At 63.2% G+C, this 40,397-nt stretch carries 46 protein-coding genes and 1 tRNA gene; 6 read left to right on the forward strand and 41 right to left on the reverse strand.

The window, feature by feature from the left end:
* Positions 1–455 precede the first annotated feature (455 nt).
* Positions 456–539 (reverse strand) — tRNA-Leu (locus VIG32_03355).
* Between the two features lie 90 nt (positions 540–629).
* On the opposite strand from VIG32_03355, the gene VIG32_03360 reads away from it, so the two are divergent.
* Together VIG32_03360 and VIG32_03365 are read left to right on the forward strand one after the other, a co-directional pair.
* Positions 630–1,574, forward strand: a complete 945-nt coding sequence (locus VIG32_03360) for a trypsin-like peptidase domain-containing protein (GenBank protein ID HEY8297042.1) — start codon at positions 630–632, stop codon at positions 1,572–1,574.
* A complete protein-coding gene (locus VIG32_03365; GenBank protein ID HEY8297043.1) occupies positions 1,571–2,815 on the forward strand; it encodes an MFS transporter in 1,245 nt (414 codons plus the stop codon). The genes VIG32_03360 and VIG32_03365 overlap by 4 nt, the downstream gene beginning before the upstream one ends.
* On the opposite strand, the gene VIG32_03370 is transcribed toward VIG32_03365, so the two are convergent.
* The 5 genes from VIG32_03370 to VIG32_03390 form a co-directional block, all read right to left on the reverse strand.
* On the reverse strand, positions 2,812–3,657 hold the full coding sequence (locus VIG32_03370; GenBank protein ID HEY8297044.1) for a Ku protein: 846 nt from the start codon (positions 3,655–3,657) through the stop codon (positions 2,812–2,814). The genes VIG32_03365 and VIG32_03370 overlap by 4 nt on opposite strands.
* A 79-nt stretch (positions 3,658–3,736) precedes the next feature.
* Complete coding sequence (gene ligD, locus VIG32_03375) at positions 3,737–4,696, reverse strand: non-homologous end-joining DNA ligase (GenBank protein HEY8297045.1); 960 nt, start codon at positions 4,694–4,696, stop codon at positions 3,737–3,739.
* Entirely contained in the window at positions 4,697–6,376 is a 1,680-nt protein-coding gene (gene ligD / locus VIG32_03380) for a non-homologous end-joining DNA ligase (protein ID HEY8297046.1), read from the reverse strand.
* Between the two features lie 19 nt (positions 6,377–6,395).
* Positions 6,396–6,542, reverse strand: coding sequence for a lmo0937 family membrane protein (locus VIG32_03385; GenBank protein HEY8297047.1), 147 nt, complete (start codon positions 6,540–6,542; stop codon positions 6,396–6,398).
* Between the two features lie 15 nt (positions 6,543–6,557).
* A complete protein-coding gene (locus tag VIG32_03390; GenBank protein HEY8297048.1) occupies positions 6,558–6,797 on the reverse strand; it encodes a hypothetical protein in 240 nt (79 codons plus the stop codon).
* A gap of 95 nt (positions 6,798–6,892) precedes the next feature.
* Here VIG32_03390 and VIG32_03395 point away from each other — a divergent pair, with 95 nt between their 5' ends.
* Both VIG32_03395 and VIG32_03400 read left to right on the forward strand, forming a co-directional pair.
* Positions 6,893–7,174 (forward strand): hypothetical protein, encoded by a 282-nt coding sequence (locus tag VIG32_03395; protein HEY8297049.1) that lies wholly within the window; start codon positions 6,893–6,895, stop codon positions 7,172–7,174.
* Between the two features lie 67 nt (positions 7,175–7,241).
* Positions 7,242–7,619 (forward strand): NINE protein, encoded by a 378-nt coding sequence (locus VIG32_03400; GenBank protein HEY8297050.1) that lies wholly within the window; start codon positions 7,242–7,244, stop codon positions 7,617–7,619.
* 2 nt (positions 7,620–7,621) lie between these two features.
* Here the strand turns inward: VIG32_03400 and VIG32_03405 are convergent, their stop codons facing one another.
* The 35 genes from VIG32_03405 to rpiB all read right to left on the reverse strand — a co-directional run bounded on the left by VIG32_03405 (position 7,622) and on the right by rpiB (position 36,594).
* Positions 7,622–8,806: a hypothetical protein gene (locus VIG32_03405; GenBank protein HEY8297051.1), complete on the reverse strand. Its 1,185-nt coding sequence runs from the start codon at positions 8,804–8,806 to the stop codon at positions 7,622–7,624.
* Positions 8,803–10,260 (reverse strand): DUF2723 domain-containing protein, encoded by a 1,458-nt coding sequence (locus VIG32_03410; protein ID HEY8297052.1) that lies wholly within the window; start codon positions 10,258–10,260, stop codon positions 8,803–8,805. Before VIG32_03410 ends, VIG32_03405 begins: the two co-directional genes overlap by 4 nt.
* Positions 10,260–10,946 carry a hypothetical protein gene (locus VIG32_03415; protein ID HEY8297053.1) on the reverse strand — a complete coding sequence of 229 codons (687 nt, stop codon included), beginning with the start codon at positions 10,944–10,946 and terminating at the stop codon, positions 10,260–10,262. Before VIG32_03415 ends, VIG32_03410 begins: the two co-directional genes overlap by 1 nt.
* 4 nt (positions 10,947–10,950) lie before the next feature.
* Positions 10,951–13,554, reverse strand: a complete 2,604-nt coding sequence (gene alaS / locus VIG32_03420) for an alanine--tRNA ligase (protein HEY8297054.1) — start codon at positions 13,552–13,554, stop codon at positions 10,951–10,953.
* Positions 13,555–13,790: 236 nt separating this feature from the next.
* Positions 13,791–14,579, reverse strand: coding sequence for a SigB/SigF/SigG family RNA polymerase sigma factor (locus tag VIG32_03425; GenBank protein ID HEY8297055.1), 789 nt, complete (start codon positions 14,577–14,579; stop codon positions 13,791–13,793).
* Complete coding sequence (locus tag VIG32_03430) at positions 14,579–15,019, reverse strand: ATP-binding protein (protein HEY8297056.1); 441 nt, start codon at positions 15,017–15,019, stop codon at positions 14,579–14,581. The genes VIG32_03425 and VIG32_03430 overlap by 1 nt, the downstream gene beginning before the upstream one ends.
* On the reverse strand, positions 15,016–15,360 hold the full coding sequence (locus VIG32_03435; protein ID HEY8297057.1) for an STAS domain-containing protein: 345 nt from the start codon (positions 15,358–15,360) through the stop codon (positions 15,016–15,018). Before VIG32_03435 ends, VIG32_03430 begins: the two co-directional genes overlap by 4 nt.
* Positions 15,361–15,368: 8 nt before the next feature.
* Positions 15,369–15,734 (reverse strand): YtxH domain-containing protein, encoded by a 366-nt coding sequence (locus VIG32_03440; protein HEY8297058.1) that lies wholly within the window; start codon positions 15,732–15,734, stop codon positions 15,369–15,371.
* Positions 15,731–16,162, reverse strand: a complete 432-nt coding sequence (locus VIG32_03445) for a DUF948 domain-containing protein (protein HEY8297059.1) — start codon at positions 16,160–16,162, stop codon at positions 15,731–15,733. The genes VIG32_03440 and VIG32_03445 overlap by 4 nt, the downstream gene beginning before the upstream one ends.
* A 60-nt stretch (positions 16,163–16,222) precedes the next feature.
* Positions 16,223–17,392, reverse strand: a complete 1,170-nt coding sequence (locus VIG32_03450) for a cysteine desulfurase family protein (protein HEY8297060.1) — start codon at positions 17,390–17,392, stop codon at positions 16,223–16,225.
* A 119-nt stretch (positions 17,393–17,511) separates the two neighbouring features.
* A complete protein-coding gene (locus VIG32_03455; protein ID HEY8297061.1) occupies positions 17,512–18,852 on the reverse strand; it encodes a replication-associated recombination protein A in 1,341 nt (446 codons plus the stop codon).
* A 1-nt stretch (position 18,853) separates the two neighbouring features.
* Positions 18,854–19,504, reverse strand: a complete 651-nt coding sequence (lptC, locus tag VIG32_03460; protein HEY8297062.1) for an LPS export ABC transporter periplasmic protein LptC — start codon at positions 19,502–19,504, stop codon at positions 18,854–18,856.
* Positions 19,501–19,998 carry an LPS export ABC transporter periplasmic protein LptC gene (gene lptC, locus VIG32_03465; protein ID HEY8297063.1) on the reverse strand — a complete coding sequence of 166 codons (498 nt, stop codon included), beginning with the start codon at positions 19,996–19,998 and terminating at the stop codon, positions 19,501–19,503. Before lptC (VIG32_03465) ends, lptC (VIG32_03460) begins: the two co-directional genes overlap by 4 nt.
* Positions 19,999–20,008: 10 nt before the next feature.
* A complete protein-coding gene (locus tag VIG32_03470) occupies positions 20,009–20,668 on the reverse strand; it encodes an L-threonylcarbamoyladenylate synthase (GenBank protein ID HEY8297064.1) in 660 nt (219 codons plus the stop codon).
* A gap of 102 nt (positions 20,669–20,770) precedes the next feature.
* The gene (locus tag VIG32_03475) at positions 20,771–21,751 is read right to left on the reverse strand and encodes a rod shape-determining protein (protein HEY8297065.1); all 981 of its coding nucleotides are present in this window, start codon (positions 21,749–21,751) and stop codon (positions 20,771–20,773) included.
* A 132-nt stretch (positions 21,752–21,883) separates the two neighbouring features.
* Positions 21,884–23,248: a UDP-N-acetylglucosamine 1-carboxyvinyltransferase gene (murA, locus tag VIG32_03480; protein HEY8297066.1), complete on the reverse strand. Its 1,365-nt coding sequence runs from the start codon at positions 23,246–23,248 to the stop codon at positions 21,884–21,886.
* The gene (locus VIG32_03485; GenBank protein HEY8297067.1) at positions 23,245–23,676 is read right to left on the reverse strand and encodes a hypothetical protein; all 432 of its coding nucleotides are present in this window, start codon (positions 23,674–23,676) and stop codon (positions 23,245–23,247) included. Before VIG32_03485 ends, murA begins: the two co-directional genes overlap by 4 nt.
* A gap of 22 nt (positions 23,677–23,698) precedes the next feature.
* Positions 23,699–24,115, reverse strand: a complete 417-nt coding sequence (gene atpC, locus VIG32_03490; protein HEY8297068.1) for an ATP synthase F1 subunit epsilon — start codon at positions 24,113–24,115, stop codon at positions 23,699–23,701.
* A complete protein-coding gene (gene atpD, locus VIG32_03495) occupies positions 24,115–25,587 on the reverse strand; it encodes a F0F1 ATP synthase subunit beta (GenBank protein HEY8297069.1) in 1,473 nt (490 codons plus the stop codon). The genes atpC and atpD overlap by 1 nt, the downstream gene beginning before the upstream one ends.
* Positions 25,588–25,611: 24 nt before the next feature.
* The gene (gene atpG / locus VIG32_03500) at positions 25,612–26,475 is read right to left on the reverse strand and encodes an ATP synthase F1 subunit gamma (protein HEY8297070.1); all 864 of its coding nucleotides are present in this window, start codon (positions 26,473–26,475) and stop codon (positions 25,612–25,614) included.
* On the reverse strand, positions 26,475–27,974 hold the full coding sequence (atpA, locus tag VIG32_03505; GenBank protein ID HEY8297071.1) for a F0F1 ATP synthase subunit alpha: 1,500 nt from the start codon (positions 27,972–27,974) through the stop codon (positions 26,475–26,477). Before atpA ends, atpG begins: the two co-directional genes overlap by 1 nt.
* A 147-nt stretch (positions 27,975–28,121) precedes the next feature.
* Positions 28,122–28,664, reverse strand: coding sequence for an ATP synthase F1 subunit delta (gene atpH / locus VIG32_03510; GenBank protein HEY8297072.1), 543 nt, complete (start codon positions 28,662–28,664; stop codon positions 28,122–28,124).
* Positions 28,664–29,155, reverse strand: coding sequence for an ATP synthase F0 subunit B (locus tag VIG32_03515; protein HEY8297073.1), 492 nt, complete (start codon positions 29,153–29,155; stop codon positions 28,664–28,666). Before VIG32_03515 ends, atpH begins: the two co-directional genes overlap by 1 nt.
* On the reverse strand, positions 29,152–29,583 hold the full coding sequence (locus VIG32_03520; GenBank protein HEY8297074.1) for an ATP synthase F0 subunit B: 432 nt from the start codon (positions 29,581–29,583) through the stop codon (positions 29,152–29,154). Before VIG32_03520 ends, VIG32_03515 begins: the two co-directional genes overlap by 4 nt.
* Before the next feature lie 18 nt (positions 29,584–29,601).
* A complete protein-coding gene (atpE, locus tag VIG32_03525) occupies positions 29,602–29,880 on the reverse strand; it encodes an ATP synthase F0 subunit C (GenBank protein ID HEY8297075.1) in 279 nt (92 codons plus the stop codon).
* A gap of 20 nt (positions 29,881–29,900) precedes the next feature.
* Entirely contained in the window at positions 29,901–30,632 is a 732-nt protein-coding gene (atpB, locus tag VIG32_03530; protein HEY8297076.1) for a F0F1 ATP synthase subunit A, read from the reverse strand.
* A 15-nt stretch (positions 30,633–30,647) separates the two neighbouring features.
* A complete protein-coding gene (locus VIG32_03535) occupies positions 30,648–31,085 on the reverse strand; it encodes a hypothetical protein (protein HEY8297077.1) in 438 nt (145 codons plus the stop codon).
* A gap of 7 nt (positions 31,086–31,092) precedes the next feature.
* Positions 31,093–31,278 carry a hypothetical protein gene (locus VIG32_03540; protein HEY8297078.1) on the reverse strand — a complete coding sequence of 62 codons (186 nt, stop codon included), beginning with the start codon at positions 31,276–31,278 and terminating at the stop codon, positions 31,093–31,095.
* On the reverse strand, positions 31,275–32,432 hold the full coding sequence (gene wecB, locus VIG32_03545) for a UDP-N-acetylglucosamine 2-epimerase (non-hydrolyzing) (protein ID HEY8297079.1): 1,158 nt from the start codon (positions 32,430–32,432) through the stop codon (positions 31,275–31,277). The genes VIG32_03540 and wecB overlap by 4 nt, the downstream gene beginning before the upstream one ends.
* Complete coding sequence (locus VIG32_03550) at positions 32,429–33,487, reverse strand: MraY family glycosyltransferase (protein HEY8297080.1); 1,059 nt, start codon at positions 33,485–33,487, stop codon at positions 32,429–32,431. Before VIG32_03550 ends, wecB begins: the two co-directional genes overlap by 4 nt.
* Positions 33,484–33,921 carry a cytidine/deoxycytidylate deaminase family protein gene (locus VIG32_03555; GenBank protein ID HEY8297081.1) on the reverse strand — a complete coding sequence of 146 codons (438 nt, stop codon included), beginning with the start codon at positions 33,919–33,921 and terminating at the stop codon, positions 33,484–33,486. Before VIG32_03555 ends, VIG32_03550 begins: the two co-directional genes overlap by 4 nt.
* A 27-nt stretch (positions 33,922–33,948) precedes the next feature.
* A complete protein-coding gene (gene upp, locus VIG32_03560; protein HEY8297082.1) occupies positions 33,949–34,620 on the reverse strand; it encodes a uracil phosphoribosyltransferase in 672 nt (223 codons plus the stop codon).
* 6 nt (positions 34,621–34,626) lie between these two features.
* Entirely contained in the window at positions 34,627–35,874 is a 1,248-nt protein-coding gene (glyA, locus tag VIG32_03565; protein ID HEY8297083.1) for a serine hydroxymethyltransferase, read from the reverse strand.
* A gap of 10 nt (positions 35,875–35,884) precedes the next feature.
* Positions 35,885–36,070, reverse strand: coding sequence for a hypothetical protein (locus tag VIG32_03570; protein HEY8297084.1), 186 nt, complete (start codon positions 36,068–36,070; stop codon positions 35,885–35,887).
* Positions 36,067–36,594, reverse strand: a complete 528-nt coding sequence (gene rpiB, locus VIG32_03575) for a ribose 5-phosphate isomerase B (protein HEY8297085.1) — start codon at positions 36,592–36,594, stop codon at positions 36,067–36,069. Before rpiB ends, VIG32_03570 begins: the two co-directional genes overlap by 4 nt.
* 43 nt (positions 36,595–36,637) lie before the next feature.
* Here rpiB and VIG32_03580 point away from each other — a divergent pair, with 43 nt between their 5' ends.
* A complete protein-coding gene (locus VIG32_03580; GenBank protein HEY8297086.1) occupies positions 36,638–37,330 on the forward strand; it encodes a hypothetical protein in 693 nt (230 codons plus the stop codon).
* A 13-nt stretch (positions 37,331–37,343) separates the two neighbouring features.
* Positions 37,344–40,115, forward strand: coding sequence for an adenylate/guanylate cyclase domain-containing protein (locus tag VIG32_03585; protein HEY8297087.1), 2,772 nt, complete (start codon positions 37,344–37,346; stop codon positions 40,113–40,115).
* Positions 40,116–40,397 lie beyond the last annotated feature (282 nt).

Here is a 40,397-nt window from a genome sequence, read left to right on the forward strand (position 1 = left end):
GGCTTTGGTCAGGTCGGCAACCGCGTAGGTGATAAGGGAAACGTCCATCAAGATCTCATACTCCTTCTACCACTATGACGGATCGAGCGCGGTGAAACGCCGCACTCGCACAATCGGTCATCGAACGCTCACCACCCGCCTGAATCTGCTCGTTGTTCTTGTCATGGTGAGCTTATCGAACCACGTCCTTCGACGGGCTCGTCCTTCGACAAGCTCCGTCCTTCGACAAGCTCAGGATGACAAAAAGAAGTAAGTGTGGTGTTGTCATGGTGAGTTTGTCGAACCACGTCCTTCGACGGGCTCGTCCTTCGACAGGCTCCGTCCTTCGACAGGCTCGTCCTTCGACAAGCTCAGGATGACAAAAAAGAAGGAAGCGTGGTGTTGTCATGGTGAGCTTGTCGAACCATGAGGATGTTGCGCGCCTTGTCTTTTGCAGCGCTCGGCGCGACTTTACTTGCCCGAAAAGGGACTCGAACCCCCACGGCCTTGCGGCCACTGATACCTGAAACCAGCGCGTCTACCAATTCCGCCATCCGGGCGCGGACCGAGGCCGATTCGCCTCTCGGTGCCCGAGCCCTCCTCGACTAGGCGCAACCCGGCGAGCGCAGCGCGGTTTTTGGTGGCCACGTATGTCAGTTCCCTTGCGACTTCTCTCGGATAGCGATCCGCTCGATGCCTACTCACAAGCGGTGACCCATGCCGCCGAAACGGTGAGCCCCTCGGTCGTCAATATCGAGGTGCGCAACGGCCGTCACGGCGGCAATGGTTCGGGTTTCATTTTCACGCCCGACGGGTTCGTGCTGACCAATAGCCACGTCGTCAACGGGGCGGAGCGTATCACCGTCTCGCTGCTCGACGGGCGCGAATTTCCGGCTCAAGCAATCGGCGAAGATCCGCATACCGATATCGCGATCGTGCGCATCGATGCTCCGGATCTCGTTCCCGCGCGGCTTGGCGATTCCGCCGCGCTGCGCCCCGGACAACTGGTGGTCGCGGTCGGCAATCCGTACGGTTTGCAGTATACGGTTACGGCCGGCGTCGTCAGCGCGCTCGGGCGCACGCTGCGCTCGCAATCGGGGCGGTTGATGGACAACATCATTCAGACCGACGCTGCGTTGAATCCCGGAAACTCCGGCGGGCCGCTCGTGACTGCTAGCGGCGCCGTCGCCGGCGTGAATACCGCGGTCTTTCCCGGGCAGGGCATTTGCTTTGCCATCGCCATCAATACGGCGAAGTTTATCGGCGGCGTGCTGATGCGCGATGGACACGTTCGCCGCGGTTATCTCGGAATCGCCGGTCAGGATATCGAGTTGCCCGTGCATTTGGCGCGCCGTCACGCGCTCGCCGATCGTCACGGACTGCTCGTGATCTCGGTGGAACCCGGCAGCCCGGCCCAGACGGCCGGATTGCGCGAAGGCGACGTCGTCGTGCAATTCGAAGAGCACCGCCTGCGCGGGATCGACGACCTGCACAAACGGCTCACCCTCATCGATCTGCAGCGCCCCTACAAACTCGGCGTCGTGCGCAAGAGCGAACGCGTCGAAACGCTCGTTCTCCCGATCGAGGCCGAATGATTCGCCGCCTGATTCCGATCCTCGGGATCACGTTCATCGATATCCTCGGGTTCAGCATGCTGATCCCGATGCTGCCGTATTTCGTCACGCATTTTCACGCCTCGGCAATCATGGTCGGCGTCCTGTTCTCGACGTTTTCGTTTTGCCAACTGCTCGCCGGACCGGTCTGGGGCAACGTTTCGGATCGCATCGGCCGTAAAGCGGTGCTGATCATTAGCCAGGTCGGAGCGACCATCGGCTGGGCGATGCTTGCGTTCGCACCCGACCTCACCTGGGTCTTCATCGCGCGAATAGTCGAGGGTATCTCCGGCGGCAATATCGGAATCACGCAAGCCTACGTCGCCGATCTGGTGGCTCCAAAAGACCGCTCGCGTGCCTTCGGGTTGATCGGCGCGATGTTCGGCGCCGGCATGATTTTCGGGCCGCTCGGCGGCGGTTTTTTGTTCGCGCACTACGGGTTTGCGGTGCCGTTTCTCGTGGCATCCGGGCTGCAATTCATCACGCTCGTGCTCACCATCGTGCTGCTGCCGGAATCGCGAACGAAGGAGCAGGAAGCGCAGAGCCAAGTCCGATTACGCGACATCGGCCAGACGTTCTCCGATCCGCACTTGGCTCGGATTCTGTATCAAAAACTCGCCCTCTCGCTCGGCTTGTATGCCTGGTTCTCGGTCATGGCGCTGTATTTGAAGCAGCAACTGCACTTCGGACTCGCGCAGACGGATTATTTCTTTTCGCTCGTTTCCGTGCTCGGCGTCGGCATCAACATCTTTGTCGTGAGCCGCGTCTCCGAACGGGTCGGCGATCGCAACATGTCGAGTCTCGGACTCGTCTCGCTGCTCGCAGCGTTCCTGCTGGTCGCCGAGGTACACGGCCTCGTGCTGCTGGCGATCATGGCACCGCTCTTTTCGATCGGCATGGCGTTTGCAAACACCGGCATCACCGCGCTGATCAGCAACGCGGCGGCCGACAATCGCCAAGGCACCGTACTCGGGGTATCGTCGTCGCTCGATTCGTTTGCGGGCATCGTCTCGCCGCTCGCATCGACGGGACTACTTACAAAGTACGGCTCGCCGTACGCCGGCGTCACCTCGGCGGTTCTCTCGGCGATCGCGCTTGCGATGGGTTTGGCGGCGACGCGATCCGAGGAGCGCAGCGCTATCGCCGTCGGCGCCGGAATGCCCGGGTGCGATCCGGTGCAGTCGGCAACGGCCTCCGCCGCCGCGGCCGAAGCCGAACTCTAAGCGGCGGTTTTCTTACGGCGCTTGGGCGCGCCTTTTTCCGCGGCGGTCTCGCGTTCCCCGCGCTGTTTTTTGCTCGCTTCGAGTGACTGTTGCAGCACGTCCATAAGATTGACCACCTTGCCGCGCGACGGCGCCTTCTTCGGCGCTTCGGGCAATTCTTTGCCGGCCGCGCGCGCCTCGATCATCTCGAGCAATTCGTCGTGGTACTTGTTCGCGAATTTCTCCGGCTCGAACGCTTCGACGGTCATGGAATCGATCAGCATCTTGGCCATCTTCATCTCGGCTTCAGGCAGCTTCGACGATTCGGGAAAGTCCAGCGTCGATTGATCGACGAGTTCTTCCGCCCAATGCATCAATTCCATGAGCAGTGCGTCGCCATTGGGTTTTACGGCGCAGATATATTCTTTGGAGCGTAGAACGACGCGCGCGATCGCCACGCGATTGCTCGTCGAGAGCGCTTCGCGCAAGAGCGCATAGGCGTGGCGGCCCTGTTTGGTCGGCTCGAGATAATAGGGCTTATCGAAAAACATCGGGTTGATCTTGTCGAGTTCGACGAACTCGAGGATGTCGACCGACTGCGTGGCCTCCGGATTGACTTTTTTGAAGTCGTCGTCCGTGAGTACCACGTACTCGCCCTTTTCGTACTCGTAGCCTTTGACGATCTCGTCCCACGGCACGGGTTTATTATCGACCGAACAGACGCGCTCGTACTTGATGCGCCCTTCATCCTTCGCGTGCAGCATGTTGAACGAGAGATCGTTGGCCTTGACGGCCGTGAATACTTTCACCGGGATCGTCACGAGGCCGAAGTTGATCGAGCCGGACCAGATCGCATGAGCCATGATGGGTCGTGTTCCTCCGAAGGTATCCGAGCAAACCGCGGATTTTCATTATACCCGGCGCCGCCAAGATAGGCGACCCTCAGGCCCAGTGCTTCTGCGCCTTGGCGATCGCGGCTTCGAGCTTCGCGGGCTTCCAGTTCTGACCGGCCCAGAGATCGCCGATCTTCGCTAGCCGTTTCGGCGCAGTTTTGATGGTCCACGGAGCCGACGCGTCCTCCGGCGCACCCGAGCGTTTTCGCGCGAGGGCCTCAACCTCGCTCCACTCAAGCGGCATCGAGACCGGCGCGCCGTCGCGCGCGCGCACCACGAACGGAGGAACGAGCGTCTTGCCGCGGCCGACCTGCACGTAGTCGAGGTACACGGTGCCGCGTTTGCGTTTCGCGGTCATGCGTTCGAGAGTCGTCAAGTCCGGGTTTTCGGCCGCCAAGCGCCGCGCGATCACCTCGGCAAAAATCTTTATCGGCTCGTATCCATACCCGGTGCGCAGCGGAATCACCACATGCAACCCGCTGCTTCCAGACGTTTTCACCAGCGGCTTGAGCCCGATCGCGTCGAGCAGGTCGCGCAGTTTGAGCGCGACGGTCGCCATGGTTTTTAGCGTGCAGCCTTCCCACGGATCGAGATCGAAGAGCGCATAATCCGGCTCGTCGAGCGATCGCACGCGCGACGTCCACGTGTGCAGCACGATCGACGCGAGATTCGCGCAGAACACGAGCGTCGCTTCGTCGTTACACACCAAGAACGCCGTGTGGCTGCGCCGCTCGCTCGACGATTCGATCCGAACGGTCTCTACCCAATCCGGCGTTCCGCGCGGCGCTTGTTTCTCGAAGAACGATTCGCCGTCGATACCGTTGGGATAGCGTTCGAGTGTGAGCGGCCGATCCTTGAGATGCGGTACGAGCCACGGCGCAACGCTCTGGTAGTATGCGATGAAGTCGCCCTTCGTGTACCCGTCGCGCGGCCACAGAACCTTATCGAGATTGGAGATCTGCAGGCTGTGCGTTCCCACGCGTACGAGCGTCTTCTCCGAAGCCGGCACTCACTTTACCTCGTCGGAATCGGCGGGGCGCTCGCGCGTGCAATCCTTCGGATCTTTGTCGAGCCGCAACCCCAAAAATGCCGGATGGCGCATATTTCCCTCACGCGTCCATTCGGTGAAGCGTACTTCCGCGACGAGCTGAGGCTTGACCCAATGCGCCGGCGTGTTCGTGTCGATCTCGTCGGCAAACGGTGACGTCTTGCGTTCGAGCTGCGCGAGCTTTTCGGTCATCTTGGCGAGCGTCTTCGTATCGAAACCGGTGCCGACGTGCCCAACGTAATGCAGTTTGCCGCCATCGTACAAACCCAAGAGCAGCGCGCCGAAGCCCTTGCGGCTTCCGCGCGGCTCGGTGAATCCGCCCACGACCGCCTCCTGCATCAACTGCGCCTTGATCTTCACCCAATCGCGGCTGCGCCGTTCCTGATAGACCGAACTGCGCCGCTTGCCGACGATCCCTTCGAGCTGCCGCTCGCGCGCTTGTTCGAAAAGCGCGCGGCCCTGCGCGACGACGTGCTTGGAGTACAGCACGAGTTCGTCGTCCGCGATCACCCGCTGCAGGCGTTCCTTGCGCTCCTCGAGCGGCAGCTTGCGCAGATCCTTGCCGTCGGCGTAGAGCAAATCGAACGCAACGAAAGTGAGCGGATATTTTTTCGCCTCGGGACTGCGCGCGCTCGGGCGCTTCCGGTTGAAACTTCCCTGAAGTCGCTGGAACGACGAGCGGCCGTTTTCGTCGAGACTGACGATCTCACCGTCGACGATCGCGGGTACGCTCGAAAACGCCGAACCAAGCGCGCTCAATTCGGGGAATTGCGGCAAGAAATCCAGGCCGTTGCGCGAGACGAGGCTCACCTCGCCCTTCTCGCCGACCGTACAGATCGCGCGGTAGCCGTCCCACTTGAGCTCGAAGATCCAATCGTCATCGTCGAACGGTTCGTCGACGAGCGTCGCGAGCATCGGCTCCGCGATCGTTGGAACCGGATCGCGTTTGGTGCTGCGTTTGGCCGGCGCTTTTGTCGTGCCGGCGCGCACGTTACGGTTCGAGGCCCAATGCGGCGCCTTCGGATCGTCGGCGATCTGCGCGAGGGTCTTGCCGCTCTTCGCCGATTTGTCGTCGCGTTCGATGTCGTACGACGTATCGACGTACTCGTCGTGATCCTTGATCAGCAGCCACGGATCGCCGCTCTCGTCGCCGCGATTTTTGATCCGCACGAGCGTAAACTCGCCCTGCAGTTTCTTGCCCTTGAGAACGAATTTGATTTTGCCCTTGCCGATCTCTGCGGTCGGATCGGACCCTTCGGCGAGCGCGTAAGTTCCCTCGTCCCACACGATCACTTCCCCCGCGCCGTAATTGTTCTTGGGGATGATGCCTTCGAACGTGCGGTAGTCGTAGGGATGATCTTCAACGTGCATCGCGAGGCGTTTATCGGCCGGATCGCGCGAGGGACCCTTCGGAACCGCCCACGATTTCAACACGCCGTCGGCCTCGAGCCGGAAATCGTAGTGGAGCCGCGATGCGTGGTGTTTCTGAATCACGAAACGCAGGCGCTTGCCGGCGGCCGCGCGTTTGCCGCGCGGTTCGGGCGTTGCCGCGAAATCGCGTTTACCGTGATAACGAGAAAGCGAGCCGGACTCGTTATTTGTCCGGCTCGCTTTCGCAACGGGTTGCTTCTTTGCCGGCATGGGCCGGATGTACAGCGGGCTAGACCCGCGCTCCTCGTCCGGTTATCAGGTTAATAACCAGCAGGATGATCGCAACCACCAGCACGATGTGGATCAGCCCTCCGGCGATGTGGAACGCGAAACCGAGTAGCCACAAGATCACGAGGATGACGATAATCGTCCACAAAATACCGCCCATACGCTAACCGCCGCCGCCACTCGTGTTGGTAGTGGACTTGGTAGTCGTCGATCCGCTGCCGGTCGCGGGTTGGGTATTGGTGGTGCTGTTCGTGGTGCTGTTCGTCGTGGAGGTCATCGACCAGGGATGCCACGCGAAGAGTGCGATAAGCACTGCCACCACGACGACGATGACGATGCCGATCGCCGCGGCGTTTCCGCCGCCGCTATCACCGTCTCTTACAATTACTGGACCATCAGCCATAGCATTGAGCTCCTTTGCGTTGCTGCAGTGGCCCCGTTATACCCACGAGCGACAAGCGCAAACCCCCTTCGGCGGCGAACGAACGCACGAGACCTATGTGGAGCCTTATCGGACTGGTCCTGGCGCTAGCGATCGCCACTCTCGCCTGGCTGCGCGGGCGAACGCTCAATGCGACGTTTTACGAGCGCGACGTCTACGGCATGGGGGCGAGCGTCCATCGCCGGTATGCCGCTGCGAGCCTGATCTTCGCGCTCGCTTTTGCCGCCGGAGTCGCGCTTCCGGCCGTGCCTGCGGTGCCGCTGCTGGCGGTTTACACGGTCGTGGCGATCCTCTATCTGGCGTCGTTCGTGCGGGGCGCGACCGGCGAAGACGAGTGAGACCCCATCCGAAACACCGGGCCGCGGCGGCGGTATCTGGGCTAAGAAAGCACTTCGTGGAGGCGTCATGAATCCGTACGTCGCTCAACTCAAGGCTCAGTTCACGCCGCAGCAGTTTGCGTTTTTCGAGGGTGAAGCGCGGCGTTATCGCAAGGATCCCGTCGTGGCATTTCTGCTCGCGTTCTTCCTCGGACTTTTCGGCGCGCACCACTTCTATCTGGGCCGCAACCAGCCCGGAATCATCATGCTGATCTGTACGCTGAGCGTCGTCGGCCTGACCGTAAGCGTGCCTTGGAAGCTCGTCAATTGGTTTACCGTTTGGGGCGAATGCGACGATGCCAACGACGAGATCGAATACGTCCTCGCGTACTCGATCCTGCACGGGCAGCCGCCGCCGGCTTCGAGCCCGCGTCCGGCCATCGGCGGCCTCCCGATGGCGACCTAGACTTAGTTTCCGCCGCCGCGCACGAACGCGTTCCAGTAGTAGATGCCGTAAGTGCTCGCAACGCACGAATATGCGACGAGCGCTTCCGCCCAAAGCGCCAGTTTCCGACGCGTCGCCAAGATCATCAGCACGAAGAGAAACGGGACGAAGTCGAGGGCGTGACGCATGCCGTATTGGGCGAAGCCGTTCACGTAATAGAGCACGTTGGGTCCTGCGGCGAGCAGTACCGCCGCCCACATCGTCACCACGATGCGCGCCGGCTTGCGCGCGAAGAATGCGAGCACGAGCGCCGGGCTCGTCCACGTGAGCGCGACGCCCGAGAACGACGGACGCACGAACGGGAACTGCGCCGAGAACTCCGGCGCCTGCACGAAGAACGACCAGAGCTGATAGGGTACGTGCGCGAACGAAAACGGCGAACCGCTCGACGCGCCGATCGAATCTTGGTGAAAGAAGATCGTGTGCCCGCTATCCCACGGCACGCCCCACCGCGCGAGATTGTACCCGGCCCAGAGCAAGGCCGCCGGGATCAGCACCGCGCCCATCTCGCGCAAGCGCCGCTGTCGATCGCGCCGGAACTCCTCCGGCAAACTCACGGCCGCGAGGCCGCCGCTCGCGCTCAAAAACGCGATCGCCGGGAGCGCCATAACCACCGTGAAGCGCGAAGCAATCGCCCCAGCGTAGAGCAGCATCACGAGCCAGGTTCGGTTCTTCCCCGCTAGCTCGACGAGAGCGAGCATCATCATGCACGCGGCGCTGGTTTGGGCGACGAACCATACATCGCCGAGCATCGAACACCACGCGAGCGACGTTCCGAGCAGAAAAAACGCGCACAGCCACAGGCTCGTGCGCGGCGAACATTCCAACCGCTCGCACAACTCCCACGCGGCTCCGGCGGCGATCGCGCAGAGTACGACGGCGAGAAACGTTTGATTGGCCGCGACGCCGAAGATCGCGACCAGCGGAAGCATGAAGATCCCGGGCAGCGGATCGTTGACGATATAGCGATGACCGTGCCACAGCACCGCATCGATATACGGGCCCGGCCAGTCGATCCAAAGCCGGCCGTGCAAGAGCGCGTTCGCGAAGAGGGTGTAGTTATCGTACGGCGTCGATCGCAGATGCGAGAAGAGCAACGTCACCACGAACGCCGCGCCGGCAGCGAGATACGCCCGCCGTATTTTCAATTCTTCACCACGCGATAGAGCGCCGGGGACCCGGCGATGTACTGCAAATGATAGCCCGGAACCGACCCGAAGACCTGACCCACGACGTAGACGGGACGGCCGCGCACCCATTGCGGCACGCGTTTGCGATCGTCCTTGAGCCACGCGGTTTCAACGATACGGTCGCCCAGGACGTGCTCCACGTAGGCACCGTAGGCGAGCGGCGTCGCATAGAGCCACGGCGCGATCAGAATGGCGTTCGATGGGGTACGCGCGAGCACGGTCGCGATGACCGTCTGCGCGCCGGCCGTCGTGCGTTGATCGAAGACGCCGCGGTTGAGCAGCAGCAGCGCGGCCGCCAGCAGCACGAGCGCGGCCGCGCCGGCTCCGCGCAACAGCGGTACCTGACGCTGCAGCCAGGCGATGCCGCAGCCTGCGAGAACGGCGGTGACCGCATAGGACGTCAAGTGATAGCGCAGCGGATCGGCTTCGATCGAATAGCCGAGCGCGAACGCGCTCGGTACGAATGCGGCCAGAAAGATCGCCGAGCCGGCCCACGGATCGCGGCGAAGCAACACGAGAAATCCGACCGCCGCCGCCGCTATACCAAACGGCGTAAACTCCGTGCGCAACGCGCGCAGATAGCCGGGCCCGGCGTCGCGATAAAGCTGCGGTGAGAAGAGGCGCGCGAACGTCCCGCCGGCATCGAATTCCGAGCCGCTTACCAACGTCAGGAATCCGGCCTTCGAAGCCGGATGATCCGTATCCCAAAACGGTTTTCCGGGCGGAAGTCCGAGTTGACGCGTCGGATCGAGCCGCGCCTGCGTGACGTAGGCACTGCGCAGCGGAAGGTAGGCGTAACAAGCGACGCCGGCGACCAGCGCGGCGATCGCCATCGCGAACACGCGCGGGCGGACCGTGCGTACGCGCGCGATGAAGATCGCGAGCAGGGCCGGCAATAGCATCGCCACGATCGGGTGCGTCGCGATCCCGAGGCCCCACGCCAAAGCGCCGCCGACCAGCGCGCGCGCATCCCCCGTTTTATACCAGCGCAGCGCGAGATAGAGCGTCAGCACGGCAAACGCTACGGCTAACGCGTGCACTTCCGCGCGCGTACCGCGCGTCCACGCGACCGCGCCGAAGGCGAAGAGCCACGCGGAGCCCATTGCGATCCACGGTTCCTCCGTCAATACATCGACAATGCGCGCCACCAGCCACGCCGTCAGGCTCATCGCAATCGCGCAGAAGAACGCAACGCGCCCCGCGACCGGACCGATGGCCGCTAGATGCGCGAAGAGCCACGCGAGCAGCGTGAAGACCGGGAAGCCGGTCGGATGCGCGATCCCGAGGATCCACGGCACGACCTGCATCTCGCCCGTGTCCCAGTACTCAACGACGGCGTCGAGCGAACAGGCATAGACGGCGAGCGGAACGAGCCACGCCAGCCAAAAGGCGATGCGTTTCGCCGCGGGCACTACGGCTTTGGATGCACGAGCGACGGCAACGGTCTGGGCGGCGCAAAGGTCGAGGGCGGCAATCGAGCCGGAAACGCATAAGCCGAGAACGCGATCCGCTCGCGCGCGGGTTTCGCGTTCATCGTCGCCGTCACTTGGGCCAGAGTGGGCACCCAATGCGCGCCCACGCGCGCGTAGTCTACCTCACCCGCGCCGTCTATCGAGCCGTTCGAGGTTCGAAACGTGATCTTCGCCGGCAGATAACTCGCGCCGTCGATCGTGACCGTGCGCACGACGAACGCCGACTTCATCGCGGGAATCGCTTCGTACGTGTAGCGAAAGCGTGCGCCGTCGCGCGTCGCGCGCAAAAATAAAAACGTGTACTCCGATTCGCGCGGAGCGAGCCGCTCGATCGCATAGCGGTCGGCGTAGCGTGCGATGCGCGTCACCTTCCGCTTGAGACCCTGCCCGTCGATCGAGAGCGTCTCGTCGCGCACCCGCTCGCCGCTGCGATAGATGCGATGCGTCTGTTCGATGTTGTGCGGACCCGCCTGCGACACGCCGTACGTAAAAACGACGTTCTTCGCCGGCGCGAGGTTCGCCAGCGCCGTCGCGTAGCGTGCGAGCACGACCTGCGAATCGATCGGCGACGGCGCCGCCGCCCCCAGTAACAGCAGGGCGGCAACCCATGCGAACGGCGTGCGCATCGCGCTAGGTGAGGACCGCGTCGCGAATGGCCCGCACCGCCGCGCCGGCGCCGTCGGGGTTCTTCCCGCCGCCCTGCGCCTGCGCCGGCTGGCCGCCGCCGCGTCCGTCGATGTGCGGCGCGGCGACTTTGATGAGGTTGCCCGCGTGAACGCCGGCTTTCACCATATCGTCGCTCGCGCTGATCAGCAGATTCACCGTGCCGTTGTCCACGCCCGCGAGCGCAACGACGCCGCTTCGCAAACGCGTGCGGATCGCGTTGCTTAGATGCTTGAGCGCTTCGGCGTTCGCTTCGGGCACGACCGCGCCGACGAAGGTTTTCGCACCCAAACGCTCTGCGCTCTCTACGTACGTCTGCGCGTCGGCCGAAGCCAGGCGCGCCTTGAGCTCGCCGACGGCGGTCTGCAAATCCTTGACCTCGCGCTGCAGTTTACTCACACGCTCGACCACGTCTTCGGGTGCGGTCGCAAGCGACCCGGCGATTTCACCGACGAGCTCTTGCTGCTGCTCGATGTGCGATTCGGCGGAGCGCGAGACGCACGACTCGATGCGCCGGATGCCGCTGCCGATCGACGCCTCCGAGAGAATGACGAAGAAACCGAGTTCGCCGGTCGAGTGCGCGTGCGTGCCCCCGCAGAACTCGACGGCCGGTCCGGCCTTGACTACGCGCACGCGATCGCCGTACTTTTCCCCGAACATCATGATCGCGCCCGAGGCGCGCGCTTCCTCGAGGTTCATGACGCGCGTCTCGAGCGGCGTGTCGTCGCGAATCATCTCGTTGACCCGCCGCGCGACTTCGCGCCGTTGCTCCGGCGTTAGCGCTCCGGACGGCGACCGAAAGTCGAAGCGCATGCGATCGATTCCAACCCACGATCCGGCTTGCGCAACATCCTCGCCGAGCACGTCTTTGAGGGCGCGCTGCAAGAGATGCGCCGAGGTATGGTGACGTCGAATCTCGCGCCGCCATTCCGGATCGACGATCGTACGCACCTCATCGCCGACGCGCAGGGTTCCGCTGCGAACCGTTCCGGCGTGCGCCACCGCCTCGCCCGCGTACTGCGTATCGGTAACGTCAAAACGGGCATCGCCGATCGTTATCGTTCCGCGATCCCCGATCTGGCCGCCCTTCTCGCCATAGAACGACGTGCGGTCGAGCACGAGTTGACCGCTCTCGCCGGCAGCAAGTGCGTCGATCGATTGATCTTGTGCGAGAATGGCGACGATCGAGCCGGCCGCCTCAAGCCCGTCGTATCCAAGAAACTCGCTCTTGACGGCCGGCAGCTCCGCGAGCGTGACGACGCCGCGCTTGGATTTCGCATCCGCGCGCGCGCGCTGTCGCTGCTGGTTCATCGCGACCTCGAAGCCGGCCGAGTCGACGCGCACGCCGCGCTCCGAAGCAATCTCGCGCGTCAATTCAATCGGGAAACCGTACGTGTCGTGCAGCGCGAATGCATCCTCGCCTCCGATCGTGCCGGCGTCGCCGGCATCGGCCAGCAGCGCGTCCAGACGGGTCATCCCGCGCTCGAGCGTTCGATCGAACGTCTCTTCCTCAACCCGCAGCGCTTGCTGGATGCGCGTCGCGTTCGCACGCAACTCCGGGTAGCCCGATTCGAGCGATGCGACGACCGCCGGAACCAGGCTCGTGAGAAACCCGTCGGGGTACCCCAACAACCGCCCGTTGCGAATCGCGCGCCGAATCAAGAATCGCAAGACGTATCCGCGATCGGTATTGCCTGGATAGATCCCGTCGTTGATGAGAAAGGTCGCCGCCCGCGCGTGGTCGGCGATGATGTTGCGCCGCTCCAACTGCGCCTTGGCATCGAGCGACGTACTTCCGACTTTCGGTTGCGCCTCGATCAAATCCGTGAAGAGATCGGTCTCGTACATCGAGACTTTTCCGTTGACGACGGCGAGCATTCGCTCCATCCCCGCGCCCGTATCGATCTGCTTGCGCGGCAGTTCTTCGAGTTTGCCCGCCGCGTCGCGGTTGTATTGCTGGAACACGACGTTCCAAATCTCGACGAAACGATTGCCCTTATTCGGTCCATCGTCCTCGGGGCCGAGTGCGTTTTCGGCGCCGATATCGTAGAATATCTCCGTGCACGGCCCGCATGGCCCGGTCGCACCCATCGTCCAAAAATTATCTTCATCGAACCGCGTGATGCGCGTCGCCGGCAAACCGATATCCTCGCGCCAAATCCGCTCGGCATCGTCATCACCCGTATGCACGGTTACCGCAAGACGCGACGGATCGAGGGCCAGCACGCCGGTTACAAATTCCCACGCAAACCGAATCGCCTCGGGCTTGTAATACCCGCCGAAACTAAAATTGCCGAGCATCTCAAGAAACGTGCCGTGACGCCCCGTCCGTCCGACGTTCTCGATATCGCTCTTCGCACCGGCAACGCGCAAACACCGCTGCACCGTCACCGCATTGAGCGCCGGTGCCGGTTCGTCACCCAAAAACGCGGGAACGAATTGCTCCATCCCCGCAATCGTAAACAGCGTCGTAGAAAGCGCGTCCGGAATCAAACTCGCCGAAGGAACATGCTTATGCTCCCGCGAGGTAAAAAACTCGACAAAGGCCGACCGAAGTTCTTGGCTTCTCATAGGAACTCCAATACATTATCCCCCAAGCCCATCCCAAGCCTGCACGTTCTTCAGGAGTAGGTGCGAGCGCCGGTCAGGCGCGACGCGGGGCCCCCATACGCGGGGGCTCCGAGCATCGTCCGAAGCCAGGATGGCGAGAGGACGATGTCGGGCAGTAGCGATTTCGCAAGGAAGCGAAATCGCGGGCGTCCCCGCGTATGGGGGCCCCGCGTCGCGCCTGACCGACGACGTGCACCCTACTCCTGAAGAACGTGCCGCAACTTCTCAAGCGCCTTTTGCTGAAGCCGCGAGACGTGCATCTGCGACACGTTGAGCCGCTTGGCAATCTCCGTCTGCGAAACGCTTTCGTAGAAGCGCAGGTACAGAATCACGCGCTCGCGCCCGGTGAGCACCTCGAACGCGCGCTCCAGGTTTGCCTTATCCTCGAGCAATGCGAGTCCCGCATCGGTCGTGCCGATATAATCGGCGAGCGTCTGTGACTTCTTATCGCCTTCGCCGGAGAGTTCGGTATCGAGCGAGAGCAGGTTATAGGCCTGCCCGAGTTCTTGCGCCTCGAGGATGTCTTCTTCGCTTGCGTTGAGCTGCGTGGCCAGCTCCTTGACGGTCGGACTACGCCCGAGCTTGACCGAGAGTTTCTCGATCGCTCGATTGACCGCAAGGTTGAGCTCTTGCAGGCGGCGTGGAACCTTCACGGCCCAGCCCTTGTCGCGGAAATAGCGTTTGATCTCGCCGACGATCGTGGGGGTCGCGTAGGTCGTGAACTCGACGCCGCGCTCCAAATCGAATCGGTCGATGGCCTTTAAGAGGCCGACCGTACCGACTTGAATGAGATCGTCGAGGGCTTCGCCGCGGTTGGCGAACTTCACGGCCAAATAGCGCACCAAGTTGAGGTGCGCTACGACAAGATCGCTTCGCAAGTGCTCGTACTCGGGACCGCCGGGTCGCGCCTTAGCTTCGGCGAAACGCGCAAACGTCTCGCGCGTCTTCTGGCGATCCCAGCGCTCGTCTTGGGGGTGCTGTTGCACTATGGGTTAGAGCTCTGGACTTTTTTTGTCATGACCAGATTCGTACCGCTGTCGGACGAAACGTCGTATTCGACGGTATCCATCAACGACCGAATCAAGAACACGCCAAGCCCGCCGACGCGAGGCTCGTCGACGCGCCGCGACACGATCTGTTCGGGCCTCGTTCCGTGGCCGTAATCGCGCACGCGCACGGTCAAGCCCTCGGCTTCGGTCTCACACGTGATCTCGATCTGATTACTCCCCGACGCATGCTGGATACAGTTCGTGCATGCTTCAGCGACGGCGAGCTTGATATCCTCGATATCCTCGATAGAAAAATTCAGCCGGTTGGCAACGGCCGCGACGGCGAGGCGAGCTACGGCGACCCACTCCGCCTTGCTCGGGATCCGTAGCTCCACGACGCCGAGCGAACTGTTCTCCTGAGACGCTGGTTGGTTCACACCAAAGCTTTCGTTGCGGCGTCTTCGTCATCGTAGATGCCGAAGATCTTCACCAGTCCCGTGATGTCGAAGATCTTCTTGATCTGCGGATTGGTACAGACGAGATTGACCGTGCCGCCGTGCTCGCGAACGCGCTTTAGGCCTCCGATCAAGACGCCGAGCCCGGTCGAATCGATATATCGAACCTTTTCCAAGTTGATGACGAGATTGTAGTGCCCTTTGTCGATGAGATCGCCGATGGCATCTTTTACTTTCGGCGACGTGTAGACGTCGATCTCGCCATTGAGATCGACGACGTAACTCTCTCCTTGAGTCTCGCGAACGTTCACTTTGATATCCACGCTTGCTCCTACAGGTCCGAGGTTTTGCGCGATAAGTCGTCGCGCACGGAATCCGCTTCCGATTTGCCTTCATCGACTGCGGCATTGATATTCGACCGCGCGTTGTCGACGACGGTCTTCCCGCGTTCGTACAGGTCCGACGCGTTCGATTGCCAGTTGCTGGTCGCATCGCTAACTTGCGCGCGCAGGTCGCCGGTGGCGTCCATGGCAAAGTTGGAGGCTTCGCGCGCTTTTCCAACGAGCAGATCCCGCGTCTCTTCTTGGGAGATTAACACGGCAACCGCTGCGCCTACCAACGCGCCAACCAGGAACCCGGGGAAAAAACCTCCGCCGCGCTCTTCGCGCCGCTCCGGCCGTTCGTTTTCGTCACTCATGTCATCTCCCGTTCGACGCTCTCCGCGCGTCCGTTTTCCGATCCGCCTCGCACTAACCGGCGCAACCCGGCGCTGATACCGCCGAGCGTTGCACCGACGTTGACGATCGACGGCGATAGTGCGTTTTGAGTAAGTTTGGCCGTTTGAGAAACCGAGCCCGCCACATCTTCGAGCGCTTTCACGACGCCCGCGGCGCGCGCGATCGTAGAATCCGCCGTATCTGCAATACCGCCTACGTGCGCGAGCATCTCACCGACCGGTACGCCCAGGTTGGCGATCTGCGTGTCGACCCCATCGAGCGTGCGGTCGACGCGTGCGAGCGTTTTAGCCAGAGCCAGCATCGCCATAAGAACGCCGATGCCGATCAATAAAACACCGACCCCGACGCCGATGTCGAGGACGATAGCCCAATCAAACCCCGTGTTCAAGGTAACCTCCGTGCGCGCTTTCCGGACGCTCGCTCATGATTCCCCGCATCCGCCCTTTTCTTACGCAGGAATTCGAGAAAACTCTCGCAGGTCGCCGATGGCGCGCGCCAGCGCTTCCACCACCCGGTCGATCTCGAACTCGGTCGTCTCCCGGCCCAGCGAAAACCGGATGACGCCCCGCATCCACGCCTCCGGTAATCCGAGCGCCGCGATCACGTGGCTCGGTTCGAGCGCTCCCGAGGTACAGGCCGAACCCGCCGAGACGGCGATGCCTTCGAGATCGAGCCGCACCAGCACGTGCTCCGATTCAACGCCCAAGAAGCTCGCGCTGCAGTGCGTCGGAAGCCGCGGCGCCTCGCGGCCGTTGATGCGGACGTGCGCGATCCGCTTGAGGATACCCGCTTCGAGGCGGTCGCGCAGCGCGCCGATGCGGCGGCTTGCTTCCGAGCGTTCGGCTCCGGCTAGTTCCAAGGCCGCGACCATGCCCGCGATGCCCGCGACGTTCTCGGTCCCCGAGCGATTGGCGAACTCTTGGCCGCCGCCGTGAATCAGCGGCCGCAGCGGCGTCCCATCGCGCACGTAGAGCGCGCCGACTCCCTTGGGCCCGTAGAATTTGTGGGCCGAAATCGAGAGCAGGTCGACCCCCAACTCCGGGCAATCGACGCTCAGCGAGACCGGAACCTGGACGGCATCGGTGTGGAAGAGCACGCCGGCGCCGCGAGCCAGCGAGGCCAGCTCGCGGATGGGCTGCACGGTTCCAAGCTCGTTGTTGGCATACATGACCGAGGCGAGCACGGTATCGGGGCGCAGGGCGGCGGCAAAACGCTCCGGCTCGACCACGCCGTCCGCGGTGACGGGCAGCAGCGTCACCGCCCAGCCGTCCTCCGCCAGTGCCTCGAGCGCGCGTAGGACCGCGTGATGCTCGATGACCGTCGACACGACGTGCCGGCCGCGGTCGCGCAGGGCCCGAGCGACGCCGAAGATTGCCAGGTTGTCGGCTTCGGAACCGCCGCCGGTAAAGACGATTTCTTTGCGCGTCGCACCGAACAGACGTGCGATTCGATCGCGAGCGTCGTCGAGCGCGGCGCGCGCGGCGCGGCCCCGCGCGTGCTGCGAGCTCGGATTGTATCCGTTGGCCGTGAAGTGCGGCAGCATCGCTTCGACGACCTCGGTTCGAGCCGGCGTCGTGGCGGCGTTATCGAGGTAGATCGGGGGAAGAATTTCGTCCATTTCCTCAGCACGTTCCAAGATTGCAGCGCTAGTCTATGCCTGTGCGAAGCTCCATTGCACACTCCGAGAAGTAGCAACGGGAACGGCGGCCGGGAACAACAATAACCGGCCGCCTTTTTTTATCTTTTGCGGCGCTTGGCGATCCACGGCGCGAGCTTCGCCTCGGCGCCTTGCGAGCCGGGTTCGAAATACGCGCGACCGACGAGATTCTCCGGCAGATAGGTCTGCAGCGGCGCCGACGGCGGCAGATCGCCCGCGTGCTGCCGATAGGCGTCCTGTTCGTGCGCGTATGCGTACGCCTTGCCGTAGCCGAGTTCTTTCATCAACCCGGTCGGGGCGTTGCGCAGATGCAGGGGGATGGGATCGTTGCGCGTTTCCTGCACGTCGCGCATCGCCGCCGAGTACGCGCGCCCCACGCTGTTGCTCTTGGGGGCCGTGGCCAGATAGAGTGTGGCGTGGGCGAGCGGATAGAAGCCTTCGGGCATGCCGATAAAGTGGACGGCCTGCTGCGCCGCAATCGCGACTTGAATCGCCTGCGAATCGGCAAGCCCGACATCCTCGGAAGCCAGGATGACGAGCCGCCGCGCGATGAACAGCGGATCCTCGCCCGAATCGATCATGCGCGCCAAGTAATAGATTGCGGCATCGGGGTCGCTGCCGCGCATCGACTTGATAAAGCCGCTGATGATATCGTAGTGCGCGTCGCCGGCCTTGTCGTACGAGATCGCGCGCCGCTGCATCGCATCGGCGATCAAACGCGCTCCGATCGTGCGGGTGCCGTCGGCAGACGCCGGCGCCGCATCGGCGGCGAATTCAAGCGTGCCGAGGGCGCTGCGCGCGTCGCCGTTGGAGAGTCCGATCAGCGCGGCGCGCGCGCCGTCCTCGAGCCGCACGCGCAGCGCGCCGAGGCCGCGCTCGCTATCGGCCAGCGCGCGATCGACGATCGTGCCGACGCCTTCTTCGGTCAGCGCTTTAAGAACGAAGACGCGGGAACGCGAGAGCAGCGCGGAGTTGACTTCGAACGACGGATTCTCCGTCGTCGCGCCGATCAGCGTGATCGTGCCGTCCTCGACGTACGGCAGCACCGCATCCTGTTGCCCTTTATTGAAGCGGTGGATCTCGTCGATGAAGAGTACGGTACGTTTGCCGATCGTGCGTCGATGCTGCGCTTGCGCGACCACCTTTCGCAGATCCGCCACGCCGGCGCTCACCGCCGAAATCGACGTGAACGCCGCCCCGGTCATGTTCGCGATGATCTCCGCGAGCGTCGTCTTTCCGGTGCCGGGCGGTCCCCACAAGATGAGCGACGGCACTTTATCGCTTTCGATCGCGCGCCGCAGCGCGCGGCCCTCGCCAACGATGTGTTCTTGCCCAACGAACTCCTCGAGCGAACGCGGGCGCATGCGCGCCGCCAACGGCGCCTGCGCCGCTTCGGCCGTGCCGAACAACGTCGGTTCCACGTTAGTGAATCTTCGGGTTCTTGATGACGATCGGTTTGGGCGTCGCGATCGACGCGTGGATCATTCCGGGAAAGACCATCTTCACGTCGCCGCTCGCCACGCCGTCATCGGAGAGCGTGTCGTACGTCGCGTGGGCGGCGTCGAGCGTGCGTTGATCCTGCACCACGTGCACGTGACCGTCGAGATCCAATTGATGGAGGCGATCGTTCAAGCGCGCGCCATCGGCGTCGGCCGTCGTCGCTCCCTGCACGTACTGCACGTTGCCCGCCGCGGTGTAGATTTTCGTCGAACCGTCGACGTGCAGTTCGTCGCTCGCGAGCGTGGACGGGCCGCGCGAAGCGTTCTGCTGCGCGCTGCTCAACCCGCCGAACGTGCCCGATTGATCGTGAATCGTCACGTTTCCGTAGAGGTTGAAGAGGCGCTTCTTGTAGTTGCCCGTTCCGCGATCGGCGTCGATCGTCGAGCCGTCAGTCCGCGTTGCAAACACGTGATGCGGCGCGGAAAAGTCGCCGGTCTGGAGGTTCGCGATCAACTCGTCGGTTTGCAGCGACCACTCGCCGATGCGCGCGGTCGCCTTCGCGCCGGGCGGCGGTGGGGCGACGGCGAGCAAACAGAGTGACGCCGCAAGCCAAGCGATGCCGAGTTTCCTCATTGAATGAGGCGAACGTGCCCGCTCAAATGAAGTTGGTGGGTGAACTGATCGAGTACCGCTCGATCGGCTTGCAGCGAACTCGCGCCTTGCGTGACGTGCACGCTGCCGGTCGCCGTGTAGATTTTCGAGGCGCCGTCGACTTGCAGCTCGTCGCAGAGGAGCGTGGCCGGCTGCGGACTTCTCTGACCGCCGGCAACGCTCGTGAGAATACCGTTTTGATCGTGAAGCACGACGTGGCCGTAAAACGTCGCATCCTTTTGCTTGAAATTTCCGGCCGCGCGATCGGCGTCGACGGTGCTCCCCGGGCGATCGAGATGCACGTGGGTCGGCGCGTTGAACGTGCCGGCGTTCCAATTCGTGATGTCGAGGGAATCGCTCGTAAAATTCCAATCGCCAAAGGCGAGGCCTGCGGACTTCGAACCGGTAGTCGCGGTCGCGACGGAACCGGCAAGCATGAGCGCGGCAACGAGCGCTGCGCTGGTGATCAATTTCATGGCAAATCTCTTACGGGTTGCGAATCGTTACGGTTTGCCGGATGACGGGACCGAGCAGTTCCGTTAGCCGTTCGTACCCTACAACCCCCTCCCGGAGTACGCGCGGTTGCGGTCCGGTAAGGTCGATCACGGTCGATTCGGCGAGGTAGCGCGTGGGGCCGTTTTCGACGAGCAGGTCCGCCGCCGGCAGGCCGTCGCGCTCGCCCGTGCCGCGGTATGCCAGCTGCCCGCTGATGTTGGCGCTGGTCGCCGCCAGCGGGCCGCAGCGTTCGAGGATGGCCAGACACAGCGGATCGTCCGGTACGCGAAACCCGAGAGTCGGCAAGCCCGAGGTCACGTCCTCGCTTATAAACGCGGGACGGCGCACGATTAGCGTCACCGGCCCGGGAAAAAGCCGCCGCCCCGCGGCGATGGCGAGCGCGTTGTCTTTCGCGTACTCCAAAAATTCGGGAATGCTCGCCAAATGCAAGGTCAGCGGTTTTGCATCGGGGCGGCGCTTGGTTCCGTAGATGCGCGCGATCGCGCGGCTGTCGTAGGGATCGCAGCCGATTCCGTAGACCGTGTCGGTGGGAAAAATCGCGGTCCCGCCTCCGAAGGTTACCCGCGCGACTTCTTCGACGACGCGCGCGATCGATTCGTTGCGCGCGTCGATAATCGTGCCGACATTCATCGACCGGCAGACCGAGAGCGCGCTTGCTTTGTGGGAGCAGCTTTCATAGATGCTCTTCTTCTACCCGCGCAAGGCCGCCGACCCACTTCAATTACTTGGATGTTAAATTCGTACGCGCATGCCGGTTCCAAGTGCGACGCACGAGAGCGGATCCTCGGCGATGATGACGGGAATTCCGCAGACCTCCGCGAGCAGTTTGTCCAACCCGCGCAAGAGCGCGCCGCCGCCGGTGAGAATGACGCCGCGATCGATGATGTCGGCAGCGAGTTCCGGAGGCGTCTTTTCGAGTACGGCCTTGACCGCTTCGACGATCGCGCCGACCGGCTCCGCGAGGGCTTCGCGAATCTCTTCGCTCGTAATCTTCACGGTCTTCGGCAAGCCGTTGATGAGATCGCGCCCGCGGATCTCCATGGCGAGTTCCGACTCCAGGCGATAGGCGCTGCCAATCTTGATCTTGATCTCTTCCGCGGTACGTTCGCCGATCATCAAGTTATAGACGCGCCGGATGTATCGGATGATCGCCTCGTCGAGTTTGTTGCCGGCCACGCGCAACGATTGCGAGACGACGATGCCGCCGAGCGAGATCACCGCAACGTCCGTCGTACCGCCGCCGATATCCACGACCATGCTGCCGCTCGGACCGTCGATCGGTAAGCCGGCGCCGATCGCCGCAGCCATCGGTTCTTCGATAATTTCAACGTGCTTGGCGCCGGCGAGTTTGGCGGCATCCTTGACGGCACGTTCTTCCACGCTCGTGATCTCCGCGGGCACGCAGATCACAACGTTCGGCTTCGGCTTGAAGATCGTCGAAAGCCACGAGCGATCTTTCATCACTTTTTTGATGAAGTAGCTGAGCATCGCTTCGGTCACTTCGAAGTCGGCGATGACGCCGTCGCGCAGCGGACGGATGGCTTGGATATGGGCGGGCGTTTTGCCGAGCATCAGACGCGCCTCCTCGCCCACGGCGATCGTTCGGCCGTTGTTCATATCCTTTGCAACAACCGACGGCTCGCGCAAGACGATGCCCTTGCCCTTAACGTGCACCAGCACGTTCGCCGTGCCGAGATCGATCCCAATATCCAACGAAAATCTCCTGTTTAAAGGCGCTTCGGCCCGGCCTCCGCGCCCCCCACTGCGTGGGGCCCCCCGGACCGCATGGCGCCTGAATGTAGTGCTGACTTGGGCGCTCCCCGGGGGCGCCGCGATTGGAATTCTTTACTCTGGTGTTCGGGGTCGGGTCGTAGGATACGCGCTTGTTTCGAAAAGTCCGGTTGGTTCGGCTAGCGGCGTGATCCCGCTCGAGCGTTGGACTTGGCCGCCCAGGGTCGAGAGCATCTCTTCGAGGCGCTCGTAGCCCCGGTCGATGTACTCGAGGCCGATGATCTCCGTCTCGCCTTGAGCCGCCAGACCCGCGACCACGAGCGCGGCCCCCGCCCGGATATCCGGCGCTTCGACCGGCGCTCCCGAGAGCGACTCGACGCCCCGGATGACCGCGGTGTTGCTCTCCATCGAGACGCGCGCGTCGGCGCCCATGCGAGCCAGCTCGTTCACGTATGAAAACCGGGCGTTAAAGATCGATTCTTCGACGATGCTGGTCCCCGGTGCGGTACAGAGAAATGAAACCATCTGCGGCTGCAGATCCGTGGGAAATCCGGGATAGGGAGCGGTCAGAATCTCGGTGCCGCCGGTTATGCCGCCGGCCTGAATGCGCAGCCAATCATCGCCCGAGGTCATAACGGCACCGCACTCTTGGAGCTTGAGCGTAACGGCATGCAAGTGGTCGGGATCGCATTTGGTGACCGTCACGTCGCCCCGCGTAATCGCGCCGCAGAGCAGCAGCGTACCGGCGACGATGCGATCCGGAATGATCGTATATTCCACGCCTTGGAGTTCGGTCACGCCGTCGACGACGATGGTGTCGGAACCGGCGCCTTTGACGTTGGCACCCATCGCCTGCAGAAATCCGGCGAGATCGCCGACTTCGGGTTCCATCGCCGCGTTGCGGATCGTGGTGGTACCGTCGGCAAGAACCGCCGCGAGCAGCGCGTTCTTCGTCGCACCGACCGACGGCATTCGCAATTCGATCTCGCCGCCGTGCAAGCGCCGGTTCATCGCGGTTGCGACGAGATAGCCGTGCGCGTTTTTTACGTCGCAGCCGAGCGCGCGAAACGCTTGTTCGTGCATGTCGGTCGCGCGCGTGCCGAGCACGCAGCCGCCCGGAAGCGGTACCTCCGCGCGGCCGAAACGCCCTAACAGCGGGCCAACCAAGTCGAACGAGGCGGCCAGTTTGCGAACGAGCGTGTAGGGCGCGCGGTGCGAGGCGACGTTGCGCGGATCGATCGTGACGGTGCCGTCACCCTCGTACCGCAGACGCGCGCCGAGCGATTCGAGCAACGACCACATGACCGAGACGTCGGTGATACGCGGGACCCGATGCAGCGTGACGGTGCTCTTCGCGAGCAAGGCCGCAGCCATGATCGGCAGCGCCGCGTTCTTCGCACCGTGCGTCGCAATCGTGCCCTCGAGTTGCGCGCCGCCGCGCACGCGCAGCGTCGTTTCCAGACGATCGAGCGTATTCATACCGTCAAGGGCTCGCACATAAAAACGCGCCCGTCATAAGATCCGCCGTGCATTTCCAACCGTAGTGTCCCATCGATTCCAAATCGTGCGATCAGGTCGCTCGCCGTACCGCTGCCCAGTTCCACCATCTCCGCGCGCCGGTCGTGCAGCGTCCCGGCGAAGCGCCGTCCGAGGTTGTCGGTAATGCGCGCCCGCCCGTCGGCATATAACCCGATCGCGATCCAAAGCGTTCCGTCGCTCGCAGTATAGTAGGCGGCGCTCCGATCGGCGACTTCGGCGATGAACTCCGGGACCTGCGACGGCGGTACGAACGAGATCGGGCGGTAGGGCCGCTCGACCGCCGGCTCGGTGACGCGCGCGAAGAAGGCGAGAGCGCCGAGCTCGAGCGCGTTCGCGGCTAAAACGGACCAGCCCGGCGTGTGTCGCACGACCCGCAGTTTCGCCGGAGTCTTAGTGGTGTCCGGTTAGACGCAGCTTGGCGTTAGCGAAGTCGATGAGCGCCGCTTCGCGCTCGACCGCGTGCGGCTCGGTAGCGGCTTTTTGCCGCTCGGTTGCCTCGGTAAGCTCCACGCGCGTTTGGGCAACGTCGACTTCGTCGAATGCGAGCGCGGCGTCGACCAGGACGGTGACGCGATCGGGCAAGGCTTGCATGAACCCCTCGGCCGTCGCAAGTTCGAGTCGTTTGGCCGCGCCGTTCTCGACGATATTTGCACGCAGCACGCCCGGTTTGAGCGCGCTCAAGAACGGCGCGTGGTGCGCGAGGATACCTTCCTCGCCCTCGGTCGTGACGGCGATCACCAGCTCCGCATCGCCTTCAAAGATCACTTTGGTCGGCGTGATGAGCTTGAACGGAATCGTCGCGGGCATCAAACTGCGGCGCCGAGTTTTTCGGCGGCTTCCTTGACTTCGTCGATGCCGCCCTTGTAGAAGAACGCTTGCTCCGGGAGATTATCGACCTTGCCGTCGAGGATCTCTTTGAACGCCGCGATCGTGTCGGCGAGCTTGACGTATTTGCCGGGCGTTCCCGTAAACTGCTCCGCAACGAAAAACGGCTGCGAAAACATACGCTGCATGCGGCGCGCGCGGCCGACCGTGACCTTGTCGTCTTCGGAGAGTTCTTCCACGCCGAGAATCGCGATGATGTCCTGCAGATCTTTGTAACGCTGCAGCGTCTCTTGTACGCCGCGCGCGACGTCGTAGTGTTCCTGCCCGACGATCTGCGGATCGAGGATCCGCGAGTTCGAGGCGAGCGGGTCGACGGCCGGGTAGATGCCCAGCTCCGAGATCGGCCGCGAAAGCGCCGTCGTCGCATCCAAATGCGCGAACGTCACCGCGACGGCGGGGTCGGTGTAGTCGTCGGCCGGCACGTAAACGGCCTGCACCGAAGTGATCGAGCCCTTATGCGTGGAGGTGATGCGTTCTTCGAGCGAACCCATGTCGGTCGCGAGCGTCGGCTGATAGCCGACCGCCGACGGCATGCGGCCCATCAGCGCGGAGACTTCCGATCCGGCCTGCAGATAGCGGAAGATGTTGTCCATGAAGAGCAGCACGTCGGCGCCGAGTTCGTCGCGGAAGTATTCGGCCATCGTTACGCCGGTCTGCGCGATGCGAAAGCGCACGCCGGGCGGCTCGTCCATCTGCCCGAAGACGAGCGTCGTCTGCGCGAGCACGCCGGACTCTTTCATCTCCGTCCAGAGATCGTTGCCTTCGCGCGTGCGTTCGCCGACGCCGGTAAAGACCGAGAAGCCCTTATGCACGTTTGCGATGTTTCGAATCAACTCTTGAATGAGGACGGTCTTGCCGACGCCCGCGCCGCCGAAGAGTCCGACCTTACCGCCGCGCGTGTACGGGGCCATGAGGTCGATGACTTTGATGCCGGTCTCGAAGAGTTTCGGCGTCGGGTCCTGCGCCGCGAACGTCGGAGCCGAGCGGTGGATCGGCCACATCGCCGAGGCCTTCACTTCGTCGGTCGAGTCGATGGCTTTGCCGAGCACGTTGAAGATGCGCCCGAGCGTGCCTTCGCCGACCGGAACCGTGATCGGTTTGCCGGTGGACGTTACCGCCGCGCCGCGCGCCAAACCGTCGGTCGAACCCATCGCGAGACAACGCACTTGGTTGTTGCCGAGTTCGTCCTGCACTTCGAGTACCAGGTCGCGAGCCTGCATCGCCGTGCCGCCGAGTTCGATCTCGCCTTGCGCCGGCGCTTGTCCGTTGGACGAAGCGCGATCTTCGTTGACCCGCAGCGTCAACGCGTCGTTGATGTTCGGCAGCGTTTCGGCCGTAAACTCGACATCGACGACGTTTCCGAGGACTTGGACAACTTTACCAGTGGCAGCCATGTACGTATCCTTTTGCGTGTGCCGTCATCCGCGCAGCGCTTCGGCGCCGCCGACGATTTCGAGCAGTTCTTTAGTGATCGCCGCTTGACGCGCGTTGTTCATCGCGATGGTGAGTTCGTCGATGAGTTTGCCCGCATTTTCGGTTGCGTTGTTCATCGCGAGCAGCTGAGCTGCGAAGAACGCCGCGTCGGTCTCGAGCATAGCCGAGAAGAGGGTGAATTCCAGATATTTCGGCAGCAAGCGCGAGAGCACGAACTCTGGCGAGGGCGCGAACTCGACCGCGCTCTTGGGGCCCGCCTCGCCGCCGCCGCGAAGCGCCTCGCCTTCGACCGGCACCAGGCGCCGAGTCTCCGGTTTTTGCGAGATCATCGAGACGAGTTTTTGGGAGACGAGCGTGATATCGCCGATCTTACCGGCCACGAAATCGTCGGTTACGGTCTGCGCCAGTTCGCGCGCCGCGGCGATCTTCGAGGGCGCGTTGAGCGGCCACGTGAGGTGCTCGCTCTGTCCGAATCGCCGCACGGCGTTGCGCGCCTTGATGCCGACGGTATAAAAGACGGCGTCTTGATGATCGCGGCGGTAGATCTCGGCCTGCCGGATCGCGTTGGAATTGAACGCGCCCGCGAGGCCTTTGTCGGCCGTCATCAGGATCACGCCCGAGGGCGCGCCCTCGCGGCCCGGCTTCATGAACGGATGATCGACGCTGCCGACCGAGGCCATCAAGTCGCGCAGCATCTCGCCGAGGGTCTCGGCGTACGGACGCGCTTGTTTTTGCGCCATCTCGGCACGCCGGATCTTCGCCGCGGCGACTTGCTTCATCGCCTTGGTGATCTGCTGCGTGTTCTTCAGCGAGCGTATGCGCTCCCGAAGATCCTTAACTGAAGCCATTAGAAGGTTTTATTGAACTCCGTCAGCGCGGCTTCGAGTTTTTGCTTGGTCTCGTCCGAGAGTTGGCCGCTCTTTTCGATGGACTCGAGCAAATCGGGATGCTTATCGTGCAGGCACGAGACGAATGCGGTCGCCCAGTTTTGCAGCCGCGGCGTCGGGATATCGTTCACGTAGCCTTTGGTGGCCGCGAACAGGATGGCGACTTGCTCTTCGACCGGCATCGGCTGGTACTGCGGCTGCTTGAGCAACTCGGTGAGCTTCTCGCCGCGCAGCAATTGATTCTGCGTCGACTTATCGAGATCGCTCGCGAGTTTCGCGAACGCCGCGAGATCGCGATACTGCGCGAGTTCGAGTTTCAACTGACCGGCGACCGATTTCATCGCCTTGGTCTGCGCCGAACCGCCCACGCGCGAGACCGAGAGGCCCACGTCGACTGCCGGACGGATTCCCTGGAAGAAGAGATTCGGAGTTAGGTAGATCTGGCCGTCGGTGATCGAGATCACGTTGGTTGGAATGTACGCGGCGAAGTCGCCGGCCTGCGTTTCGATGATCGGCAGCGCCGTCATCGAGCCGCCGCCCAGTTCGTCCGAGAGTTTCGCGGCGCGCTCGAGCAAGCGCGAGTGCAGGAAGAAGACGTCGCCCGGGTAGGCTTCGCGGCCCGGCGGACGGCGCAGCAACAACGCCATTTCGCGATAGGATTGCGCGTGTTTGGTGAGATCGTCGTACACGATGAGGACGTCTTTGCCCGCGAGCATCAATTCCTCGCCCATCGCCGCGCCGGCAAACGGAGCGATCCAACGTAGCGCCGCGGCATCCGACGGACCGACGGAGACGATCGTCGTGTACTCCATCGCGCCCTTCTTCTCGAGGGTCTGCGCGAGCGCGGCGACGGTAGAACTCTTCTGGCCGATCGCAACGTAGATGCAGAAGACGTTGCGGCCCTTTTGATTGATGATCGTGTCGATCGCGATCGCCGTCTTACCGGTGCTGCGGTCGCCGATGATCAATTCGCGCTGGCCCTTGCCGATCGGAATCAGCGCGTCGATGGCGCGGATGCCGGTTGGCAACGATTGCTTGACCCCTTGCCGCTCGACGACCGAGGGAGCCACGTTCTCGATGGTGCGATATTTTTTGGTCGCGATCGGGCCCTTGCCGTCGATCGGCGCGCCGAGCGGATCGACGACGCGGCCGAGCAGCGCCTCGCCCACCGGCACCGACGCGATGCGGCCCGTGCGGCGAACTTTATCGCCTTCCTTAATCTCGTTGTCGGGTCCCATGATCACGACGCCGACGTTGTCCTCTTCGAGATTGAGCGCGACGCCCTGAAGACCGTTCGGAAACTCCACGAGTTCCGACGAACGCACGCCTTGCAACCCGTAGATCCGCGCGAGATTCGCCCCAACCTCGATCACGGTCCCAACCTGATCCTCCTGGACCTCGGAGCTGAAACTCGCGATCTGCTGCTTAAGGATCCCGGCAATCTCGTCTGCATTAATCATTTTGAAAGGCGCTCCGCTCTAAGCTCCGCGCCCCCCAGCCGAGCTGGGGCCCCCGAACGGGGGCTTGGGCGCCTGAATGTGTTGCTGATTTGGACGTTCCCCGTGGGCGCCCGTGGATGATCGATCTCATTATTGTTTGTTTCATCGTTAGTTTTGGGCGAATAGGGTTCGGGTGAGTTCTTCTAGGCGGCCGGCGACCGAGCCGTCGACGCGGCGGTCGCCCATCGTTATGCGCACGCCGCCGATGAGGTCGGGCGCGACGCGCTGGGTGACGTCGAACTTTTTATCGTAAATCTTTTCCAGGCGTTCGACCAGCGCGCGCAGTTCTTCGCTCGAAAGTTCGTGCGCGGCGGTTACCGTCAACGGCTCGAGGCCGCGTGCCTGCAGCTCCAGCACGGCGTATTGCTCGACGATTTCTCGCAAGAGCGCTTCGCGGCGTTTGCGCACCAAGAGTAGGAGCGCGTGCAGCGCGATTTCGTGCGCCTTGCCTGAAAACGCCGACGCGAGTACCTGCTCCTTGCCCTTGCGATCGACGACCGGCGAAAGTACGAACTCTTTGGTAGCCGGATCGGCAAAGATGCCGTCGGCGATCGTCCGCAAGTCCTTTCCGACGCCGTCGACTGCCTGCGCCTCTTGCGCGAGTTGGAAGACGGCGAGCGCGTAGCGGCGTGCGAGCGTTTCGTTGGCCATTAGTTTCGAGCACCACGTTCGAGATGATTGATGAAAGCGGTAACGAGCCCGGTGTCGACCGCACGGTTTACGCGGGCTGCGGCATCGCTGCGCGCCACGCCGAGAGCTTTTTCAAGAAGTTCTTCGCGCAGCTGTTTGCGCGCGGCTTCGCGGCTGCGATCCAACTCGCCAGCAGCGTTGCGCACCGCACGCTCGCCCGACGCGCGCGCTTCGGTCAAAGCGGCCTCGCGTTCGCGCTGCGCCTGCGTGCGAGCGCGAGCGCCGATCGCGCTTGAATCGCTCTGCGCCGCGACGATCTCGCCCTGGAGCGCATCGAGCGTGGCCTTGGCTTCGTCGCGATGGCGCTCGGCCTCGGCGATCTGGCGGTTGTGGCTCTCCTGGGCCGCGAGCACCGCCGGCTGAAGATACTTCACCCAGATGAAGACGAGCGCCGCAATAAAGAGAAACGCCGATACGACTTGGCTGAGAAGCGCGATGCTTTCGTAGTTCACGAACGAACCTCCGCGACGGCACGATCGACCAGCAGGTCCGCGAGTTCGCGGATCGTTCGTTCGTCGTTGGCGCGCGCGTTCGCGAGCTCGCCGGCAACGACTTCGTGCGCCGATTCGACCGCCTGCGTCGCCTGCTGCGCGTACCGGACCGCAATCTCCGCGGTCTCGTTGGAGGTCTGCGCGCGGGTCTTTGCGAGCAGCGCCTCGGCTTCGCGTCGCGCCGCGCCGCGCACGCTCTCCGCCTGGGCCCGCAACGAGGCCGCCTCAGCCTGGTAACGATCGTAGTCGTTGGTCAGGCTGTTGATATACTCCCGGCGCTCGCGAATCGCTTTACCGACGGGACGCAAAAAGATCACGTTCAAAATCGCGAAGAAAATCGCGAAATTGATCAGTTGGACGATGAGCGTCTTATCGAGCGAAAGGAACATGAGAGTGCGGCGTGCCTCTTATTTGACCAGCGCCGTGATGATCTGCGGAACCTTGGCGACGACCAGCAAGATATAGAACGCCAATGCGATCGCGATGAACGGCACGGCTTCCAACACGCCGACGCCGAGGAACATGAACGTGAAGATGTTCGAGCGGGCCTCGGGTTGACGCGCGATGGCTTCGACCGCCTTGGAGGCGACGTTGCCGTCGCCGACGGCGGAGCCGAACGCGACGCCCGAGATGATGATACCGAAGGCGAGGAGGGCGGCCGCTGCGATTAACGCTTCAGGATTCAAGGACGTACCTTTCTAAAGGGCTAGTGTTCTTCGGCGATCGCGAGGGAGAGATAGACGATCGCCAACAGGGTGAAAACAAACGCTTGGATCGTTCCGACGAAGAAGTTGAAGAACTGGATAAAGAACGGCACGATCGAGACCGCGATCGAGAGATCGAAGAAGCCGATGCGAATCTTCGCTTCGATGATCGAGGCCACGATGATGAAGAGCAGTTCGCCGACGAAGATGTTGAAGAACAGCCGAGCCGCAAGCGTGATCGGCCGCAGAATTTCGTCGATGATATTGAGCGGCAGCAGCACCGGGAACGGCTGCAGCAAATGCTTGAGATAGCCGACGCCCTTCTTGCGAAACGCGACGATCTGAATCATGAAGAAGACGACCAGCGCGTAGGGCACGACCGTATTCAGATCGGCCGTCGGCGAGCCGCCAAACGGCAATCCGAACGCCTTAAAGGGCACGATGCCGAACTGGTTGAGCAGAAAAATAAAGATGAAGAGCGCGATAAAGAACGGGACGAACGGCTCGCCGCGCTCGCCGAGCACGCCGGTCGTAAGATCCGCAATGTAATTGATGACGCCTTCGAAGATCGCCTGACGCTTGTTGATCTTGGCCGAGCGGTAGCTCGCGCCGATCCATGCGAAAAAGACGAGCGAAACGAGCATGACGAGCCACGTCGTCATGATCGTATCGGCATGCACCGATCCGAGGATCGGCCACTGCCACGTAAAATGTTCGCCTATCTTCTCGTGCATTTTTCCCTATACGGGCTATTTTCGCGCGTACGTGAGGCCGACGGCCAGACCGTAGAGCGCGAGTGGAATAAAAAACCCGGCGAAGTAGAGCCCCAGGCTCCATAACGAGCCGCTCCGAAGCGTCAACAACACCGGAACTATACCGAAGAGCCCGATGCGCAGCAAACTACTTATGACGTGCATTCCCACGAGCCGGCGCTCGACCAGTCGCTCGTTGCCGTACATCACCAGCAGCGCGTTGGCGATGCCGCAGACCCCTCCGGCCGCAAGGGCGAGGGCGAGGCTGGGGGACCGGTACGCGAGGAGCGGGGCGACGAGGACGACGACGAGCAGCGTTCCGAGACTTACCCACCTCTTGAACCTGCGATAGTTCGCAAGATCGGCCGCCGCTTCGGCGGGGGTGTAGGTACGGCGGGCTAGGGGCGAATCCTGCTGCGGATTTCTCGGATCCACGCCGTTCTCAAAGGGACCGAACGACGAGTCGATAGGCCGCAAAGCCGCCGATCGAGAGCCCGGCGAAGAGCCCACCGAGTACCCACAACTCCGAACCGGTGACCCGGCTCATCCAAATACCCGCGAGCAACCCCGCCACCGCCGATCCCGCGAACGTTGCCCCGGCGCCGATCAGCGGGAGGGCCGAGTTCACGCCGCCTCGCCGGTCTCGAACGGCCGGGGATAGACGCCCCCGCGCAGCCGCGCCAGCAGCCACGAAACGATCCGCTCGGAGGCCTGGCCGTCGCCGTAGGGATTGCTGGCGCGCGCCATCCGTTCGTACTCCGCAGGCGAGGTCAGCAAGCGGACGGCCGCTTCGACGATGCGATCGCGGCGGTGGCCTACGAGCTCCAGCGTCCCGGCCTCCAGCCCCTCGGGGCGCTCGGTTTCCTCGCGCATAACCAAAACCGGCTTGCCCAGACATGGTGCCTCTTCTTGCAGACCGCCCGAATCGGTGAGTACGAAGGTGCAGGCGCGCACCGCTGCGACCATCGCCGCGTAGTCGATCGGGTCGGTTAAGACGACGCCGGGAACGTCGCCCAGAATTTCGTGGGCGACCGGCCGTACGTGCGGCGAGGGGTGAACCGGCCAGAGGATCTGCGGCCGCATCGGCAGCTCGGCGATGGCCCGCATCGCCAGGCACATCTCGCGCATGTGCGGATGATTCTCGCGCCGGTGAGCCGTGACCAGCACCAGCGGCCGCGCCGGATCGAGGTGTTCGGCACCCGGCGGAAGCGCCAAATCCGTGCGCCGCGCCGTCGTGAGGAATGCGTCGATCACCGTATTCCCGGTAACGATGACGTCGTTTGCAGCGGTGTGCTCGCGCAGTAGATGCTCGCGCGCCAGCGGCGTGGGCGCGAAGTGATACGACGCGATCGTTCCCGTGAGCCGGCGATTCATCTCTTCGGGGTACGGCGACCAGCGGTCGTTGGTGCGCAGGCCCGCTTCAACGTGTCCCACCGGGATGCGCGCGTAAAACGCGGCGAGTGCGGCCGAGGTGCTTGTAGCCGTATCGCCGTGCACCAGCACGACGTCCGGGCAAGCCTCGGTTAGAATGCGCTCCATGCCGCCGAGCACGCGCGTGGTGATCTCGGTGAGCGTTTGATCGGGCGTCATGATGTTGAGATCGTAACGCGGCTCGATCTCGAAAAGCCGCAAGAGATCGTCCAACATCTGCCGATGCTGCGCCGTCACGCACACGATCGAGTCGACGCGGGAGTTATTCGCAAGCGCGTGCACGACGGGTGCCATTTTGATCGTATCGGGACGCGTGCCGAACACGGTCATAACCTTGAGTCTCTCGGTCACAGTCTCGCAACTTTTAGCAGCGGGTTAAACCCCGTGGAGAGCAACAGCGCGGCGGCTCCGAGGACGAAGCACACCGCGTAGATGAGCAAGACCGCCTGGCGCACGTTGAGGCCGTAGCGGAAGATCAACTGATGGTGAAAGTGTCCGCGATCGGCCTCGGTGATGCGTTTGCCCGAACGCGCGCGCCGGTAGATCGCGGCGGCCGTATCGAGAATCGGCAAAGCCAAGACGACCAACGGGACGATGAGCCCCACGGCGATGACGCTCTTGCTCGCGCCGATGATCGAGACCGTCGCAAAAACGTAGCCGATAAAGAGCGAACCGGCGTCGCCCAGAAAGATGCGCGCCGGATTGAAGTTGTACGGCAAGAATCCCAACGCCGCTCCAGCTAGCGCGATCACGACCAGCGCGACGACGGGGTTCGCGTGCAGGATGGCAATCGCGAACAGAAAGATGCCGGAGATCGCGGTCACGCCCGCGAGCAGGCCGTCGAGCCCGTCGATGAAATTGATCGCGTTCATCATACCGACGTACCATAGCAGCGTGAGCGGCACGCCGACCCACACCGGAAAGTTCACGTATTGATGCGTGAACGGATTCTCGATACCGGGAATCAAGAAACCGTAAATCATCGAGACGAGCGCTACGACGATCTGCGCGAGAAATTTATTGCGCGGACGCATCTGCATGATGTCGTCCCAAAGGCCGACCCCGAGAATCAGCATGCTCCCGAAGAGCAGCCCGACCAAGTTGTGAACCGACGCGAGCTGGTCGTGAAGCTGATCTTGCAGCGACTCGGTCGGATCGGGCGGAAAGAAGCCGTGGACGTGCGCGAGCGCGACGCCCAGAACGGCAAAGAGTGCGAATGCAAATCCGAAGAAGACGGCGACGCCGCCGATACGCGGGGTTTCTTTCTCGTGCACGCGCCGTTCCTCACCCAATCGATCGATGACGCCCAGGTGCGTCGCGAGCCGGCAGATGAGCGGGGTTGCGAAGGTCGTCGCCGCGAGCGCGATGACGAACGCCGCGATATAGAGGTAGACGACCTCGTTCATACGCGGCTGCCCTCGAGCGCCGCGAACTGCGCGAGCGCGACGCCCGCTTCGGCGAGGAGTTCCTGCGCGATCGGATCGATGTAGGCGGCTTCGTAGACGATCTTCACGACGCCGGCGCTAATGAGCAGCTTCGAGCAATTCACGCACGGCTGGTGCGTGCAGTAGGCGATCGAGTTCGCGAGGGTGATCCCGTGCAATGCCGCTTGGACGACGGCGTTGGCCTCGGCGTGCGTGGCGCGCACGCAATGCTCGCTCGCGAGCGTGCAGCCGACCTCGGCGCAATGCGCGACGCCGCGCGGCGCACCGTTGTAGCCGGTCGTCAGAATGCGATGGTCGCGCACGAGCACCGCGCCGACCGACGCGCGGGGGCACGTCGCTCGCGTCGCGACGGTGCGAGCGATCTGCATGAAGTATTCATCCCAGCCTGGGCGCATGATCTCTAGTCTTATCCGGCTAGGCGACTACTGCCTGGGGCGCACGGAGACCGGAACCGAACTCGTGCTCCCGAACATCCGGTCGCCGGCATCGCCGAGGCCGGGCAAGATGTAGCCGTGATCGTTGAGCCGCTCGTCGAGCGCGCCGGTAACGACGCGAACGTCCGGATGCGCGGCGGCGATGCGAGCGATGCCCTCGGGCGCGGCGAGTACGCTCACGAACGTCAGGTGCCGCGCTCCGCGTGTCGCCAGCGCGTCGAGCGCTGCGGCGCCGGAGTTGCCGGTCGCGAGCATCGGATCGAGCACGAAGACGTGACGCTCCGAGAGATCGTCGGGCACGTTCGCATAATAGGGCACCGGCTGCAGCGAACTCGGATCGCGATAGAAGCCGAGGTGCGCGACGACCGCATCGTCGATCACTGCGAGAAATCCCGGAAGCAGCCCGAGGCCCGCGCGCAGGATCGGTGCGACGACCGGACGCGTGGCGATGCGCTGCGCCGTCGTTTGCGCGACCGGCGTTACGACGCGCTCGTCGCGCAACGGCAGCCGCCGCGTCGCCTCATAGGCGAGAAAAACGCCCAGCTCTTCGAGCAATTTTCGAAAGACCGGGGTCGGCGTATCCCGATCGCGCAAGCGCGCGAGCCGGTCGGCAACCGCCGGATGGTCGACGACGTGCAGCGACGACGCGATTTGCGACATACGGCCTTAAGGCACGTCGAAGCGAGCCGTTAGTTCGCGCACGCGGCCGCGCAGGGAGTCGATCTTTGCGCGGGCGGCGATGTCGTCGAGGCCGGCGCAGATGATCTTTGCGACTTCGCGGCAATCCTCGACTCCGAATCCGCGGGTCGTGATCGCGGGCGTGCCGATGCGGATGCCGCTGGCCACGAACGGTTTTTGCTTGTCGTACGGGATCGCGTTCTTGTTGACCGTGATGCCGATCTCGTCGAGATACTTCTCGGCGTCCTTACCGGTGAGCCCCTTGACCGACAGATCCACCAGCATCAAGTGCGTGTCGGTCCCGCCGCCGACCAGCCGCAGACCGTTCGCGGTAAACTCGTCGGCCATCGCTTTGGCGTTCGCGACGACGCGTTCTTGATAGGTTTTGAAATCGGGGCGCAGCGCTTCGCCGAAGGCGACGGCCTTGGCGGCGATCGTGTGCATGAACGGGCCGCCTTGGATGCCGGGGAAGATCGACTTGTCGATCGCCTGCGCCCATTTTTCGGTGCAGAGGATCAGCCCGCCGCGCGGACCGCGCAGCGTTTTGTGGGTCGTCGAGGTCACGAAATCGGCGAGCGCTACCGGAGAGGGGTGCAGCCCGACGGCAACCAGACCCGCGATGTGCGCCATATCGACCAGAAACGTCGCGCCGACCTCGTCGGCGATCTCGCGAAACGGCGCGTACTCCATGGTGCGCGGATACGCACTCGCACCCGCGATGATCATCTTGGGCTTGTGTTCGCGCGCGAGCGAGCGTACTTCGTCGAAATCGATCAGCTCGTCGTCTTTGCGCACGCCGTAAGCGATCGCGTTGTAGAGTTTTCCGCTAAAGCTCACCTTCGTTCCGTGCGTGAGATGACCGCCGTGCGCGAGCGACATCCCGAGCACGGTATCTCCCGGCTGGAGATGCGCCATGAAGACCGCCATGTTTGCCTGGGCGCCGGCGTGCGCTTGCACGTTGGCATGATCGGCACCGAAGAGCGACTTCAAGCGCTCGATCGCGAGCGTCTCCGCGACGTCGACGTACTCGCAGCCGCCGTAGTAGCGCTTTCCCGGATAGCCTTCGGCGTATTTATTGGTCATCACGCAGCCCATCGCTTCGCGGACCGCTTTGCTCGCGTAGTTTTCCGAGGCGATGAGTTCGAGGTTGTCGCGCTGACGCTTATCCTCGTCCTGGATCGCCGCAAACACTTGCGCGTCTTCCGCCTGGAGCGAGGTCAGCTCTAAAATATTCATGTGTACTTCCTTACGGACGTCCGCGAAAGACGATGCGGCCCGACATCACGGCGATGATCGCCATGACGACGGCCCAAATCCAAGCGAAGGCGACGTTGCCCCCGTGTCCCCAGAGCGCGATGACGACGTCGTAGAGACCGAGCAAAATCGAACCGGCGAAGACGACGATCATGACCCAGCGCTGCTGCCCCGTCACGTCGCGCTGCCTTGCAGGTCGGCTGCGGGCGTCTGCGCTCCCGTTACGGCGCCGGCCTCGATCGCTTTTAGCGTACGGGCCTTCTGCGCGTCGGTATATTCGAAGAGTTGTTCCACGCGATGCGCGTGGCGGCCGCCGTCGAACGGCGTGGCGAGAAAAACCTCGACGAGCCGTTCGATCATTTCCCAGCCCGTGAGGCGCTCCGAGAGTGCGAGCACGTTGGCGTCGTTATGCCGGCGTGAAAGTTCGGCAGCGAGCGGTTCGAAGGCGGCCGCGCAACGCACGCCGGGCACTTTGTTGGCCGCAATCGAGATGCCCAAACTCGAACCGCAGACCACGATTCCGCGCTCGGCCTGTCCCGACGCGACCGCTTCGCCGACGGCGTACCCATATTGCGGGTAGTCGACCGGCGTGGCATCGTGGGTGCCGAAGTCGGTGACGGTGTGGCCGGCATCGCGCAACATCTGCGCGACGCGATCTTTGCATTCGAAGCCGGCGTGATCGGCTCCAACGGCGATTTTCATGAGCGCAGGGCCTTCCCTTAAGCGGTCGAAACGGTCGCGCCATATGAAGCTGGCCTGCTCGAGCACGGCATTCGATCGACAACTTCGCAGCGGCGATCTCACACAACTCGAATGGATCGACCTGTGCGCGCGCGAGCTCGGAGCCGACGGCGTCGTTTTTGACGTTGCGCACTTTCCGCGAATCGACGGCGACTACCTCGCCCAAGTCAAGAAGATGTGCGCCGACCTCGGATTGACCGTCGCGGCCGTACGCGACGACGGCTTCTTTGCCGCCGGCGAAGCGCCGATGACCGCAACGCTCGATCTCGCACTGGCACTCGGCGCGCCGCTGCTCGCATCGCAACTCGAAACCGAGACCGCGACTTCCTGGACGAGCGCCCTCGAACGCATCGGGATGGCTACGTCGCTTGCCAAGGGCCGCAACGTTACGCTTGCCGTACGCAATCGCCGGGCAACGTTCGCTGCGAGTTCGCACGACATGCGCCGCGTATCCAAAGAAGCCGACTCGGCGTGGCTGCGCTTGGGGCCGGATTTTTCGGAGTTCGACCCCTCGGACGATCTCGCGGGCGTGCTGGCCCGAAGCGTACTCGTTTGGTACGCCGGAAGCGATAGCGCGACGGCGGCCTCGACCACGGCCCGGCTGGGCGCGTTTCGTGGGTTTCTCGCGGTGGAGACCGAAACCGGCTCTGCAACGATCGAGTCGCTCGCAGCGACCTTCGCTCTGCTCGAGGGTTAAGCAGGAGGTCCAGGTGCCGCAGAGTGCCCGTCCCGCCGACGCCGCACCGATCCCGTCGGGGACCGTGGCGTTCCTGTTTACCGACATCGAAGGCAGCACGCAACGCTGGGAGCGCTATCGCGATGCGACGGCGGCCGCGGTCAAACTCCACGACGCATTGCTGCGCGGCGCGATCGAATCTCACAGCGGATACGTCTTCAAAACGATCGGCGATGCGTTTTGCGCGGCCTTTCCGACCGTTCGCGATGCGATCGGTGCCGCGTTGGAAGCGCAGCGCGCGCTGGCCGCCGAGGACTTCTCGGCGGTCGATTCGCTCAAAGTTCGTATGTCGATCCACGTCGGCCATGCCGACGAGCGCGACGGCGATTACTTCGGCCCCACGGTCAACCGCGTCGCCCGGCTGCTCGCCGTCGGCTACGGCGGCCAGGTGCTGGTCTCGGGCGCGGCGGCCGACCTCGTGCAGGACGAATTGCCGCCGCAAGCGTCGCTGCGCGATCTCGGCGCGCATCGCCTGAAAGATCTCACGCAACCCGAACAGGTCTATCAACTCGTCGCACCCGATCTCCAGCAGCAATTTTTCGCGCTCAAATCGCTCGAATCGCTGCCGAACAATCTGCCGCTGCAAGTCACGAGTTTCGTCGGACGCGAAACCGATGCCGCGGAGATCGCGCGACACATGGGACGAACGCGGCTGCTCACGTTGGTTGGAACCGGCGGTGTGGGAAAGACGCGGCTCGCGCTGCAGACCGGCGCCGATCTGCTCGACCGTTACGCCGACGGCGTGTGGTACGTGGAGTTCGCTCCGCTCGTGGATGCGACGCTGATTCCCAACACCGTCGGCGCGATCTTTGGAATCACCGATCAGCCCGGCAAATCGCTGACCGACGTCATCGTGAGCGCGCTGCGCAACAAAGCGGCGCTGTTGATATTCGACAATTGCGAGCACGTCGTCGCCGAAGCGGCCGCGATCGCCGACGCGCTGATTCGCGGTTGTCCGAAGGTGCAGCTGCTGGCGACCTCGCGCGAAGGGCTCGGTATAAGCGGCGAGACCGTTCACCGCGTGGCGTCGCTCTCGCTCCCGCCGCCCGTTGCCGGCATCGGCGCCGAAGAAGCGCGCGCCTACGCGGCCGTGGCGCTCTTTGCCGAACGCGCTGCGGCGGCGAACACGCGATTCGAACTCACCGATCGCAACGCGACCGTCGTCGCCGATGTCTGCCGCCGGCTCGACGGTATCGCGCTCGCGATCGAACTGGCCGCAACGCGCCTGAAGGTTCTTTCGATCGAACAGCTGGCAGCGAAACTCGACGAGCGCTTTCGCCTCTTGACCGGCGGGAGCCGAACGGCACTTCCGCGCCAGCAAACGATGCGCGCGCTCATCGACTGGAGTTACGACCTTCTGGGCGATGCCGAAAAGGCCGTATTCCGGCGCGTGGCCGTTTTTGCCGGGGGCTGGACGCTCGAAGCGGCCGGCGAGATCTGCAGCGACGACGCGATCGAATCGTGGGACGTGTTGGATCTGCTCGGCGCTCTCGTCGACAAATCGATGGTCGTCGCCGAATTGGCCGACGGCGAGCAGCGGTACCGCCTGCTCGAATCGACGCGCCAGTATGCGAGCGAAAAACTCGGTGAGAGCGGCGAACGCGAACATCTGCGCGGAAAGCACGCGGCGTATTATCTCGCGCTGCTGCGCGAAGCCGAACCGTCGTTAAATGTCACGCCCATGGGAACGTGGATCGCTCCCTTGGCTGCCGAAACCGACAACTTTCGCCTCGCATTGGATTGGTATCTCACGGATAAGACCGATCCCGAACTCGGCGCCGAGTTGATCGCGCTGCTAATCGAAGTCTTTTCGGAGATCTCCCGGCCCGCCGAACTCTGGCGCTGGCTCGTCGTCGCCCATGGCGCGCTGGGCGAATCCGGCGATCCCGCGTTGCGCGCGCGACTGCTCGGCGGCATGTCGGCGATCTCCGACGCCATCGGCATGGGCTTCTCGCAGCGACTGGAACTCGCCCAACAGGCCTTAGCTATTTTTCGCGAGTGCGGCACGACGCTCGACATCGCGCGCGCGACCGTGCAGGTAGGACTCTACTATGCATTTGTGGAGCGCATTACCGAAGCAACGCCGCTTTTTGAGGAAGGTCTCGAACTCGCGCGACGGACAAAAGATCGGCGGCTGATCGCGCGCGCGCTCGCGGCTGAGAGCTACTGCTTGAGCGACTTGGAGGCAAAACGTCAATGCCTGCGCGAGGCAACCGCGCTGTATCGGGCCGCCGGCGACGATCGCGGCGCGGCGCGTACGCAATCGTGGCTCGCCGAACAAGAATTTCGCTTCGGCGACGTTGGCGCGGCGCTCGCGCACGCCAACGAATCGATTGCGATCTGCCGGCGGCGGCGCTTTCGATCCAATCTCGTGGTGCATCTCGTCAATGCGGCAGCGTATCATCTCTGGATCGGCGCCGTCGATGAGGCTCGTGACGCCGCACGCGAAGCGATTGGAATCTGCCAGGAGATCCAAGATCTGCTCGACGTGCCGATCTGCATTCAGCACCTCGCGGGCGTCGCGCAGGCCCGAGGCGATGCCGAACGCGCGGCGCGTCTGCTCGGTTTTACCGACGCACGATTCCTAGCCATCGACGAAGTGCGCCAGATGACCGAAAAGCGGCTCTACGACCGGATCGTCGAGGCGCTGCTCGGTACGCTCGGCGCGGACGAGCTGCGCGCCCACATGGCGGCCGGCGCGCTGCTCGGCGAGGACGAGGCGATCGACGAGGCGCTCCGGGCGTAGGCCGCGCCGAACCCCGGCACAAAGCAAAACCGGCCTTTTCGGGCCGGTTTTCATCAACCGCACGTAGCGTCTGCCGCACGAGGTTTTGAACCTGCTTTCTCGCAGGTGGGTGCGGCCCGGGCGCAGGTGTGGCAGGTTATTAGACCCAAGCCACGCCGTCGTATCCGGAGCTGATGCTCCCTAGGTGTTCACGTTGGTCCAGCACCTATAATGCGGTGCGCGCCATGCGCAGTCGATGTTCCAACTCTACCACCACGGTCAAGTCTTGACAGATCGCTTTAG

The organism is Candidatus Baltobacteraceae bacterium (genome assembly GCA_036559195.1).
Lineage (GTDB): Bacteria > Vulcanimicrobiota > Vulcanimicrobiia > Vulcanimicrobiales > Vulcanimicrobiaceae > JALYTZ01.

Bases quoted from the DNA above. Each gene is read 5' to 3' on its own strand.
- VIG32_03555 (HEY8297081.1), bottom strand. From the start codon at position 33,921: ATGCGCCCAGGCTGGGATGAATACTTCATGCAGATCGCTCGCACCGTC.
- murA (HEY8297066.1), bottom strand. From the start codon at position 23,248: ATGAATACGCTCGATCGTCTGGAAACGACGCTGCGCGTGCGCGGCGGC.
- rpiB (HEY8297085.1), bottom strand. From the start codon at position 36,594: ATGAAAATCGCCGTTGGAGCCGATCACGCCGGCTTCGAATGCAAAGAT.
- ligD (HEY8297046.1), bottom strand. From the start codon at position 6,376: ATGCCGGCAAAGAAGCAACCCGTTGCGAAAGCGAGCCGGACAAATAAC.
- VIG32_03365 (HEY8297043.1), top strand. From the start codon at position 1,571: ATGATTCGCCGCCTGATTCCGATCCTCGGGATCACGTTCATCGATATC.
- lptC (HEY8297062.1), bottom strand. From the start codon at position 19,504: ATGAGGAAACTCGGCATCGCTTGGCTTGCGGCGTCACTCTGTTTGCTC.
- VIG32_03470 (HEY8297064.1), bottom strand. From the start codon at position 20,668: ATGAATGTCGGCACGATTATCGACGCGCGCAACGAATCGATCGCGCGC.
- VIG32_03440 (HEY8297058.1), bottom strand. From the start codon at position 15,734: ATGAGTGACGAAAACGAACGGCCGGAGCGGCGCGAAGAGCGCGGCGGA.
- atpB (HEY8297076.1), bottom strand. From the start codon at position 30,632: ATGCACGAGAAGATAGGCGAACATTTTACGTGGCAGTGGCCGATCCTC.
- VIG32_03415 (HEY8297053.1), bottom strand. From the start codon at position 10,946: ATGCGCACGCCGTTCGCATGGGTTGCCGCCCTGCTGTTACTGGGGGCG.
- atpA (HEY8297071.1), bottom strand. From the start codon at position 27,974: ATGATTAATGCAGACGAGATTGCCGGGATCCTTAAGCAGCAGATCGCG.
- atpD (HEY8297069.1), bottom strand. From the start codon at position 25,587: ATGGCTGCCACTGGTAAAGTTGTCCAAGTCCTCGGAAACGTCGTCGAT.
- atpC (HEY8297068.1), bottom strand. From the start codon at position 24,115: ATGCCCGCGACGATTCCGTTCAAGCTCATCACGCCGACCAAAGTGATC.
- VIG32_03395 (HEY8297049.1), top strand. From the start codon at position 6,893: ATGTGGAGCCTTATCGGACTGGTCCTGGCGCTAGCGATCGCCACTCTC.
- VIG32_03580 (HEY8297086.1), top strand. From the start codon at position 36,638: ATGAAGCTGGCCTGCTCGAGCACGGCATTCGATCGACAACTTCGCAGC.
- glyA (HEY8297083.1), bottom strand. From the start codon at position 35,874: ATGAATATTTTAGAGCTGACCTCGCTCCAGGCGGAAGACGCGCAAGTG.
- VIG32_03520 (HEY8297074.1), bottom strand. From the start codon at position 29,583: ATGTTCCTTTCGCTCGATAAGACGCTCATCGTCCAACTGATCAATTTC.
- lptC (HEY8297063.1), bottom strand. From the start codon at position 19,998: ATGAAATTGATCACCAGCGCAGCGCTCGTTGCCGCGCTCATGCTTGCC.
- VIG32_03400 (HEY8297050.1), top strand. From the start codon at position 7,242: ATGAATCCGTACGTCGCTCAACTCAAGGCTCAGTTCACGCCGCAGCAG.
- VIG32_03450 (HEY8297060.1), bottom strand. From the start codon at position 17,392: ATGGACGAAATTCTTCCCCCGATCTACCTCGATAACGCCGCCACGACG.
- alaS (HEY8297054.1), bottom strand. From the start codon at position 13,554: ATGAGAAGCCAAGAACTTCGGTCGGCCTTTGTCGAGTTTTTTACCTCG.
- VIG32_03360 (HEY8297042.1), top strand. From the start codon at position 630: ATGTCAGTTCCCTTGCGACTTCTCTCGGATAGCGATCCGCTCGATGCC.
- upp (HEY8297082.1), bottom strand. From the start codon at position 34,620: ATGTCGCAAATCGCGTCGTCGCTGCACGTCGTCGACCATCCGGCGGTT.
- VIG32_03390 (HEY8297048.1), bottom strand. From the start codon at position 6,797: ATGGCTGATGGTCCAGTAATTGTAAGAGACGGTGATAGCGGCGGCGGA.
- atpG (HEY8297070.1), bottom strand. From the start codon at position 26,475: ATGGCTTCAGTTAAGGATCTTCGGGAGCGCATACGCTCGCTGAAGAAC.
- VIG32_03370 (HEY8297044.1), bottom strand. From the start codon at position 3,657: ATGGCTCATGCGATCTGGTCCGGCTCGATCAACTTCGGCCTCGTGACG.
- atpH (HEY8297072.1), bottom strand. From the start codon at position 28,664: ATGGCCAACGAAACGCTCGCACGCCGCTACGCGCTCGCCGTCTTCCAA.
- VIG32_03550 (HEY8297080.1), bottom strand. From the start codon at position 33,487: ATGAACGAGGTCGTCTACCTCTATATCGCGGCGTTCGTCATCGCGCTC.